The organism is Pseudomonas sp. Irchel s3b5 (assembly GCF_900187435.1).
Classification (GTDB): domain Bacteria; phylum Pseudomonadota; class Gammaproteobacteria; order Pseudomonadales; family Pseudomonadaceae; genus Aquipseudomonas.
In genome coordinates, this window is the sequence record NZ_FYDY01000003.1 from 1 (window position 1) to 57,671 (window position 57,671).

Consider the following 57,671-nt stretch of genomic DNA (forward strand, 5'->3'; position numbering starts at 1 on the left):
TGCGCAAGATCATCAAGACCCGAGGTCACTTCCCAACCGACGATGCGGCGACAAAACTGATCTGGCTTGGGCTGCGCAACATCACAGCAAACTGGGGCTCAGCGGCCCATGACTGGAAAAGTGCGATGAATCAATTCGCGATTCTGTACGGAGATCGATTTATCAGGCCTGCCTGGTAAAAGAATGGCCTGCCTAACGGCAGGCCGTTACCGGCCTGCACACAAAATATCTGACAGTCCCGACGACTTTGAGCGTTGCGCCTTCGATGTTGGCGTTACCGCTGACCTTGATCGTTTCCCCGCCACCGTCGGGAGAGACTTCGTAGGCAAGTACCCCGATGTCAGAAATAACCAGGTCACCTTTGACCCGTGGAGCACCGTTCAATTTATCGACGTTCAGCTGACCGGAGACATCCAGGCTCCCAACACTGCCAGCACCTGCAAAACTGCCCCCCTTCATGACGATCACATCGCCCTTGATATCGCCCTTGTTGAAGAGACTGCCACTCACTAGCGCGCTGCCTTCGACTTTTCCATTGTTGGTCAGGGTGCCGCCTTGCTGTACGAGTACGCCTTGTTTGAAATCACCCACACTGTTCAGCAACCACGTTCCTTGTGTGACATACAGGCCGTCAAAGTTACGAGTATTGCCCAACTCGCCGCCGCCCTCAGCTGCAGCAAGTTGTATGACGTTTTCGCCTTTACCCCCATCGACCCGGCCTTCAAAGCTAGCTCCATTCCTGATGATGAGGAGGTCATCGCTGTCGCCCAGTTTCAGGGATACGCCTTTTGTTGCAGGGTGAGCCGAATCAACTTCCTTGAGCACCGTGGTATCAGCGGTGATAAGGGCCTGGAGCCTGCCGATGAGGTCTGTCTCTGGAACCTTACCTTGGTGCTCGACCATTTCGCCGGGGATTGTCGGTTCAATGTCATTGGTTGGCTGTTGGGCACTTGAGTATTCAGTGCAACCCAATGCCAGTGCTATGGCGAGTGCCAGATATTTGGGCCGGAATCTGTGTTGAATGTGCATCGAATTTGGTCTCGGTTTAAATGAGGCCAAACTCTAAAAGAGGGGCTATAGGCGCCGATGTCAGCTGCTTCCGGCACCTTTGAAAGACGTATCAGATCGTCGTGTAGAAAATGACTGATGACTTGAGAAGGGCAGTTTTTATCCCTTTGATCTGACGTATTTTCTTACAGCAATTCGAGATGTGCGCGGCTATCGCAGCTCAAAGAGCAGGTCTACCGTACTGCTCGTGCAGTATTCAATACCAAAGGTGATCTGCATTGTTTTGCGTAATTCTCGGCACAAGTTACGCAGGTCTGCATTTTATTGCGTACTTTCTAGTTTTTCACGATTGAGAATGCACTATATTGCAGTTCATGGTTCGGGCGCTGCACAACAATGTGCATTTAGATGCAGGTACCGCTTTATGTACGATCTGACCTTACAAATCTATGAAGCCGGGAACTGGCAGGACGCTATGGTTTTGAGCTTCGACAGTCCTGAAAAAGGATTCGAAAGTCGATGCAGCTTTGGTTATGCGCAAACCTATCTTTTTGATAACTATGAGGACATCGGCACGCCATTCGCCAAAGCGGTGAGTGCGAGGTTTCCCTTGGATTGGGATGGTCGGAGATCCAACGCACCGGCATTTGTGCATGACATTGCACCTGCCGGTGCGGCCAAAAGGTTTCTTCTGGCGCGCATGGGGCGAGACAAGCCTGTTGATGTGGGTGCTGACCTTTTCTTGTTGGCCAGAAGCACTCCGGCGCCGATCGGGAACATGCGGGTAAAAGAATCCGCTGAAGCGATGGACCAACGTGAGTCGATGGGGTTTGAACGGCAGGACGTTATTAGTCGCGATAATCGGTTTCTTGAGTATGCCTATGAGCAGGGTGCTGCCATTGGCGGTGCTACGGGGGCTGGTGGTGAGGCACCGAAGCTATTGTTGACCCAGAACAAGGCAGGTCTTCTTTACCCTGATGCAGCGTTTTGACCGCCATGTAAACCAAACAGGTGTCGAGCGCTTTGCCGTGGAGTCCATCTACTCGCTGGCAAACATCACTACACCGGGTAGTGCAATGGATCACATGGAAGTTATCCGGTTATTGGCAGGGCTTTGGCGTGAAGCGGGGCAGACGGAGCAAATTCCTGATCTTGTAGCCGATTACTTGCGTCGGGATTTGCTCAACAAAATCCTCGGTAACTCGGATAACCATGGGCGCAACATCGCAATTATCCGTGACGTGGCTTCGTTTCGCCTGGCACCGATCTACGATCTGGCGCCTATGGTGATGGACGATGAAGGTATTACTCGGTCTACCAAATGGCCAAAGAATTTAGAACGAGCGGGAGACGTCGATTGGCGTGGTGTGTGCCGGGCAATATCCAACATCGACAATCCGAAAGACCCGTTGGCAGGGTTGAGTGATTTGCAAGACTCTTTTGAGCGCCTGCGTGAAGATGCCAACCATTTTATGGCTCTCCCGGACATCCTGGCAGCGGGCGGATTACCTGAAGTAACCATGAATCATCCGCGAATAGCATTGAAGAATCTGGAGCAACGTTTGAAAGACTGGGGCTTGAAATGAGCATGACCGTTGCCGAGCGCACTGTGCTCATAGAAAGTATTCAAGAGGCGTTAGCTCAAGGCACGCTTGAAATTGGCGAAGCGGTTCGCCGATTGCGCATTGAAATCACCGGTCTGCACCAGACGCAATTCGCGAAGATGTGCAAGATTTCGGTACGGACGCTGATGCATATCGAGCATGGAGAAGGGAATCAGACGCTTAAATCGTTGAATGCTGTATTCAGACCATTCGGATTGAAGATGGGTGTGGTGCGAATTCGGCGTGAATTCAGCTGATCTCTCCAAGATCGCAGTCTTCGGCAGCTAGCTCTCTCGAAGTCTGCGATCTCTCAGGAATCTTATCCTCGGCACTCCACAAGGCCTTTCACCTGCCCGGACGCCGTCTGATTCTCATCGCTCAACCACGTTTCAAACCCGGCGCCAATCGCAGGCCATTCCGAATCCAGAATTGAATACCACGCGGTATCACGGTTCTGTCCCTTGACCACCATGTGCTGGCGGAACACCCCTTCAAAACTGAAACCCAAACGCTCGGCGGCGTATTTGGAGCGGGCGTTGGCGTTGTTGCACTTCCATTCCAGGCGACGATAACCCAGGGCGAAGGATTCCTTGGCGAGCAGGTAAACCGCTTCGGTGCTTTTCGGCGAGCGTTGCATCGGCGCGCCGAAAGTGACGTGGCCGATTTCGATGCGGCCCTGGGCCGGGACAATCGACATCAGGCTGAGGATGCCTTGTACGTCGCCGCTCGCGCGGTCAATGACGGCGAAGAAGTACGGGTCGCTTTGGGTCGCGTGGTTGTTCAGCCAATCGTTGAATACGCTGCGCTCGGGGAAGGGGCCGTAAGGTAAGTAATCCCACAGTTTCGGGTCGGCGCCCGGGCCTTGCAGGGCTTTGAACAAGCCGTCGCTGTGGCGCGCCGGGTCGAGTCTTTCCAGGCGGATGAAGCGCCCTTCGATCAGTTGAACGCTAGGTGCCGGGACGCCTTTCCAGTCGGCGAGTGAGGTCGACATATTGCTCTCCTTGAACTTTAAATGGCTTTGCGAAACTGGATGAACCCGGGGCGTTCGGCGATGCGCTCGTAGAGCTGGATCGCCGTCGCGTTGGATTCGTGGGTTAACCAGTGGACCTTGCTGCAGCCGTCGGCCTTGGCCGTGGTGTAGACGAATTCGATCAACTGGCGGCCGACGCCGGTGCCGCGGGTTTCTGGCGCTACCAACAGGTCTTGAAGGTAGCAGGAATTTTCGATGGCCCAGTTCGAGCGATGGTAGATGAAATGCACCATGCCTACCGCTTTGCCATCGGCCCAGGCGAGGGCGGCGTGGGTCGGTTCGCTCGGGTCGAGCATGCGCAGCCAGGAATTTTGGGTGACGGCCTCAGGCAATTCGGTTTTATAGAAGGCCAGGTAGGCCTGCCACAGCGGCAGCCAGGCAGCGTGGTCGTCGGCGCTGACCTGGCGGATTTCGATCTGACTCATGTTCATTCCTTGGGCATCAAATGGGCGCAGGTCTGGTCGTGGACGTCGGGGCTGGCGCTCAACCCTTCACGCACGCCGGCGATGTCGGCGGCATTGCGGTTCTGGCTGAGCTTGCGTTTGCCTTCCAGGCGCTGGATCGGCAGGGCAAACCCGACGATAGCCTTGAGCATCCCTTCAATGTAGTCGGCGGGTGCATCGGCGACTTTCCATGGCTGGGCGCGGCTGGCTTCATGACGGTCGGTCAGGGCGCTGACCAGCTTGAGCAAGCGCTCGGCGTCGGTGAACACTTCAGCACTGCCGTAAGCGTGCACGGCCACGTAGTTCCAGGTCGGTACGACTTTGCCGTTTTCAGCTTTGCTCGGGTAAAACCCGGGGCTGACGTAGGCGTCGGCGCCGGCAAAAATGACCAATGCTTCAGCGCCGTTTTGCAGCTCCTTCCATTGCGGATTGGCTTTGGCGAAATGACCGTACAGCGTTCCGTTCGGCCCTTGCTCGGCATCAAGCAGTAGCGGTAGATGGCTAGCCTGCAGGCCTTGCTCACCGTGGGTGACCAGCAAGGCGAGGCGGGTGCCGAGTATCTGTTGCTGCATTTCCTGCAGGTCGTCGATGGCGAAGGCTTTTGGCGTGTACATGGAAATTTCCCCTTGGCGAATGCTTGCATCCTAGGCAGGATATTGGTCTGGTGTAAGAGCCATTTATGTGTAATTTCATAGGTCCATTGAAATGACCAACGAGCCACTGTCCTTGTCATTCAACCCCGCGGGTATCGAACTGGATCGCCGTCAGGGGTTGAGCCGTCAGCTCTATCAAGCGTTGCGGATGCGGGTGCTGGACGGACGCCTGGCCAGTGGCACGCGCTTGCCGGCGAGCCGCGATCTGGCGGCGGCGTTGGCGATTTCCCGAAACAGCGTGGTGCGTGCCTACGATCAGCTCTATGCCGAAGGGTTTATTGAGGGGCGGGTTGGAGACGGGACTTATGTCGCGCAACTGCCTCAGAATGCCTTGTCGCCAAAAAAACTATCCACAAAAGTATCCACAGGCTTTTCAACAGGGTTACCCACAGCCTTATCCACAAAACGGCTTGATTTACCTGTGGATCCATCCAGCAAAGTTATCCACAGTGCTGCTTTAGGGCGCGTTGAAAAACACCATTTGCCCACGCCACCGAGTGGCCCGCCGCGGGCTTTTCGGGTCGGTGTTCCGGCATTTGATCTGTTTCCTTTCGAGGTTTGGGCCAAGCTGAACGCGGCTTTCTGGCGTAAACCGGATTTGCAGCAGCTGTGCTATGGCGACCCGGCGGGTGATGCACGATTGCGCGGCATGATCGCGGCGTACTTGCGCAGTTCCCGAGGCATGCAATGCACGGCTGAGCAAATTGTGATCACCAGTGGCGCACAGCAGGGGATTAGCCTTTGTGCACAGCTGCTGGTGGAACCGGGGGACGGGGTTGCCATAGAAAATCCGGGGTATCGAGCAGCCGGGCATGCGTTCGCGGTGGCGGGGGCTCGATTGCACGGCGTAACGGTAGACAGCGAGGGCATCGCCTGTACTGAGTTGGCGGCGCTGGGCGATTGTCGTTTGGCCTATGTCACGCCGTCGCACCAGTACCCGACCGGGGTGGTCATGAGCCTGGCACGGCGTCTGGAATTGCTGGCCTGGGCCGAGCGTACTCAAGGCTGGATCGTCGAGGACGACTACGACGGCGAGTACCGCTACAGCGGCGCACCGTTGTCACCGCTGGCGGCACTCGATCGTAATGGACGGGTGTTGTACGTAGGCACCTTTGGCAAAGTAGCCTTCCCGGCGTTGCGCCTGGGATATCTGGTGTTGCCGCCGGGGCTGGTGGACGCCTTTGCGCAACGTCGGGCGGTGGATGTGCGTCATTCCGAAGTGAGCACCCAGGTGGTGATGGCCGAGTTCATGGCCGCCGGGCACTTCCAGCGGCATATCCGGCGCATGCGCCGCGCCGCCTTGAGTCGACGCAATGCCTTGATGAGCGACTGGCCTGTGGATATCCCGGGCGTAGGCAGCTTGCCCAGTGTGGCGGCGGGGCTGCACATGACCGTGCCGGTAGACAATCTGGAGCGCGAACGTGAGCTGGTTGAAAAGGCTGCCAGTGTCGGTGTCGAAATCAATCGACTGAGCAGCTATTGGCTGCCTGATTCAAAGACGCCGGAGGACAATCGTGCAGGTCTGGTCCTGGGGTTTGCCGCTGTGCCTGAAGCGGCGATAGCGGCAGCCCTGGTGCAACTGAAAGAGGTATGGCGTGGCCCCGATTAGCCGGCCAGCCGGTGTCAGGTTTTGGGTTCCAGATCAAAAAATACAGCCGGCTCGGTGATGGCGCGCAATACGTAGTCGATGGGCGCCAGGTCCGTCAGTTCCTTGCGACGTTCAACACTCAATGTGGCCAAATGCTGATCAGCGATTTTCAGGTGTGCTGCAGTGAATTGCTCTTTCGCAGCCCCAAGCGTGTCGTAGTGAAAGTGCGCCAGCCACAATGGCTGATCCTTGTTGGTGAAGTCGAGAATCCGGTATTCCTCAAAGTAATCCTTGCGTTGTTTTGTCTTGATCCGGCCTTGCTCGTTTTTGACGATCCGTACCTGGTTATTGCTTAGCATCCATTGCAGATAGGCCTGACGGGGATAGCGCTCCTTGAGCATCATGGCGCGGGTTTTGATGCCTTCCTTGCGTAAGCGGGTGGCCTTTGCTCTGAGCTCTCCGGGAAGGGACGCGACGGGAAACGTACCTGGGGACTTGCGCAGGATCTGCTCGACATCGACGGCCATTTGCTCCATCCGGTTCGCTCGTAGATCGAAGAGGTCCTGCATGTCTGCGGGCACTCGCTGGGGTTTAAGGGCATCCTTACGTGTTCGCTCGACGAAGTTATCAACGTCCAGGTTTAACTCATCGCCCTCGTAGACAGTAAGCCTGTCGGTACGTACCGGTAACAAGGCAGGAGCTGCCTTGACGGGCAGAGCCGCTTCAAAATCCTGATCCTCGTTCTGCGACTGTTCAGGTTCCGAAACCTTTGATTTCGCAGAGGCCCGCGGTCGGCTTTTGCTGACTTTGCCGGCGAGCCTTGAGGGGCCTGCGACGGCGTGTTTGACGGTGGTAGTTTTAGCGGTCGCCTGACTGGGTATCAGTTTGCCCAACTGGTCTTGCCCCGACGCCTTGAATTCGCAGATCAGGCCGCGCACCCGCTCCAATTCAACAGGTTGAACCTGTTCCGGGAAGTCGTTGGGTAAATCCTGCAAGCGCTGTTCGGCATCGGCTAATGTGTCGATCTGGGCGCTTAAGGTTTCGATGCGAATTGCGGTGGGCGTATCGTCTGCTGGTGTTTTCAGGAGTTTTGCCACTTGTCGGCTGGCGGTCGTTGCATCCACGATGACCTTGGCGACAGCTTCGGATACCGGCTCCATATCGATGCCGGCAGCGGGCTTCAGAGTCAGCTCGTAGGACATGGCAATCTGGTTGGCCTTAAGGTCCCACTGTGTGAAAGCTGGCAGCAATCTCTTCATCGCGGATGCTTGAGGTATACCGATTTTGCCAACATCAATGAGTCGATCCATGGTTGCGTGGGAAAGTTGGAGCTGGGCAATCATCTTGTCGCTCAACTGAATGGCCTTGTTGGCATCGTCCAGCAAGGTTTGCCGTGAAGCGGTTGCCCCAGATTCGTTCGTCAGACGGCGAAGGAGGTCTGTGTAGGTCTTTCTTTTAGCTAAAAACCACAGGCCGATGTATTTTTCCAGTTCACAGGACAGGTTTCTAAAGTCCCGCTCATTGCCACCATTGCTACCAGCCTTAGGCAACGACCTAAGCTCCTCGACTTGCTCCAGAGCCGCCTTGTAGTCCGTGATTTGCTGTTCGAGAAGCGTAAGGAACGAACCCTCTGTTTCTTCTTCGAGCTTTTCAGGAGTGGTTGCCAATTGCTCTTGTGAGTTTTCGAAGGCAGCACGTTTGGTGTCCTCAAGGTTTTTGAATTCCTTTATCGCCTTTTCCAGCTCCTCTTTTCTTGCGAGGTCTTTTTTGCGCTTGGCGTGCAACTGGCTTTTGAGGCTTACCCCGCCGGCACCACCACGCAGCCGCAGGCGCAAGTCCAGATGCCAATGCCCCTGCAGATCATGAATCAATAGAGGACCCGTACGTGCAGGGTTGGCCGGGTAAGCAATTTTTACATCCCCGTCTTCATCTTCAACAACCTTGAACCAGCGCTCGCCGACTTCTGCGAATAGTGTGTCCTCCAGTTGATGCAACGAAGCGTTGCCTCGTTTGAGCAGCGTCAAACCGTCACTCGCCAGATCAGGCATCGGGACTTGGATGCTGTCCAGATATTTACCCAGCGCTGTGGGCGAGCGGCGGGGGATGGAACCGCCGACTTCAAGCGATGAGTAGTGGCTGATGGGCAAGTCGCCGGTGAGGGGCGTGACATTCATTTCTATCGTCGGCGGCGTGACGGGTTCAGGGCGAATGATCGTTTCGGCCATCTCACTTCGTCGTCCTGATTCAGGCGTCACTTCTGCCTTGCGTCTTGAAACAGCTCGATGGGCCAACACCATGCCCAGCATCAACAGCAGGTCACCCATTGCCGACCACTGAGTAAGTTTGTCGCCACGCAAATTGGCATCCTGCGCTTGCTGAATATCGGCGAATGCTTGCCAGACCCACACCGCGACGCCCGCCGCGCCACTGAAGAAATTCGACGCGACGTTGAACACTGCCCACCCGCTTTCGCGCAGCAATGCCCACCTTCGCTCGGCGTTGGATTGCGATTGCCGATCAGCGAGTTCGGCCAAGGCTTTGGCATTGCTCTTGAACAGCACGGAAAACACATCGCCCGTCAATTCATCAGAAGAGAGCCCGACCGGGCCGGCCCATGTGATTGAAGTCCAGGGTTCGGCCAGTATTTGGGTCGACAGCCAAGGCGAAGGCAGGCCGACAGGAAATGCGTACTGGGCATATTTGAAGCTCAGGGCGGTGTCGGGCAGCCAGGCCAGAACTGAGTCACGCAGCTCTCCCGGTTGATGCAGGGCATAAATCAGGTTTTGCTCTGCAGGGAACTGCAGCAAGGGTTTTTCGAACAGCGGGCGATAGAGCAGGCAAGGCCCGACGTCGGTATCGCGTGCAGCGATGATGAACATGTTGGCGACGTTATCGCCGGTATGCCTGCCGCCATGGGTGAAGGTGAGAGGGCGAATGACCACGGGTTGCGGATTGCCCGGCGTGGGGTCGAGCCATGCACGCAGGGTACGGTAGCCCTGTTCATCAATGCCTGCGAGTTGACGAAGTTTGTGCTCCAGCGCCATAAGCGGCAGCAGTACGCGCAATTGCTTGATGTAAGCACTTTCTTGCAGAGCTGACTGAACGTTGTCATCAATCAGCTTGCTCTTGATCAACGTCGGATACGTCTCACCAATATTGACCTGAGCTGCCTTGGCCGTCAGGTAATCGATGGTCAACCAGTCGGGGACTGTGTGTTCATCTGTGAAGCGCAGAGTGGCCTGGTAGGGCGCCTCGTTTTCGAGAGCATATTCACCGAGCGTTTCGGTGTGCCTGTCGAGCGGGTTCGGGAGTGTCAATCCACCCGCTTCGAAGCTGTTGGTGATAGTGATTTCGAGCTTGTCGAGGGGCAGCGCGGCAGCGTTTGTCTTGTTGTCCGCCAGGATCGCTTCACGCATTTTTTGCTGAGCAAAGTCAGTAATGGGCGGGATCTTGTAGAGCCCAGGGTCGGATACTTTGAGCAATTTACCCATGGCCTTGATGGATTGACTGTAGACATCCAGATCCGCAGCCGAGGCATCAGCCAGCCAGTCAGGTATCGCCTCGTCAAGTTGGCTTCGCGCAGGCCCTTGAGGGGCGTTGTGATGCAAGGGTTCTTCCGATGGGTTTTCACCAGTGATGGCACTCAACGTGTCAATTTGCGTACTGATCAGCGCCCAGGCCATGTGGTCGAAAAAATTGCCGTCTGGTTCGAACAAGCGCCATTGCATGCTACGCCTTGCCAGCTCGTCGTCTATCCGTGCAGGCAGCGAAGCGCCGAGTTTTTCCAGTGAGTCGAAGGATTCATAATCGTCTTCTACGGAGTACATCATCACCAGGTTGCGACCTTTGTATTGCCCGGTAATGACGGCTGCGCCGCCGATCATCAGATGTCGGGTGCCTTGCGCGTCGACAGTATCAATGTCGATCAGACAGACCTTGATGTTCGCAACCGTTGGATCCTGCTTTGTTCTTTCCTGTTTATCGGGATATTGAAATACAGCTCGCGCCACATAGCATTGATCGCTGTCCCAGCCGTTGGCGCTATTTACGTCCAGCATTTTTTGCAGCGCGTTGGACAGCTCCTGCCAGCGAGGCGCGCTGTGCCCCTTGTCGTTCCAGAACGCTAACTGGCGCTGGCCAAATGCGACAAACAAAAGAGGCGCGTAGTCGTTGAGCAACTCGCCGATTTCTTCGATGCTGATGTTCAGGTGCACGACGGGCGTGAGCAGCGGCAGGCGGGTCAGGAACTGCTCACCTACGAAATAGTGGGCGGTGGAGGAGGTGAAGAACTGTCGCACCAACGCCTGGGTCAGCGTTTCGTATTGAATCGGGCCGGCGATCAGTTGATCTTCAATGTATTGCCACTGCGGGGTGCCGATGAGTATCTGGTCGGGATCGAGATCGCGGGTCGGGTAGCGCTCTTTCAAGGCCTGTCGCAGCATTTGCGCCGCCACATCGCTGACGGTGGGGCCTTGTCGGGTTTCGTGGGCCGCAGTACTTTTCTTCGGCAGCGGTGTGTTAGCCGTCTCTGTCATTGTCATTTCCCTATGACGATGTGGGCGATGGGATCATCGCCTCGGGTCATCCACGGTAGGGGAGCATGTACCTGACAGGGTGGTAGATATGTATCGGTTACCTTTCGATCAGCGAAAAACTGTGGCGAGGGAGCAAGCTCCCTCGCCACAGGGTTCAGTGTTGCGCTTAAGTGCATTGCAGTCGTTGTTCACTGGCCGCTTTCAAAGCCCTGCAAAACGTTCACGGCGTTGATGCCGATTTCTTCCACCGCGTAACCGCCCTCCATCACAAACAGTGTCGGCTTGCCGAGGCCGGCGATGCGCTTGCCCATGGCCAGGTAATCCGGGCTGTCGAGCTTGAACTGCGAGATCGGGTCGTCCTTGAAGGTGTCGACGCCCAGGGAGACGACGATGATGTCGGCGCCGTAGCTGTTGATCTCGTTGCAGGCGTGCTCCAGCGCCGCGCTCCATGCCTCCCAGCCCGAACCGGCCGGTAACGGATAGTTGAAGTTGAAGCCTTCGCCGGGGCCTTCTCCCGGCTCGTCTTCATAGCCGAGGAAGAACGGGAATTCGGCTTCCGGATGGCCGTGGATCGAAGTGAACAGCACATCGCTGCGTTCGTAGAAAATCGATTGCGTGCCGTTGCCGTGGTGGTAATCGACGTCGAGGATCGCGACTTTCTTGTGGCCCTGATCGAGGAACGCCTGGGCGGCGATGGCGGCGTTGTTGAGGTAGCAATAACCGCCCATCAAATCGCCGGCAGCGTGATGTCCCGGTGGACGGCACAGGGCGAATGCACTGCGTGCGCCGCGCTGGATTTCCGCTTGGGCCGTCAGGGCGACTTGCGCTGCGCTGTACGCGGCTTGCCAGGTCCCGGCGGTGATCGGCGCGCCGCCGTCGAAGCTGTAATAACCGAGCTGACCGTGCAGGCTGGTCGGTTTGATCGGTCGCAAGGTGCGGGCCGGCCAGGTGTAGGGCAGCAGATCACCGTCGGTGTTGAACTCGGTCCAACGGGCCCAGGCACCCTTGAAGAAGTCGAGGTAGTCGCGACTATGAATACGCTCGATCGGGTCGAGGCCGAAATCCTTGGGCGCTTCCACCGGGCCCAGATTCTGGTTTTGCACCCTGGCCAGCACATGGTCGGCGCGCGAAGGCATCTCGAAGCAGGGCTTGAGTTGCCCGTCTATCAATTCGCAACGGCCGTGGTGCAGGTGGTGATCGTCCGAGTAGATCGTCAGCATTTCTTGGTCTCCGAAGGCGGATTCGATTGAACACAGTCTTGCGGCAGAGGCAGTTTTGGAGAACGGCAGGAAAGGCCAAAAGGGGATCGATACGGCCAAAAAAACTGACCGAAATTCGCCCCTTACTTGTCAGGGCGCGCTCCTACAGTGTTATCCGTGTGGGCGGAACTGGCTCGGCGCCACACCGCTCCAGCGCACAAACGCATGGCGAAAACTCGCGGTCTCGCTGAAGCCCAAAGCCTCGGCGATTTGATAGATCGGCAGCTGATCCTCACACAACATTTGCTTGGCCTGCTCGAAACGCAATTCGTCGAGCAATTCCTGATAGCTGCAACCCAGATCCTTGAGATGTCGGCGCAAGGTGCGCGCTGAGCAGTTCATCTGCTCGGCCAGCCCTTCGAGGCCTGGCGCGGCATTGAGCTGTGCGCTGAGCAATTGCCGAATCCGCCCCAGCCAGGCCTGACGTCCGGTGAACTCTACATTCTGTTTGCGGCAGCGCTCGGCCATCGTTTGGTGGGTGATGATATCGGCCAGTGGCAAGGGTTGATCGAGCCAGCGTTTGTCGAAAGCGAACGCATTGTTGGGGCCCTCGAACTGCAGCGGGCAATTGAAATGCTCGGCGTAGGTCGCTTCGTAGTCGGGCGCGGTATGTTCGAAACGTGCGGCGAGCAAGGGCAGCGGGTGGCCGAGCAAATCGTCGCAGGTGACTTTCAGCGAGACCAGGCAGAACTCGGCATTGAACACCGCCATCGAGGGGCTTTCACGATAATCGGCGGCAGAGAACCAAACCCGTTCGCCATCTTCTTCCAGGCTCAGCTCGAACACTGTTCCCAATAGCGCCGGATAGCGCATCGCCAGACGCAAAGCGTCACCGAAGGTGGCACTGGTGAGCAGGGCGTAACCGAGCATGCCGTAGCAGGAGACGTGCATCCGCCGGCCCAGTTCCAGGCCGATATCGCGTTTGAGCGCGACGGCGTTGGCGCAGACCTGCATCTCTTGATTGGTGGTGATGTGCGTGTCGGCCCGGCTCAGGTCCGCCGCACTGATACCGCTGCCGGCCAGCAGTGCCTCGCTGGACAAACCCTCGGCCTTGAAGGTGTTGAGGATCAGCGAAACGGCGTTGAGAGTGGTGAGGTGGGAGTGGAGCATGAGTACTTCCAGCCTTTGGGATGCTGGAACACGGAGCAAGTTGTGTGCCGAGACTGGTTGGGCTGGCATCGATCCTGTAGGAGCGGGCTTGCCCGCGATTGCGGTGTGTCATTCACGAGAATGCCGGATGTGCCGCCGTCATCGCGGGCAAGCCCGCTCCCCACAGGTTTACAGGGTGTCAGGTCAATTCAGTTCGCCGCACAGGTCCAGTTCGACAAGTCGCCGTACTTCCTCTGTATCAAGCCCCGCACCCAACAGTGCATGCAACTTGCCGAACGCTGCCTCGCGGGTCATGCCGCCACCCGACAACACGCCCACATCGCGCAAACGGCTGCCGGCCTCATACACATCCAGCTCGACGCCGCCTTCATGGCACTGCGTCACCGCGACCACCACGACACCCTTGTCCCGCGCACGCCCCAGGCTGGCGAGAAATTCGGGGTTGTCGCCCGGCCCGGTGCCGCTGCCGTAGCACTCCAGCACCAGACCCTGGATGCCGCTGTCGACCAGGCCATTGAGAATCCCGGCGCTGATGCCGGGAAACAGCGGCAGCACCGCAACGTTCGCCAGCTGTTTGGGTTGCTGGTAGTTCAGCTGTTGCGGCATCGAAGACACTTTCACGCCACCACCCTGGCGCTCCAGGCGCTTGAACGGATGACGACCGAAACTGCGGACCTTCGCGCAATGGGTCGGGTCAAGCAGCTCGCCGTGAAAGTACAAGTGAACGCCCGGCGCCAGGCCTTGGCCAAGGGCAACCAAAGCGCCGCCGAGATTTTCCCAGGCATCGCTGTCGGTCACGCCGGCCGGCAGCATGGCGCCGGTGAAACACACGCGAGCATGCAGGCCGAGCAACTGGAAGCTCATGGCGGCGGCGCTGTAGGCCAGAGTGTCGGTGCCATGCAGGATCAGCACGCTGTCGCAGCCTTGCACATCCACCGCATCGACCACTGCTTCACGCAATTGCTGCCAATACACCGGCGTCATGTTGGCGCTGTCGATCAGCGGCGACATCTCGCGAAAGCGCCACTGCGGTACAACCAGTTCAGGCTGACTGTGCAGGTAATCGCGCATCCGCGCTTCGAAACCGGACGCCGGGGCCAGGCCATGCGCGCTGGCTTGCATGCCGATGGTGCCGCCGGTGTAGAGCACCATGACGTGCTGGGCGGCAGGGTAGGTCGAGGCATTCATGGTGGATCTCCGAAAAAACTGAAACGGCTTGAGGCGGAGCATGACGCTGAGCGTCAGCCGTGTCACGTCGTACGGTACCGAAAAAAAAGCAAAAAAAAGGGCCTGGAGAATGATCTCCAGGCCCTCAAAAGGTGAGAGGTGTCTAGTCCCTCGACCTGGTGAGCGGTGCTACAAGTAACGCGTCGGTTCAGGCTTTGAGCGGAACCAGACGCGGAGCAATCATGTTTTCCGGGCGCAGGATGTCGGCGAGCATGGCTTCGTCGAGCAGACCTTCTTCGCGCACCAGTTCCAGCACGCCGCGGCCGCTTTCAAGGGCGAGGCCGGCGATACGGGTGGCGTTTTTGTAGCCGATGTACGGGTTCAGCGCGGTGACCAGGCCGATCGAGTGCTCGACCAGTTCACGGCAGCGGGCTTCGTTAGCGGTGATGCCGACGATGCAGTGCTCGCGCAGCATGTCCATGGCGCGTTGCAACAGGCGGATCGAGTCGAAGATCTTGAAAGCGATCAGCGGCTCCATCACGTTCAGTTGCAGTTGGCCGCCTTCGGCTGCCATGGTCAGGGCCAGGTCGTTACCGATGACCTGGAACGCTACCTGGTTCACGGCTTCCGGGATAACCGGGTTGACCTTGCCTGGCATGATCGAGCTGCCTGGCTGACGTGCCGGCAGGTTGATTTCGTTGATGCCGGTACGCGGGCCGCTGGACAGCAGGCGCAGGTCGTTGCAGATCTTCGACAGCTTGACCGCGGTGCGCTTGAGCATGCCGGAGAACAGTACGAAGGCGCCCATGTCGGACGTGGCTTCGATCAGGTCGGCCGCCGGAACCAGCGGTTGACCGCTGATCAGCGCCAGGCGCTGCACAGCCAGGGCCTGATAGCGCGGGTCGGCGTTGATGCCGGTGCCGATCGCGGTGCCGCCCAGGTTCACTTCAGTCAGCAGTTCCGGGGCCAGCGTCTTCAGACGGGCCAGGTCTTCGCCCATGGTGGTGGCGAAAGCGCGGAATTCCTGACCCAGGGTCATTGGCACGGCGTCTTGCAGCTGGGTACGACCCATCTTCAGGACGTGGTTGAATTCCTGGCCCTTGGCCGCGAACGCCTGAATCAGGCTGTCGAGGCTGGCCAGCAGCGCGTCGTGACCCAGTAACAGACCCAAGCGGATTGCCGTCGGGTAGGCGTCGTTGGTCGACTGCGCCATGTTCACGTCGTCGTTCGGGTGCAGGTATTGGTATTCGCCTTTCTGATGGCCCATTGCTTCGAGCGCAATGTTGGCGATCACTTCGTTGGCGTTCATGTTGGTGGAAGTACCGGCGCCACCTTGAATCATGTCGACCACGAACTCTTCGTGGAAATCACCGCGGATCAATCGTGCACAGGCTTCGCTGATGGCAGCGTGTTTGGCTTCGCTCAGATGACCCAGCTCGCGGTTAGCGTCGGCAGCGGCCTGTTTGACCATTGCCAGGCCCACAACCAGTTTCGGGTAATGCGAAATCGGAACGCCCGAGAGGCGGAAGTTGTTCACCGCTCGCAGGGTCTGGATGCCGTAATACGCTTGAGCCGGTACTTCGAGGGCGCCAAGCAGGTCGTTTTCTGTGCGGAAAGATGCAGCGGAGGACATGATAGAAATCATCTCGATATGAACCCGGTCTATGCCGGAACGCTGCGAATGCTAGGCTCGTGGAGATTTTTGGGCCAATGCTGTTAAACACTAGGCTATGCATATTCGGCATAATGCCCGTGTGACGCCGGATTGACGGCGAGCGTGTGACCTAAATTGGTGCGTGTCCGGGAGGACGTGATGAATCTGGAAAGCAAATGGCTGGAGGACTTTAGTGCTCTGGCTGCCACCCGCAGTTTCTCCCAGGCGGCTGAACGACGTTTCGTCACGCAGCCGGCGTTCAGTCGGCGCATCCGCAGCCTGGAGGCGGCGTTGGGGCTGCAGTTGGTCAATCGCTCGCGCACGCCGATCGAGCTGACGGCAGCGGGGCAATTGTTTCTGGTCACCGCTCGAACTGTGGTTGAACAACTCGGTGAAGTGCTGCGCCATCTCCATCACCTGGAAGGCGGGCAGGGCGAAGTGATGCAGGTCGCGGCCGCTCACTCGCTGGCGCTGGGTTTCTTTCCGCGCTGGATCGCGCAGCTGCGCAACGAAGGTTTGAACATCGCGACGCGTCTGGTAGCGACCAACGTCGGCGACGCCGTGCATGCCCTGCGCGAAGGCGGATGCGACCTGATGCTGGCGTTCTATGACCCGGACGCGGCGATGCAGATGGACCCGGAAATTTTCCCTTCGCTGCACCTGGGGCACACCGAAATGCTGCCGGTCTGCGCGGCGGATGCGGATGGCAAACCGCTGTTCGATCTGGAAGGCGAGGGCAGCGTGCCATTGCTGGCCTACAGCGCCGGTGCGTTTCTTGGCCGTTCGGTGAACATGTTGTTGCGACAACGGGCATTGCGCTTCACCACCATCTACGAAACTGCCATGGCCGATAGCCTGAAAAGCATGGCCCTGGAAGGTTTGGGCATCGCCTGGGTACCGCAACTTAGCGTGCGCGCCGAACTGGCGCGCGGTGAGCTGGTGGTTTGTGGTGGGCCGCAATGGCATGTGCCGCTGGAGATCCGTTTGTATCGCTGCGCACTGGTGCGCAAGGCGAATGTGCGGTTGCTCTGGCGCAAGCTTGAAGGGGGCGCGGCGAGCTCTGCTGTATGAGGGCGAAATCCTCCCGGCCACGCGAGTGGCCTGGATCCAGCGACGTTGTTGCAATCCTGTCTCAATCGTACTGACCGAGGTAGCGGCGAATATTGTCCTCATTGATTTGGCTGAAGCGGGCGCCGACATCGCCGGCGGTTGCATGCATGAGTGATTTGACGGGTCCGTGGTAAGTCGTGACGTCGCCGCTGTCCTCATGGCTCGCACCGAGCATGTGACCCAGTTCGTGGGCCGCAGTGAAATAGTCCGTGATCGATGCGACTGCGAAAGCGCCTGGACTGGCAGCCACCCCCAGGGTTGTTTCGTTAATGATGTCGCGCGTTAACAGCATGTATTTGTGAATGGCATTTTCGAAACTACCGTTAGTATTTTTTACATAAAGTACGACTTCGGCATTAAATTTTTTAAGAAGGTGCTGAAGATCCTCGGTTTTGTAATCGATGCTGCTGATGCCAGGCGCGTCTGAAGGTTTTATGAATTCGGTATTCATGTCGCGACCTGAAATTACGGTGATGTGGTCTTCCAGCCAGTCAAAGTAGTGACTGCAGAGCAGATTGAGGTTTTGGTCTTTCAGATCTTCATGCAAAAAAACGGTTAAGGTAATCGGAAGTAGCGGCATCAGTGATTCCTTTCTATGGAAGTGCTATATCGACAAGTCAGAATTTCAAGATGGGTTTTGGTGTCGATTATTGGCGGCACTTTGACTATGCAAATTTGTTGAGGTGTTCGCGAATATTTTCCCTGTTCTTGTCACTGTATCGATAGGCGTTTCCGCGCACGCTTGAGAACGAGTCCGACAACATGATCGAATCGTGCCACCAGCCGTCATAGATGACTTCGCTGTCTTCATGTGTTGCGCCAAGCATGTGTCCAATTTCATGTGCGGGAGCGTGGACGGATGTGATTGCTGCAATTGCACAGTGCCCTTTGATTTCGGCGTATCCGAGTGTCACTGCGATAAGTCCGCCTGCCGTTGCGTTGATGTTGTTTCGAGTCAATAAAAGGACTTTGGTCAGGTTCGACTCATGCTCGCCGGTTTGCGTCAGGCTTATATACCAGTCTTGTATCAAGTCTCTCCAGCCATCCAGCGATGCCGAAGCGTCTTCGTTCCTGAAGTTGTACTCTGCCAGTTTCGGTACTTCATCGTGATGAAGCATATAAAATCGGACATCCCGCCCGGAAATGGATTCGAGCTCTGGTTTTAGCCACGAAAAATAATCGGCATATAAAGCAGCTTTTTGATGGTTTTGAAGGTCTTTATGAATGACGATCATTATCGAGATGGGTTTTTTCATGTTTTGAACTTCCTGTTCAGTTACGTATCAATGTCATTGATAATTATCTTGGTCGAAGTCTTCTGGCAAGTTTCAAGTTGTTTTAAGTTATTTAAGGTGCTCGACATTTACTGATCCAGAAAATCAGGGAAGTTCACGATCGGCCGGCATTCGATTGACTGACTTTATAGTCAGGAAATACCTGTTTTTTGCCCGTATGACAGATGGTCACCACAGGGGCTGTTTATCTGCTTCTTTGAGGTATACTGCGCGGCCTTCGGCCGGTTACGACCGGCCATAATTCGTACAATCAAGCCACGCATAATGCGTGGCTTGTTGTTTTTTGATGCGCCTGCGGGCGCCCAGAGAGAAGAGGCACGACGATGAGTGCATTGGTTGGCGTGATCATGGGCTCCAAGTCCGATTGGTCCACCCTTAGCCACACCGCCGATATGCTGGAAAAGCTCGGCATCCCTTACGAGGTGAAAGTGGTTTCTGCCCACCGCACCCCGGACCTGCTGTTCCAGTACGCTGAAGAAGCCGAGGCGCGTGGCATCGAGGTGATCATTGCCGGTGCCGGTGGCGCGGCCCACTTGCCTGGCATGTGTGCGGCCAAGACCCACCTGCCGGTGCTCGGTGTGCCGGTGCAGTCGGCGATGCTCTCGGGCGTCGATTCGCTGCTTTCTATTGTGCAGATGCCTGCGGGCATTCCGGTCGCCACACTGGCCATCGGCAAGGCTGGTGCAATCAACGCAGCCTTGCTGTCGGCGAGCATCCTGGGCGCCAAGCACCCGCAGTTCCATGAAGTGCTGAAAACCTTCCGTGCTGAGCAGACAGACAGCGTCCTGGAAAATCCAGACCCACGCATCGCCTGAGGTTGTTGACGATGAAGATCGGTGTAATCGGTGGCGGCCAGTTGGGTCGCATGTTGGCGCTGGCGGGCACTCCGCTGGGCATGAACTTCGCTTTCCTCGACCCGGCGCCGGACGCTTGCGCGGCGGCGTTGGGCGAACACCTGCGTGCCGACTACGGCGATCAGGATCACTTGCGTCAACTGGCCGATGAAGTCGATCTGGTGACGTTCGAGTTCGAAAGCGTTCCAGCTGAAACCGTGGCGTTCCTGTCGCAGTTCGTGCCGGTTTATCCGAGCGCCGAGGCCCTGCGCATCGCCCGCGATCGCTGGTTCGAAAAGAGCATGTTCAAGGACCTGGGGATTCCAACCCCGGCGTTCGCCGACATCCAGTCCCAGGCTGACCTCGATGCCGCCGTGGCTTCCATCGGCCTGCCGGCCGTGCTCAAAACCCGCACCCTGGGTTACGACGGCAAGGGCCAGAAAGTCCTGCGCACGCCTGAAGACGTCGTCGGTACGTTTGCTGAGCTCGGTAGCGTGACGTGCCTGCTGGAAGGCTTCGTGCCGTTCACTGGCGAAGTCTCGCTGATCGCCGTGCGCGCTCGTGATGGCGAAACGAAGTTCTATCCGCTGGTGCACAACACCCACGACAGCGGCATTCTCAAGCTGTCCGTGGCCAGCACCGATCACCCGCTGCAAGCCCTGGCCGAAGACTACTCCAGCCGTGTGCTCAAGCAGCTGAATTATGTCGGCGTGATGGCGTTCGAGTTCTTTGAAGTCGACGGTGGCCTGAAAGCCAACGAAATCGCCCCGCGTGTGCACAATTCCGGGCACTGGACCACCGAAGGCGCCGAGTGCAGCCAGTTCGAAAACCACCTGCGGGCCGTGGCCGGTCTGCCGTTGGGTTCGACGGCCAAGGTTGGCGAAAGCGCCATGCTCAACTTCATCGGTAAAGTACCGGACACCGAGAAAGTCGTGGCCATCGCCGATTGCCATCTGCATCATTACGGCAAGGCGTTCAAGGTCGGCCGCAAGGTCGGTCACGCCAACCTGCGTTGTGCAGACCGCGAGACGCTGGCCGCGCAGATCCTCAAGGTCGAAGCGCTCATCGCCGAATAGTTTCATGTGGCAGCGGTGGAACCATTGAGGTTGCACCGTTCTCTGATGGCAGGATGCCAAAGTCTGACTAGGCTTTGGCTAGGACTCAGCCAATTCAATCAGAGGGAAATGCCATGGGAATTATCGGAACCATCTTTATCGGCTTGATTGTCGGCCTGCTCGCGCGGTTCCTGAAACCGGGCGATGACAACATGGGCTGGATCATGACCATCCTGCTCGGTATCGGCGGTTCGCTGGCAGCCACCTACGGCGGCCAGGCCCTGGGTATTTATCACGCAGGTGAAGGTGCCGGCTTCATCGGTGCACTGGTAGGCGCTGTTGTATTGCTGGTGATCTACGGCCTGGTCAAAAAGAACTGATTCAAGTGACAAACCCTCTCGGCCGCGCAAGCCGGGAGGGCTAGAATGCTCGGCGATTTCCTTATCCTTGCCGAGCACCTTCATGCGCCGTCTTCTGCTGACTCTTCTATTCCTGGGTTCGGGCCTTGCCCATGCTGGCGAGCTGCCGGAAACCGACTGGCTCGAACTGATGCCCAAGTCGGACCAGAAAGCCCTCGAGGCCATGCCCGAAATCGACCACGACTCACCCGAAGCCACTGGCACCTTTACCGAAAAGGGTGGGATGAAGCAGGCCAAAGGTTTGCCGGCGGTGATGTATTCGACCAAAACCGTTGCGTCGATGAACGACAAGAACATCCGCATCGGCGGTTATCCGGTGCCGCTGGAAACCGACGCCAAGGGGCACAGCACGCTGTTCTTCCTCGTGCCGTATCCGGGCGCCTGCATCCATGTGCCGCCTCCGCCGCCTAACCAGTTGGTGCTGGTGCGGTATCCGAAAGGCTTGAAGCTGAACGATATCTACACGCCGCTGTGGGTGACCGGTACGTTGAAGGTCGAGAAGGTCAGCAATGATCTGGCTGATGCGGCGTATGCGCTGGATGCGGCGAAGGTCAGAGTCGTGGAAGAGTCGGATTTGTAAAAGTACTGTAGGAGCCGGCTTGCTGGCGATAGCGATCTTGAGGGCGCCATCGCCGGCAAGCCGGTTCCTACAGGTTTACAGCGGTTTGCTGCCGATACTCACGCCAAGGGTATGACTGGCACCCGGTGCCAGATTCACCACATCACCCATCACGTTCGCCGTCTCGATGCACAGCATGCGTTGCCAGCCATCGTCAGCCATGTCGCTGAACGCGGCGGCGCGAGCGATCCATGGATTCCAGATCACCGCCGAACGCGAGCCGCTGCTGGTGAGTTCGATGAGTCGTTCCCATTGCGGATCAACGATGCTCAATTGCGCCGGCGTGTCGAGGTAGATGCGGTCGGTTTCGCCGGCAAAATGCAGGTCACCGCGCTGGGTGACAGTTTTCCAGTCGTCCAGGGTCTCGATGTAGTTCAAACCATCGAGGCCTTCGACATGCACCTGGCGCACATCACTGACGGCGAAATAACTGTGCAGCGCCTGGCTGATGCTGACGGTTTCAGCGCCCTGGTTATGGCTGGTCAGGCTGATATGCAGTTGCTCATCCAGACGAATGCTCAGCTTCAAGTCCACCTGGTGCGGCCAGCCTGGCAGGCCACCTTCGGGGTAGGGCAGAAGGAACTCGATCTTCAGGCTTTCGCCTTCGGCTTCGATGCCGCCCAACTCCCAGTCCATCGCTCGCACCAACCCGTGAGCCGGCGGCGCTTCAGCGCTGACGCGCATCGCCTGGACACTTTGCGGATTGCGCGTCAGGTTGCCAAACCACGGCCAGCAAACTGGCACGCCGGCGCGGATGCTCTTGCCGGTCTTGAACACGGCCTCGTCATTGAGCCAGATCAGCGGCGGCTCGCCCGCCAGTTGATAACTGAGGATGTGCGCGCCTTGCTGGGCCACCAGTAATTCGGCCTGACCGTGGCGGATACGCCAGCAGTTCAGTTCATCCAGTTTTACCGCTTCAACGTTGGGCGTGTTCATGGGACAGCTCTCGATCAGGAACAATGACGACTACAGACCGCAAAACAAACGCCAGGTTTAGAATCGCCTTCAGCGAGCCCTTGCTGGAACCGAGCGGGTGCGGCCGCTGCCATCGATGGCGACGAACACAAACACCGCCTCGGTCACTTTACGCCACTCGCTGGACAACGGATCGTCGCTCCAGACTTCAACCATCATCTTGATCGAGCTGCGGCCGATTTCCAGCGCCTGGGTATAAAAGGAGAGCTGAGCACCCACCGCCACCGGCACCAGGAACGCCATACGGTCGATCGCCACGGTGGCGACGCGCCCGCCAGCAACCTTGCTGGCCATCGCCGTGCCTGCCAAATCCATCTGCGCCACCAGCCAGCCGCCGAAAATATCGCCGAAGCCATTGGTTTCGCGAGGAAGCGCGGTGATTTGCAGGGCCAGGTCGCCTTGCGGGATTGGATCTTCTTGTTCGAGCTCTATCATGCCGGGGGTGCCTCTGACCCGTGACTCTTCGTTGGTACTGCTGGTGGTAGCCGTCTTCGGGAAAAACGATTCAGCACCGAACATACTACGTTCGTCACGTTTTCCTAAGGCGTCTAAAGGGAAACTCTGCGAAATCGGCTGGCACCGGTGAATGAGGCCAACGACGTCTTCGCACAGCAACCCCTCGAAAACCGGAGCAGGCTGCGAGTATATCGGTCGGTAGACTCCGAGACGACCGTCCGGTTCTCATTTTGACCGTCAAAAACGCACCTCTATGTGCTTTTTCGAACAATTTGCTATCGTGCCCGACCTGCCCAAGCCTCTACCAGCGTTGTTGAGGTTGCAAATCCGACTATAAGAGAAGCCCTTGCCATGACCCCAGCGCCCTCGAGCATCGCGCAACCCGAGCAACCCGCACGTCCATTGACCGGCAACGACTACAAGACGCTGTCGCTGTCCGCTCTGGGCGGTGCGCTTGAGTTCTACGACTTCATCATCTTCGTGTTTTTTGCCACGGTGGTGGGCAAGCTGTTCTTCCCGCCGGACATGCCCGAGTGGATGCGCCTGATGCAGACGTTCGGCATCTTCGCGGCCGGTTACCTGGCGCGGCCGCTGGGCGGCATTGTGATGGCGCACTTTGGCGACCTGCTGGGTCGCAAGAAGATGTTCACCTTGAGCATTTTCATGATGGCGGTGCCGACCCTGATCATGGGCCTGTTGCCGACCTATGCGCAGATTGGCCTGTGGGCACCGATCCTGTTGCTGTTGATGCGGGTGATTCAGGGCGCGGCGATTGGTGGTGAAGTGCCGGGGGCGTGGGTCTTTGTTTCCGAACACGTGCCGCAGCGTCACATCGGTTACGCCTGCGGCACCCTGACCAGCGGCCTGACGGCGGGGATCTTGCTGGGTTCTCTGGTCGCTACCGCAATCAACAGCATTTATACCCCGGTGGAAGTGGCGGATTACGCCTGGCGGATCCCGTTCCTGCTGGGCGGCGTGTTCGGCCTGTTCTCGGTGTACCTGCGTCGCTGGCTGCACGAAACCCCGGTGTTCGCCGAGTTGCAACTGCGCAAGGCCCTGGCCGAAGAAGTGCCGCTGCGTGCGGTGCTGCGTGACCATCGTGGCGCCATCGCGATTTCGATGCTGCTGACCTGGTTGTTGTCTGCCGCTATCGTGGTGTTGATCCTGATGACCCCGACCGTTCTGCAAACGGTCTATCACTTCTCGCCCACCACGTCCCTGCAGGCGAACAGCGTGGCGATCGTATTCCTGAGTTTTGGCTGCATCGTTGCCGGCGCATTGGCCGATCGCTTCGGTGCGGGACGCGTCTTCGTCTTTGGCTGTGCGGCGTTGCTGGCCAGTTCCTGGACCTTCTATCACAGCCTGGCCGACCATCCCGACTGGCTGTTCCCGATGTACGCCCTGACCGGTCTGCTGGTCGGCACCATCGGCGCGGTGCCGTACGTGATGGTCAAAGCGTTTCCGCCGGTGGTGCGCTTCAGCGGTCTGTCGTTCTCCTACAACGTGGCCTACGCGATTTTCGGCGGCCTGACGCCGATGGTTGTCAGTTTGCTGCTCAAGGAGAGTGCAATGGGGCCCGCTTATTATGTGGCGGTGCTGTGCGGGGTCGGGATTGTGGTGGGTGCGTATCTCTGGAAGAAGGGTCGCTGATTTCGACTTTTTCATTGTCTGTACCGGCCCAATCGCCAGCAGGCTGGCTCCCACATTTGGCATGCATTTCAACTGTGGGAGCCAGCCTGCTGGCGATTGAGGGCGGCGCGAATCATCCTGCAAATAACCGAATGCTGGCCTTTCATCCAATTGTCATATTTCAGCCATAGAGTGTTCACACGGCCTGCTGATACTTGGCCCCGACTTAACACACCCTATCTGCTAGGAGTAAGGCATGAAACTGAAGCGTTTGATGGCGGCAATGACTTTTGTCGCTGCTGGCGTTGCGACTGCCAACGCGGTTGCCGCTGTTGACCCTGCTATCCCGAGCTACACCAAGACCACTGGTGTGTCGGGCAACCTGTCCAGCGTTGGTTCCGATACTCTGGCCAACCTCATGACCCTCTGGGCTGAGAACTACAAAAAAGAATACCCGAACGTAAACATCCAGATTCAGGCCGCTGGCTCCGCCACTGCGCCACCTGCGCTGACTGAAGGCACCTCCAACCTGGGCCCGATGAGCCGCAAGATGAAGGACACCGAACTGGCTGCCTTCGAGCAGAAGTACGGCTACAAGCCAACCGCTATCCCGGTTGCCGTGGACGCCCTGGCTGTTTTCGTTCACAAGGACAACCCGATCCAGCACCTGACCATGGAACAAGTCGACGCGGTCTTCTCGTCCACTCGTCTGTGCGGCGCTAAAGCCGACGTGAAAACCTGGGGTGACCTGGGCGTGACCGGCGACCTGGCCAACAAGCCGGTTCAACTGTTCGGTCGTAACTCGGTATCCGGCACTTACGGCTACTTCAAAGAAGAAGCCCTGTGCAAAGGCGACTACAAGCCAAACGTGAACGAACAACCAGGTTCGGCTTCGGTCGTGCAGTCGATCAGCTCCTCGCTGAACGGCATCGGTTACTCGGGCATCGGCTACAAGACCGCTAGCGTGAAGACCGTGCCTCTGGCCAAGAAAGGCAGCCAGGACTTCGTCGAAGACACCGAAGAAAACGCCCTGAACGGCAAGTATCCTCTGTCGCGCTTCCTGTACGTCTACGTCAACAAAGCCCCGAACAAGCCTCTGGCCCCGCTGGAAGCCGAGTTCGTGAAACTGATTCTGTCCAAGCAGGGTCAGGAAGTTGTGGTGAAAGACGGCTACATCCCACTGCCGGCCAAGGTTGCTGCAAAAGCACTGGCTGACCTGGGTCTGAAAGAAGGCGGCCCTGAAGTCGCAAAAAAGTAAAACCCTGAGTCCGGGTTTACCTCGGACTCTGTAGGAGCCGGCTTGCTGGCGATGGTCATCCATCCGCAGAAAATGTGTCGGATGTACCATTTTCGCCAGCAAGCCGGCTCCTACACCCCCAAATTTCTCTATCCGCTGCTGGCTACCCCCAGCGGCGGATTTGTCGCGTCACTGCACTGTCATCTTTCTGTCATACAGGATCGCTAGGGTGTGCGAATGAATGATCTGGCTAATTCCAACATGACTACTAATCCCCCCAAGCGAATTGATTTCAATACGCCTGAGTTGCAACGCAAGCGCCGCATCCGCGCGCTCAAAGATCGGCTGACTCGCTGGTACGTCCTCGTGGGCGGCCTCGCTGTTCTCGGCGCGATCACCCTGATTTTCTTCTTCCTTGCCTACGTCGTTGCGCCCCTGTTCCAGGGTGCCAGCCTGACGTCCAAGGACGCCATCACGCCAGCCTGGATGCAAGACGCCGGCAAGCCGTTGATGTTCTCCCTGGAAGAGCAGAACCAGGTGGCCATGCGGGTTTCCGACAAGGGCCAGGCATTGTTCTTCGATATCGACAGTGGCGCCGAACTCAAGCGCGTCGATCTGCCTGTTCCGGCCGGTACCACCGTAACCTCCATCGGTAAAGACCAGCCAGGGCAACCGTTGGTAGCCGTGGGCTTGTCCAACGGTCAGGCACTGGTGTTCCGCCACACTTACAAAGTCAGCTACCCGGACGGCAAGAAAACCATCTCGCCGGCCATCGAGTATCCGTATGGCGAAGCGCCAATCGCGCTGAACGAAGCCGGCGGTGCCCTTGAGAACGTCAGCCTCAACGCCAACGATTCGACCCTGATGCTGGTCGGCTCCACCGGTTCGCAACTCAATGTTCTGTCGCTGACCAGCGAAGAAAACATGATGACCGGCGAAGTCACCAACGAGCAGAAGCGCATCGACCTGCCGCAAATGACCGAGCCGGTGAAGAACATCTTCGTCGACCCGCGTCAGCAGTGGCTGTACGTGATTAACGGGCGTGCCCAGGCCGACGTGTTCAGCCTGCGCGACAAGAGCCTCAACGGGCGCTACAAATTGCTGGAAAACGCCGACGCTGAAATCACCGCCAGCACTCAACTGGTGGGCGGTATCTCGCTGATCCTTGGCGATTCCAGCGGCGGTCTGGCCCAGTGGTTCATGGCGCGTGACCCCGATGGCGAACAACGTCTGAAGCAGATCCGTACCTTCCAGATGGGCACCACGCCTATCGTTGAAATTACCGCCGAAGAGCGCCGCAAGGGTTTCATTGCACTCGATGCCTCCGGCAAGCTCGGCGTGTTCCACAGCACCGCCCACCGCACTTTGCTGGTGGAGCCGGTTGTTGAAGGCAAGGGTGTTTTCGGTCTGTCGCCTCGCGCCAACCGCCTGATCGTGGAAGCCGGTGGCAAGCTGCAACCGCTGCTGCTCGACAACCCGCACCCGGAAGTCTCGTGGAGCGCGTTGTGGAGCAAAGTCTGGTACGAGAACTACGACGAGCCTAAGTACGTCTGGCAATCGACCGCCGCCAACACCGACTTCGAACCGAAACTGAGCCTGTCGCCGCTGACCTTCGGTACCTTGAAAGCGGCGTTCTACGCGATGCTGCTGGCCGCTCCGCTGGCCGTTGCCGCGGCGATCTACACCGCGTACTTCATGGCCCCGGGCATGCGCCGCAAGGTCAAGCCGGTGATCGAGCTGATGGAAGCGATGCCGACGGTGATTCTCGGCTTCTTCGCCGGCCTGTTCCTCGCACCGTATGTGGAAGGACATTTGCCCGGCATCTTCAGCCTGCTGATGCTGCTGCCGATCGGTATTCTGGTTGCCGGCTTCGCCTTCAGCCGCCTGCCTGAGTCGATTCGCCTGAAAGTCCCTGATGGCTGGGAAAGCGCCTTGCTGATCCCGGTGATCCTGTTCGTGGGCTGGCTCTCGCTGTACATGAGCCCGTTCATGGAGAACTGGTTCTTCGGCGGCGACATGCGCATGTGGATTTCCCACGACCTGGGCATCACCTACGACCAGCGCAACGCACTGGTGGTCGGTCTGGCCATGGGCTTCGCGGTTATCCCGAACATCTACTCCATCGCCGAAGACGCCGTGTTCAGCGTGCCACGTGGCCTGACCCTGGGCTCTCTGGCCCTCGGTGCGACGCCGTGGCAGACGATGACCCGCGTGGTGATCCTCACCGCCAGCCCGGGCATCTTCTCGGCACTGATGATCGGCATGGGCCGTGCGGTCGGTGAAACCATGATCGTGTTGATGGCCACCGGTAACACCCCGGTCATGGAAATGAACCTGTTCGAAGGCCTGCGCACCCTGGCCGCCAACGTTGCGGTGGAAATGCCCGAATCGGAAGTCGGCGGCAGCCACTACCGCGTGCTGTTCCTCTCGGCGCTGGTGCTGCTGTTGTTCACCTTCATCATGAACACCCTCGCAGAACTGATTCGTCAGCGTCTGCGCAAGAAATACTCGTCGCTTTAAGCAAAGGTAGAAGTCTGTGAAACAGAACTCCCTGAAAGGATGGTTCAAGAGCGGCGCCCCCGGCGTCTGGATCAGCGGTGGCGCGGTGTCCATCGCGGTCATCATGACCATTGGCCTGCTGGCAGTGATTGCCGTGCGCGGTCTGGGTCACTTCTGGCCGGCGGACCTGATCCACGCCAGCTACGACGTACCGGGCCAGGCTAATCACCTGGTCATCGGTGAAGTGGTGCAGAAAGAAGAAGTGCCACGTGCGCGTCTCAAGAGCGCGGGCCTGCCAGTGCCGGACCAAGGCCCTGAGTTCATGACCCGCGAGCTGATCAAGGTCGGCAACCGTGACTTGAACGGCACCGACTTCACCTGGATCGTCGGCGAATGGCTGACCAACCAGAAGACGCCACCTGAGCTGATGGCTATCGAGCGTCGTGAATGGGGCAACTTCTACGGCTACCTGGTCAACGTCAAACAGGATGGCAAGGTCATCGCCGAAGGCGAGGCATCGTGGCCTGAGCTGCAAGCGCGGATCGACCGCGTGAACGGGCTTGCTGCGCAACTGAAGTCGCTGGAAAAGACTGACATCGGCGCGATCAACGCCGGTCTCGAACGTATCCGCCTGCACACTCGCAAACTGGAACTGGAAGGCAAGCTCGACGCCGCCGCGCAAGCGGACATGGAATCCGAGCGTGCCGAGCTGAATGCGCGTTATCAGGACGTTGAAGCGCGCCTGGCCGATCTGCATGCGCAGTTCAACCGCGACAGCCTGACCGCCCGCGACGCCAACGGTAAAGAAATCGAAATCGGCCTGGGTAAAGTGGTTCACGCCTACCAGCCGAACGCCATGGGCACGTTCACCAAGATCGGTTTCTACTTCAGCAAGGTCTGGGAATTCCTGAGCGACGACCCGCGTGAAGCGAACACCGAAGGCGGGATTTTCCCGGCGATCTTCGGCACCGTGATGATGACCCTGATCATGGCGATGATCGTGACCCCGTTCGGCGTGCTGGCGGCGGTGTACCTGCGTGAATACGCCAAGCAGAACGCGTTGACCCGCATTATCCGCATCGCGGTGAACAACCTGGCGGGTGTTCCGGCCATCGTTTACGGCGTGTTCGGTCTGGGCTTCTTCGTTTACGTGCTGGGGGGTTCGGTCGACCGTCTGTTCTTCCCTGAAGCATTGCCGGCACCGACTTTCGGTACACCGGGTCTGCTCTGGGCTTCGTTGACCCTGGCGCTGCTGGCGGTGCCGGTGGTGATCGTGGCGACCGAAGAAGGTCTGGCGCGGATTCCTCGCACCGTGCGTGAGGGCTCGCTGGCCCTGGGCGCGACCAAGGCTGAAACCCTGTGGAAGATCGTGCTGCCGATGGCCAGCCCGGCCATGATGACCGGCATGATCCTCGCCGTGGCCCGTGCCGCCGGTGAAGTGGCGCCGCTGATGCTGGTGGGTGTGGTGAAACTGGCGCCCTCGTTGCCGCTGGACGGTAACTACCCGTACCTGCACCTGGACCAGAAGATCATGCACTTGGGCTTCCACATTTATGACGTCGGTTTCCAGAGCCCGAACGTCGAAGCCGCACGACCGCTGGTCTACGCCACGGCGCTGCTGCTGGTGCTGGTGATCGCGACGTTGAACCTGTCGGCGGTCTACATCCGGAACCACCTGCGCGAGAAGTACAAAGCGCTGGATAGCTGATCAACCCTGTAGGAGCCGGCTTGCTGGCGAAGGCATCACCATGGTGAGCCTGCTGGACCGAGTTGCCAGCATCGCCAGCAAGCCGGCTCCTACAAAGAATTGTGTAACCCGCGGGCACGGCCCGCGGTCTACTGAACCGAATTTGTTAGCACAGGGAGCCTCCCATGCAGCACGAAACACATACCCACGGCATCAACATGTCGGCGCTGGGTCGCGACAAGCAGAGCCTGAACCTCGAGCAGGAAACCGTAGCCATCGAAGTGCCGGGCCTGAGCCTGTTCTACGGTGACAAACAAGCGCTGTTCGACGTCAGCATGAACATCCCGAAACAGCGCGTGACCGCCTTCATCGGCCCGTCCGGCTGCGGCAAGTCCACGCTGCTGCGGACCTTCAACCGCATGAACGACCTGGTCGATGGCTGCCGCGTGGACGGGGCGATCAACCTGTACGGCAACAACATCTACCGCAAGGGCGAAGACGTGGCCGAGCTGCGCCGTCGCGTCGGCATGGTGTTCCAGAAGCCGAACCCGTTCCCGAAAACCATCTACGAGAACGTGGTCTACGGCCTGCGTATCCAGGGCATCAACAAAAAGCGTGTCCTTGATGAAGCCGTTGAGTGGGCGTTGAAAGGCGCGGCACTCTGGGAGGAAGTCAAAGACCGTCTGCACGAGTCGGCACTGGGCCTGTCCGGTGGTCAACAGCAACGTCTGGTGATCGCCCGCACCATCGCCGTAGAGCCGGAAGTGCTGCTGCTCGACGAACCGTGCTCGGCACTCGACCCGATCTCCACGCTGAAAGTCGAAGAGCTGATCTACGAGCTGAAATCCAAGTTCACCATCGTCATCGTGACCCACAACATGCAGCAGGCCGCGCGGGTTTCCGACTACACGGCGTTCATGTACATGGGCAAACTGGTGGAATTCGGTGATACCGACACCCTGTTCACCAATCCGGCGAAGAAGCAGACCGAAGACTACATCACGGGCCGATACGGCTAGCCGAACAGCCGCCAGCTACAAGCTACAAGCGGCAAGATAGAAGCGGTGCGATTTCAGGATTTATACATAACTGCTTGAAGCTTGCAGCTTGAAGCTTGCAACTTTCGCGGAGCGAAAAAGATGATTAGTAAAGAAGGCCTTACCCACCACATTTCCGCGCAGTTCAACGCCGAACTGGAGGAAGTGCGCAGCCACCTCCTGGCCATGGGCGGGCTGGTCGAGAAGCAGGTCAACGACGCGGTGACCGCGCTGATCGAGGCCGATTCCGGCCTGGCCCAGCAGGTGCGCGAGATCGACGACCAGATCAACCAGATGGAACGCAACATCGACGAAGAATGCCTGCGCATTCTGGCCCGTCGTCAGCCGGCCGCGTCTGACTTGCGTCTGATCATCAGCATTTCCAAGTCGGTGATCGACCTGGAGCGCATCGGTGACGAAGCGACCAAGATCGCCCGTCGCGCCATTCAGTTGTGCGAAGAAGGCGAAGCGCCACGCGGTTACGTCGAGGTTCGCCACATTGGCGACCAGGTGCGCAACATGGTTCGCGATGCATTGGACGCGTTCGCCCGTTTCGACGCCGATCTGGCGTTGTCGGTGGCGCAGTACGACAAGATCATCGACCGCGAGTACAAGACAGCCCTGCGTGAGCTGGCGACCTACATGATGGAAGACCCGCGCTCTATCTCGCGAGTCTTGAGCATTATCTGGGTGCTGCGTTCGCTGGAGCGCATCGGCGACCACGCGCGCAATATTTCGGAGCTGGTGATTTACCTGGTGCGCGGCACCGACGTGCGACACCTGGGCCTCAAGCGCATGAAGGAAGAAGTTGAAGGAACCAGTGGCGAAACCGCTAATGTTCCGGGCAAATCTGACGATAAGTAAGGTTGCCCACGTAAAGCGCCCGGCCTTTTGGCCGGGCGTTTTCGTTTGCGGCTCACGAATTCGAAAAGCAGCACCCCGCGAACGAAAAGTCCGGCGTGACTGAAGGTTTTTGGCAAAGTGCCATCAGCAAAGCGGTATGCTGGCCGGGATTTTTTAAAGGGGTTTTGGATGAGTAAGGTCAGTGTGTTGGTCGTGGACGATGCCTCGTTCATTCGTGACCTGGTGAAGAAGTGCCTGCGCAACTATTTCCCCGGCATGCGGATCGAAGACGCGGTCAACGGCAAAAAGGCGCAAGCCATGCTGGCCAAGGAAGCGTTCGACCTGGTCCTGTGCGACTGGGAAATGCCCGAAATGTCCGGCCTTGAACTGCTGACCTGGTGCCGCGAGCAAGACAACCTCAAAACCATGCCCTTCGTCATGGTGACCAGCCGTGGCGACAAAGAGAACGTCGTCCAGGCAATTCAGGCCGGAGTTTCCGGCTATGTCAGCAAGCCGTTCACCAACGAGCAGCTGCTGACCAAGGTCAAACAGGCGCTGCACAAGGTTGGCAAACTCGATGCCTTGACCAACATCGCCGCCACCAAGACGAGCCCGGCCTTTGCCAACGACTCCTTGAGCGCATTGACCGGTGGCAAGCCTGCCGTGGTTGCTGCACCTGCCGCCGCGCCTGCCCGTGGTTTGCTCAACAGCCCTTCGGTCAAGGCCCCGGTGGCTGCCGCCGCCGGAGGAGGGCGTGGTCAGGGTCAACTGCGGTTGCCCAATGGCATTCAGCAATGCGTGATCAAAGCCTTGAGCCTCAAAGAGGCGTTGTTGGTGGTCAAGCGCACCGAGACCCTGCCGCAAATCCTCGACAGCGCCGTGCTGGACCTCGAGCAAGGCGACAACGCTGAAGTCGCCCGTCTCAACGGCTACCTGCACGCGGTCGTCGCCCACGAGCCAAAACCTGACAGCGACTGGCTGCAATTGACCTTCCGCTTCGTCGATCAGGATGCGCAGAAACTCGACTACATCTCCCGCCTGATTGCCCGAGGCACGGCGCAGAAACACTTCATTCCAGGCGCTTGAGGTGTGTCGCCTGATAGGCCCCATTGTCGGATCGCCGCGTGGAGCGAGCTCGCGATGGGGCCATCACGGCTACCGCACATCTGCTGAACACGCGTTCTGAAACATCTGCCGACTAGCCGGGTCCATTGCAGCTGCTAGGCTGAGTTCCAGGCCTAACTCGACAGAGCCTTTGCCCATGTTCACGCGCCTGCTGTTTTTATGTGGCCTATTCATGGTCGCCACCTCGGCCGTGGCGATGACCATCTACAAGTCCAAAGACGTCTACGGCGTGGTCACCTACAGTGACCGCCCCAGCAAAGGCGCCCGCGTGTTCGTTTTTCGCGATCGCATGGAGGAGCACCTTGAGCGCCAGGTACGCCTCATCGTCACGAAGAAAAACGGCGTGCACAGTGTGTACGTGCGCAATGACCTGTATGCACCGGTAGAGGTTGAATTGAGTTTCGCCGGGGTGAAGAACGCCAGCGGGGTGCCGAAGCGGACGATTCGGCGGGTGATACCGCTACGCTCCAGTGTTCGTCTGGCGCAGCTCACGGCGACCAATGCTGGAAAGCCCCTCGCGTATGTCCCGACGTTCAAATACTCCCTGGGCGACCCCTCAGGGTCCATGGTGGGTTATCGGTATCCATTGCCCTGGCGTGGCGGGCCGTTCCGGATAAGCCAGGGCGCCAATGGCCCCTACAGCCACTTCGGCCCCAAGAGCCGTTATGCGATAGACATTGCGATGCCTGAGGGCACGCCGATCATTGCCGCCCGAGGCGGGGTGGTGGTGAAAACCGAGAACAGACAGCGCGGGCGCGGCAGCGATGCATCCGGCAATTTCGTGCGGGTGTTGCACGAAGACGGGACCATGGGGGTTTACCTGCACTTGAAGAAAGGCTCGGTAAAGGTTCGAGAAGGGCAACAGGTGGCGGTGGGCAGTGCCTTGGCGCTGTCGGGCAACACCGGCAACAGCACCGGGCCGCATTTGCACTTCGTGGTGCAGCGCAATACCGGGCTGGGGCTGGTATCGATTCCGTACCAGTTCAACCAGCCGGTGAGCGCACTGCCCAACTTTGCGTTGGGCAGTAGGAGCCGGCTTGCTGGCGATGAACGATAACGCGGTATCACATGACACCGCGGCGCACCCATCGCCAGCAAGCCGGCTCCTACAGGTTCGCGATAGACGTCAATCCAGCATCAACACCTTGGCCAGAACGATCTTCGGTCCTTTCATCTTCTTGATGATGATCCGCAAACCTTCGACTTCCAGCACTTCTTCCTCTTCCGGAACCCGTTTCAGGCTTTCGTAGACCAGCCCGGCGAGGGTTTCGGCTTCGACGTGGTCGAGGTCGATGCCCAGCAGGCGCTCAACCTTGAACAGCGGCGTATCGCCCCGTACCAGCAGCTTGCCCGGTTGATAGGCGAGAATGCCGCGTTCGGCCTTGCGGTGTTCGTCCTGAATATCGCCGACCAGCACTTCCAGCACGTCTTCCATGGTCAGGTAGCCGATGATGTTGCCATCGGCCTCTTCGACCACGGCGAAGTGCGAGCCACCCTTGCGGAACTGTTCCAGCAATTGCGACAGCGGCATGTGCCGCGACACGCGCTCCAGCGGGCGGGTCAGTTCAGCCAGGTTGAACGACTCCGGGATGTGGTCCAGGGCTGCCAGTTCCAGCAGCAGGTCCTTGATGTGCAGCAGGCCGACGAACTCCTGGCGCTCGCTGTCGTACACCGGATAACGGCTGAACTTGTGGCGACGGAACATCGCCAGGATTTCCTTGAGCGGTGCGTTGAACTCCAGGGTCACCAGGTCTTCGCGGGAGTTGGCCCAGTCGACCACTTCCAGCTCGCCCATTTCCACTGCCGAAGCCAGTACGCGCATGCCTTGGTCACTCGGGTCCTGGCCACGGCTGGAGTGCAGGATCAGTTTCAGTTCCTCACGGCTGTAGTGGTGCTCGTGATGCGGGCCGGGCTCACCCTGGCCGGCGATGCGCAGAATGGCGTTGGCGCTGGCGTTGAGCAGGTAAATGGCCGGGTACATGGCCCAGTAGAACAGGTACAGCGGTACGGCGGTCCACAGCGACAGCAATTCGGGTTTGCGGATGGCCCAGGATTTCGGGGCCAGCTCGCCGACCACAATGTGCAGGTAGGAAATGATGAAGAACGCGGTGAAGAACGACACGCCCTTGACGATCTCGGCCGACTCGACGCCGACGGCGCTCAGCAACGGCTCAAGAATGTGCGCGAAGGCCGGCTCACCGACCCAGCCAAGGCCCAGGGAAGCCAGGGTAATACCCAGCTGACAGGCCGACAGGTAGGCATCGAGCTGATTGTGCACGGTGCGCAGGATGTGCCCGCGCCAGCCGTTCTGTTCAGCGATGGCCTCGACCCGGGTCGAGCGCAGTTTGACCATGGCAAATTCCGCCGCAACGAAGAATCCGTTGAGCAAAACCAGGATCAAAGCAAAAAGAATCATGCCGAAGTCGGCGAAAATGGTAGCGAGGGTCAAACCAGGGGAAGGGTCCATGATGGAGTTTTGCGGGTTCCGTGTAATTCAAAAGGGAAGAAAAAATCGCGCCTGAAAGGCAGGCACAAGTCAACCAATGTAGCGGCTGACTTGTCGATTGCCTAGTGGCGCGTGCTGGCCGGTATCAATCCGTGGTGCTGATAAGCCGGGATCGAGTGACCTGAGCCGGCGCGAAATGGCAGGTAAAGGTGCTGCCGTGACCGGGCACGCTGCTGATTTCCATCCGCGCGCGGTGGCGCAGCAGTACGTGCTTGACGATTGCCAGCCCAAGGCCGGTGCCGCCGGTGTTGGAGTTGCGGCTGGAGTCGACGCGATAGAAGCGTTCGGTCAGGCGCGGCAGGTGTTTGCTGTCGATACCGATCCCGGAATCCTGCACGCTCAGGTGTGCCCCCTGGTCATCGCCCCACCAGCGAATGCGGATATTGCCTTCGGCCGGGGTGTACTTCACCGCGTTGAACACCAGGTTGGAAAACGCGCTACGCAATTCGGCTTCGCTGCCCTTGAGCAGAATCGTCGCATCGGCTTCCAGGGTGATGCGTTGGTTTTTCTGCCCCGAGAGCTGTTGGGCATCACTCTTGATCGATTGCAGCAAACCGTCGATGGGCACGGGCTGGTTGTCCGACGGGTAATCGGTGGCTTCCAGTTTGGCCAGCAGCAGCAGGTCGTTGAGCAGCGTCTGCATGCGCCCGCCCTGTTGCTGCATCTGCTGCAGGGCTCGGGTCCAGCGCGGGTTCACTTCCTCGACGTTGTCGAGCAGGGTTTCCAGGTAGCCGCAGATCACCGTCAGCGGCGTGCGCAGCTCGTGGGAGACGTTGGCGATGAAGTCTTTGCGCATCTGTTCCAGCTGATGAATGCGCGTGACGTCGCGTACCAGCATCAGGTGCTCGTTGTTGCCGTAGCGAGTGATGTACAGCTGGATGCGCACGCGGTCGTTGGTCGGCGAAGGGATTTCCAGCGGTTCGGCGTAGCTGTCCTGCTCGAAGTATTCTTTGAAGCGCGGATGGCGCACCAGGTTGGTCACCGGTTGGCCGCTGTCTTGCGGGGTCTTGAGGCCCAGCAGGGTTTCGGCGGCGCGGTTCCACCACTCCAGGTTGCCATCGGAGTCGAGCATGATCACCGCATCTTTCAGCGCGGCGGTGGACTCCTGAACCCGGTCGATCACCGCTTGCAGGCGCCCGCGCACCCGTTGGTCGCGGCGTTGCAGGTGATAGATGCTGTCGAACACCTCGCCCCACAGGCCGTAGCCGTCGGGTGGCGCTTCATCGGGTTTGTGCAGGCGCAGCCATTCGTGCAGGCGCAGCAACTGTTTGAGGGTCCAGGCCAGGTAGATTCCCAGGCCAACGGCAAGGCTCCAGCCGTAGTAGCCGGTGATCAGGCCGATCACCAGGCAGGCGGTGACCAGTAGCAGCATGTGGCGAATCAGGGTGCCATGCCAGTTTTGATTCACGGAAAATTTGCGTCCTTGTCAGCGAGTCTGGCGGTCGGATCAGGCTTTGGTCGAGAACCGATAGCCAGTGCCGCGCACGGTTTGTACCAGATTTTCGTAAGCATCGCCGAGGGCTTTGCGCAGACGGCGGATGTGCACGTCGACGGTGCGCTCTTCAACGTAAACGTTGCCGCCCCAGACCTGATCCAGCAACTGGCCACGGGTGTAGGCACGTTCCTGGTGGGTCATGAAGAATTGCAGCAGACGGTATTCGGTCGGGCCCATCTCGGCAGGACGGCCGTCGATGGTCACGCGGTGGCTGATCGGGTCCAGCAGCAGGCCACCGACTTCAATCGGGGCCTCGCCATCGGTCGGGCCGGCGCGGCGCAGCACGGCCTTCAGGCGTGCCACCAGCTCGCGAGGGGAAAACGGTTTGGTGATGTAGTCGTCGGCGCCGACTTCCAGGCCCTGGATCTTGTTGTCCTCTTCACCCTTGGCGGTGAGCATGATGATCGGGATGTCCCCGGTCAGTTCATCACGCTTGAGGCGTCGCGCCAGCTCGATGCCAGACGTGCCGGGCAGCATCCAGTCGAGCAGGATCAGGTCCGGTTTGCGGTCGATGATAATGGCATGGGCCTGCTGCGAGTTCTCTGCCTCCAGGCAGTCATAGCCGGCCATTTCCAACGCCACGGCGATCATTTCGCGAATGGGCGCTTCGTCGTCGACGATCAGAATGCTCCTGCCAACCATGCCTTAATCCTCTTGTCATTTAACTGTCTTGCGCCGCATTAGATAACGGAATTATTGCAGTCGTGTGACAGTATTTTAGCCGCCCGGTGATTGGCTGGATCCTGAACTAAGCTTTAAGTCCGAATCCTGACAACCACAAAGGAAGGTTTCCATGACACAACACGCGCATTCCTTTAAAGCGTTGCTACTGGCGGCCGCGCTGCTGTTGCCTTCGATGGCCTTTGCTGGCGAACCGGCGATGATGAAAGACGGCATGATGACCGACCATAAAGGCATGACCTTGTACACCTTCGACAAGGACACGGGTGGCAAGTCGGTGTGCACCGGGCAATGCGCAGAAAACTGGCCGCCGCTGAAGGCCGAGGCGGGCGCCAAGCCTGAAGGTAAATGGACAGTCATCACCCGTGACGACGGGACGATGCAGTGGGCTTACGGTGGCAAGCCGCTGTACTACTTCGTCAAGGACAAAGCGCCCGGAGACATGACGGGCGACAAGATGAAAGACGTCTGGCACGTCGTCCGCGAGCATATGTAAACCCAACAATGATCGCAGCCTTCTGTAGGCGCTGCCGAAGGCTGCGATCTTTCCAACGGTCAACGCAACGCGTAATCCAGCACAATCCCGACGAATATCGCCAACCCCGCCCAATGGTTGTGCAAAAACGCCTTGAAGCAACGCATCCGGTCCTTGTCGCGGGTGTACCAGAACTCCCACGCAAAGCAGCCCGCCGCCGTCAGCAAGCCGAGGTGGAACCAGCCGCCAAGGTCAAACTTCGACCCCGCCAGCAACAGGCAACCCAGCGCCAACCCTTGCAGGCTCAGGATGATCACGCGGTCCGCCTCGCCAAACAGAATCGCGGTAGATTTCACCCCGATCTTCAGGTCGTCATCGCGGTCGGTCATCGCGTAATACGTGTCGTAACCCACCGTCCACATCAGGTTGGCGATCCACAGCAACCAAGCGACAGCTGGCAATTCACCGGTTTCTGCGGTGAACGCCATCGGCATGCCCCAGGAAAACGCCGCGCCCAGCACCACTTGCGGGTAATAGGTGTAGCGCTTCATGAACGGGTAACTGAACGCCAGCGCGAGCCCGCCCAGCGACAGCCAGATCGTGGCGGCGTTGGTGCACAGCACCAGCAGGAAACTCACGCCCATCAGCAGCGCAAAGAACACCAGCGCTTCTTTGGAGCTGATCTTGCCGCTCACCAGCGGGCGTTGCTCGGTGCGTTTCACGTGGCCATCGACCTTGCGGTCGGCCCAGTCGTTGATCACGCAACCGCCTGCGCGGGTCAGCACCACGCCGAGGACGAAAATCACGATGTTCGCCAATGAAGGCGAGCCCTTGCCGGCAATCCACAACGCCCACAGCGTCGGCCACAGCAGCAGGTAAATGCCGATCGGCTTGTCCATGCGGGTCAACTGAATGAAATCCCAGGCCCGTGGGTTCAAGCGGTTCAGGGACTTGAGCAGGCTCTGGTACATCAACGGTTCTCCGGTTGGACGCCGGCGGCGTTCCACAGGGTCGGCAGGAATATTTCAGCCACCAGGATGCTCAACGCACCCCGATCGAAACGCGAACGGCGGCCCCATAATTCAGGTGCCCGCACGTCGCTCGGCAACCACGCTTGCGGGTAATGGCAAACCTCAATGGCTTGGCGCTGGAACGCCCGGTCGCAAAACAGCAACTCACCCAGCGAGCGGCTGCCCAGTTCGTCCATGTGCAAGCCGTCGCCTTGCAAGGCACTGCGTGATGCCACGCTGCGGGCGAACACCCACGTTTCGCCATGACCACGCAAATACACCTCGCGCACCCAGCCTTCACTGCCTTCGGCCAGGTCCAGCGCAGCGCATTCATCGGTGCGCAGCGGCTGCCAGCCTTCGAACAATGGCGTGACGCTGAAGGCATCATTCGACAGGTGAATAAGGCGTCGGGTCAGCGAGCCTTCGTCGAAAAGCCAGTCCAGAATGGGGGCGTCGGGCAGGCGCGCCAATCGGCTGCGGGAGCGCCAGAGCGGGGTCGGGGAGGGGGCGTCTGTGTGTTGCACAATGAGTCATTATTGGCAGCAAATGAGGCGGCGAGCTTACCATGTCAGCCACCGATATTGATTCAACGGCCCGCCGTTGCGCCGAACAGGCTTGCATCTGCCGGGCTCGATCAGTACAAAACGCGCTGAGCCGGACGGCAGCGCTTCAACCATCGACCGTTCGCGCCGGCAAAACGCCTGAAAACTGAGGAAGTACCTGAATGAAAAAGTGGCAATGTATCGTCTGCGGCCTGATCTACAACGAAGCCGACGGCTGGCCGGATGACGGCATTGCGCCTGGCACTTTGTGGCAGGACGTGCCCGAAGACTGGCTGTGCCCGGACTGCGGCGTCGGCAAAATGGATTTCGAAATGATCGAAATCAACTGATCAAACATTAGGAGTTAGGAATGAACGCACCTGTCGTAATCGTTGGCACCGGGCTCGCTGGCTACAACGTGGCCCGCGAGTTTCGCAAACTCGATAGCGAAACCCCGCTGCTGCTGATTACCGCCGATGACGGGCGCTCCTACTCCAAACCGATGCTCTCCACCGGTTTTGGCAAAAACAAAGACGCCGACGGCCTGAGCATGGCCGAACCCGGCGCCATGGCTGAGCAACTGAAGGCCGAAGTGCGCACCCATACGCGCATCAGCGGCATCGACCCGGGCCACAAGCGCCTGTGGATCGGCGAAGAAGCGGTGATCTACCGCGACCTGATCCTGGCCTGGGGCGCCGAAACCGTGCGTGTACCGATTGAAGGCGACGCCGCCGATAGCGTGTTCCCGATCAACGACCTCGAGGACTACGCCCGTTTTCGCGCCGCAGCGGCCGGCAAACGCCGTGTCTTGCTGCTCGGTGCCGGCCTGATCGGCTGCGAATTCGCCAACGACCTGACCTCGGGTGGCTACGAAGTGCAACTGGTTGCCCCGTGCGAACAAGTCATGCCGACCCTGCTGCACCCGGCCGCCGCCGCCGCGGTGCAGGCTGGCCTCGAAAGCCTTGGCGCACGTTTCCACCTCGGCCCGGTGCTCAATCGCCTGCAAAAAGTGGCGGACGGCCTGGAGGCGCACCTGTCCGACGGCCAGGTGATCCCGTGCGACGTGGTGGTCTCGGCCATCGGCCTGCGCCCACGCATCGACCTGGCCGCAGCGGCGGGCTTGCAGGTCAATCGCGGCGTGATGGTCAACCGCCACCTGCAAACCTCCCACGCCAACATCTACGCCTTGGGCGACTGCGCCGAAGTCGACGGCCTGAACCTGCTGTACGTCATGCCCCTGATGAGCTGTGCCCGGGCGCTGGCCCAGACCCTCGCCGGCAACCCGACCGCCGTGACCTATGGTCCGATGCCAATCACCGTGAAAACCCCGGTGTGCCCGTTGGTGGTTTCCCCGCCACCACGGGGCGCAGAAGGTATTTGGACCGTCGAAGGGCAGGGCGCCGACATCAAGGTTTTATGCCGCGATGCCTCGGGCAAACTGCTCGGTTATGCCCTGACAGGCGCGGCCGTGATGGAAAAACTGGCCTTGAACAAAGAGCTTCCGGCTCTGTTGGCGTAAATACTGGTCGTTCTGTCGGAATCACCCCCCTTTTGCCCTAACAATGGCCGCGTCGATACTGGCGCGGGGCCTCGCTGCGTGCCATCCTCACTCCCGTCTGCCGCAGAGTAGAGCACCTGCGGCGCTTTGGGCGCTGCTCCGCAGAGAGCAGCACGGACATAACAACAACAAACCGTCAAAGGGGCTTCACTCATATGCGTAAACCAGATCTCGCCGCCGCCATTGCTGAAAAAGCAGACCTCACCAAAGAGCAAGCCAACCGCGTTCTCAACGCCGTGCTGGAAGAAATCACCGGCGCCCTGCACCGCAAAGACAGCGTAACGCTGGTGGGCTTCGGCACCTTCCTGCAGCGCCACCGCGGTGCCCGCACCGGCAAAAACCCGCAAACCGGTGAACCCGTCAAAATCAAGGCCAGCAACACCGTAGCGTTCAAGCCAGGTAAATCGTTGAAAGACAGCGTTAATCCGTAAGTGATATCCACCGCTCGCGTATCGCGGGACGGCATTAAAAATGGGCACGCCAATCAGGTTGGGTGCCCATTTTTTTGTTTCTGGTTCAGCGGATCAGCCCGCCTGGCCTTGTTGCCTGGCAATGATTGCGGCCATTTCGGGTTCATTCAGATGATCCAGTGCCTGCTCTATCAGCAGATGCACCCCGTCGGCCATGCGGCTGACCGCCAACGCAATGGAGCGGCGTGAGCCATCCACATCGTCTGCGAGGCCGGCGGCGATGGCGCTGATGGACAGCAAATCTTCTGAGGCGTTGGCCAGGAGTGCTTCAGTGTTGATGCCCGGGCAGACGCTGAAGAGTTGGCCGTTGCGCTTGGGTGGTTTCTTTTCTGCCGGTGGAATGTGAGGGTCAAGGGCGCGTTCGGTGGCTTCTTGAAGCGTGTGGGCGTCGAGGGGTTCGTAGGGCGATGCCGGATCTGTTTCCGGCGGATTGGGTGTCACCTTGAACATGTTTGCAAACTCCCTGAATGGAGCCGCAACCGCCTCGCTACTAAACGAAGTGGGTGGCAGCTGTACGCAGGTTAGTAGACCGGGGGAGTTAGCAAAACCGGCGCACCCGAAGGCGCCCTACGCACAGCCACCATCAAGTGCAGACCTATGAGCCTGACTGACGAGAACGCTATGCACCTTGCTAACAACCCATGGGCTACTAAACCCGATCACTGATAGGCAGTGACGGGGATCAAGTTACTGAGCTGCGCCAAGGCGCACAAGCCGGCGGATTCTGGCGCAACTGTAGGCAAAGGCACAAGGTGTTGTGGCTTTCATGAAGTAACTATGAAGGCCGCTAAACAAGGTTTATCGGGTTGTGTTTTCTGGGTGTAGGAAGAGCGTTTTCGCGTGATGAAACCGTCCAAAACATCGAGGAAAAATCCGACGTTTTGCCAGGGTATTAGCAGCGAAGAAGACCAAGCCCAAGGCTTGATGGCGGTCAGCAAGACCGAGTGATACTCATCGCGGAAAAACCCGCGATGGCGTCAGTACAGGCAACGATGGCGGGGGGGGTTAGATCAACCCTCCCTCATCTTCATCAATCAAATGGCTCAAGCCTCCCAACGCTTCACGGGCCTGGGTTCGGTCCATGAGCTTGGCTTGTGCCGCCGGTGGCAGGTCGGTGACGCGGATTACACCTTTCTGGGTCAGCACCTGAATCAAGTCGTCGAGTACCCGGATCATTTCCGAGTCGCTTCGCTTGAGGTGGTTCAGGCTGTGCTCAACGGTTTCGTTGGCGTACCAGGCCTGGATTTCATGATGGTCGGCCGACAGCGTTTCCGTGGCCTCGGCATAAGCCGCGGCTTCCACGCGAACCAATTGGCCTTGCGCATCGCGTTGCACGTAAAACATTGAGCATCCCTCAGAATGAACCAGCGTCATGCTGTCAGCAGCATAGGCCAACTGCACGCCAGTATGAGGCGCGCCGACGAAATCGTCATCGGGCCTTGATCACAAACGTGACGGCCGCCCCACAAGGGGCGGCCGTTATTTGTGCATCAGCTGTTGTTATGGTCGACCTTAATGGTCGGGTCGCTACCGGCAATCAGGTTGTGCAGGTTGGCGGATGACCAGTTGTTGCCTTCCAGTTTGATCGTCACGTCCGGCGTAGCGGCGGCTGCGTTGCCCGAGTTGAACTGGCCTGTACTGCTGACTTGTAGTACGCCAGCCTCCGTGATCTTCAGGAAGTTGTCGATGGTGCTGCCGGTTTCACCCTGCAACAGATCGCGCAGGTCGATGCGATCGCCTTGGTCGGCGTTGAAGTCCTTGATCACGTCGTTGCCGGTATCGCCTGCTTTCCAGACGAAGGTGTCGCCACCCAGGCCGCCGATCAGGGTGTCATTGCCTTTTCCACCCAGGAGAACGTCATTGCCGTCGCCACCGTCCAGCATGTCATCACCGGTACCACCGAGCAGAATGTCATTGCCGGTGCCGCCGTAGAGAGTGTCGATGCCACCCTGGCCAAAAATGATGTCGTTGCCGGCACCACCCAACAGCGTATCGCCGCCATCATGAGCGCCAGACACATCGAACGCGTTGTAATTCTCGGTGATGTACTGGTGCACGTTGCTTGGGGTGACTTGGCTGGTCTCGGCGCCGGTTTGCAGGCCGACGAAAGACTGAAGCGCGGTGTAGCCCTCACCGGTTACGCCATTGAAACTCACCAGGTCGCCGAAAATCAGGTCATTGCCTTCGCCGCCGCTAACGTAGTCTTTGCCCGGCAGTGCGGCCGCGCTGTGGCCAAGAATCGCGTTGGCCAGATCTGACGGGTCGATGTTGGTTTGCGGTGCTGTATTCGAGTCGTATGGCTTCAGGTCGTCGAGGTTCACGCCGTTGTTGAGGCCGATGGCTTCGACGTTCGACAGTTTGCTCAGTAATGCGAAACCGCTGGTCGAGTTGTCGGTAGTCCACCAATCGGTGCTGTTACCGCTACCGGCCAGGCTCGACAACTCGTAGGTGCCGTCGCCTTGGGCATGCAGATAGCCCACGTGCGTGTCAGACCAACTAGTCCCGTTGTTGCCATTGCCGTTGCCATTGCCGTTGTTGCCATGGCCGTTACCATCGCTCGTCAGGGTCCGGAGCGTCACGCGGCCTGACTCGCTAATCTGGATCTGGTGCGTGCTGTCGGGGTTAAGGGTGGCCGCTGTCCCCAGCTTATAGTTGCCGGTGTTGATCAGGCTATCGAGGGTTTTGCCGTCATACAGGGTCGGGTTCGTCGACTCGCTGCTTTGATAGTAGGTCGGCTTGCCGTCAGTAATGAAATACGTGAGGTTGTTCGCCCCCAATGCGGCCGAACTTTTAAACCAGTTGGCCGTGGTTTTGAACACGTCTTCGTAGTTGGTACCGCCACCGGAGGTCATCGAATCCAGAATCGACTTCAGTTGGGTCAGAGCGTCGGTGTCATTGAGGTTCACCGATACCGACTTGTTGACTTGGGTGTCGAAGTCCACCAGGAAGATTTTCACCGTCCCCGAATTGCTGCCGCCCAGGCTCTGCTTGAGTGTGCTGAACACCGACGTCAGCGACTCTTTGGCGGCGATGATCGACGACTCGCTCATGCTGCCCGAGCTGTCGACCATGAACGCGATATTGTAATTCTGGCCCGGTACGACCTTCAGCCCACCGATGTCCGCCACAATGATGTCATTGCCATCGATGCCAGTGACCGTATCGTCGCCCGCTGTTGCGGTGGTGGCTTTGTACACCGCTGGATAAATCGTGACCGGAATCTCGGCCGTGGTTGGCACTGAACCGCCGTGTGCCTCTTTGGAGGTTGATGTCACGGTCAGGTTGAACTGGCCGTTGTAGTACGGTGGCGGGGTTACGGTCAGGCTAGTGAGCGTCCAGCCGGTGACGTTGGCTTCGCCGTTGTTCGCCGTGACGGTGAAACTGTGGCCTGCGCCATCGGTGAGTACTGAGCCGACCGGTGCACCGCTGATCTTCACGCTCAGGGTTTCCGAGCCGTCGGTGTCGGTCAGGGCGGTTGTGATGGCGGACAATTTCACACTGGTGCCTTCCAGGCCCGTGTTGAGTTTGTAGCCGTCGTAGTAGCCCTCGCCATTGCTGCCGTGCAAGTTGGAGACGGTCATGCCGGCATTCACCAGATCCTGCACGCCGGTGTAGATCGGCACGCCGGCACTGCTCAGGTCGACTGGCGTACTGCCATTGACCGACAGATTGACGTCATAGCTGCCCGGGCCGCTCTGGTTGTGGTGGTAAATGTCGAGGGTGTAGTAACCGCTGGTGGTCGGAGTGAACCCCGTACCGGTGATCGTCCCACCTTTGCCCCACAAGCCGCTGGCTACGTTATTCCCGCCGATGGTCACCAGCAGACTGTCGTCAGCGCTGCCGCTGAACGTGTAGGTCTTGCCCGCTTCGAGGTAGATCAGGCCAGACGTTTTCGAGGCTGTGCCGGAGGCGACACCGCCGTTGGACTGGACGTCGGTGACGGTGCTGGTGCTGGTTGGATTTCTGGCAGCGTCAATCACCGATTTCAGTGTGTTTGTTGCCGCACCGTTACCGCCGACACCGTCGTAGCCGGTGTTGAGGCCGGACAGGCCGGTCCAGACTTCCTTGATCAGCCCGGTGGCGGTGACTGCGTTGCTAGCGACACTCAACGTTGGGATGTCAGCCACCGGGGTGATGTCGATCTTGATCGTGCCGGTAGCGCCAAGTGCCTGGCCATCGGTTGGCTGGAACTGGAATTGTGCGTAGTCCGCCATTTTGTTGCCCACAGCAGTGCCGCCGTAACCGTCCATACCCGACTCGTTGGCATCCGGCATGAATCGCAGCTTTTCGGCATCGATGTCGGCTTTGCTGAAGGTTTGGAGGGCGACGACGTCCTTCCAGGTCGAACCGTCCAGGTACTGCAGTTTGCCATCGCTTGGCAGCCCGGTGATTTGCACGCCCAGGTTGGCGGCTGGGCTGTCGACGTCGGTGACACCGAAGGTCGACCAATTGAGCACCAGCGGAGTGTCTTCTGTGCCGATGACGTTGACCGGCGCAGAGGTCGGCGCGTCATTGACCGCCACCACGTTGACCGTTGTGGTCGCGGTGTTGGAGTAGTTGCCGCCGTCGGTCACTGTCACGGTGATGGTGCGCGGCACAGTGCTCGGGTTTTCACTGTTGTTGGTGAAAGTGATGTTATTGATCTGCTGCATGTAGTCGGCCAGCGTCGCGTTGCCCGACAGAGTCACGGTAACGGTGCCATCGGTGCCAACGGTGCGGGTGGCATTGATGGTGCCGTTGGGGTTGTTGCTCAGGTTCAGCGCATCGCCGTTCTGATAGTTGGTCAGCACGATGGTCGCACCGGTCAGCATGGTGCTGTCCGGATCGGCGATGCTGATGTCGGTGTCGGCAATCGACACGCCTGCACCCGTGGTGTTTTCGGTGAAGGTTACCGTGTAGTCGGCGCCGGTGGCACCGCTGGAGTTATCGGCATCCAGGTCGAGGACCGGTGGAGCATCGTTGTCGACGATCGAGGTGCTGACACTGCCGTTCGACGTACTGATCGCGAGGTTCTCGAAGTTGCCACCGGTGGCCGAGTCGATCTTGACCACGAAGTTTTCGGTGCCTTCGGTGATCGTGTTATCGATGGTGGCGACAGTGAACGGTGCACTGCTGGCGTCCTTCGGGATAACCACGGTGTACACGCCGTGGAAGTCCGAACCATCGGCGGCGGTACCGCTGTAGACGATTTTCACGGTCACATCGGTCTGCGCCGGGTGGGTCAGGTTGACCGTGTAACTTGCAACTCCCCCTTCGGTCACGGAAGCGGTGCCGGTAATGCTGACTTCAGTCGTGTTGCGGGTGTCGGTAACTTCGGTCACCGCTGGAACGTTGCTCGGCACCAGGTTTTCGAAATTGCCGCCGGCGGCGCTGGTGATGGTTGCCTGAACGGTGCCGGCGTCGATGTAGACGTCATCCTTCGGCGCATCGACGGTCACGGTGCCGGTGGTTTCACCGGCCTTGATGGTGATCACGGCTTTGTTCGACAGGGTCACGGTGACCGGTGTGCCGGCCGGATTGCTCAGGGTAGCGGTGTAAACAATCGAGCCGCCTTCAGCAACAGAACCTGTGGCAGTCAGCGAAACGGTGGTGGTTTCGACGGTGTCGGTCACCGTAGTCACGGCCGGTGTTTTATCCGGCACGAGGTTTTCGTAGTTGCCACCGCTGGCGCCATCGATTTTCACGCTCAGTGTTTTGTCGCCAGCCAATGCATCGTTCGGAGCGGTGAAGTTGACGCTGGCGGAGCTTTCGCCGACCGGGATGGTGATGGTCTGTTTGTTGGACAGGGTCACCACTACTGGCGAGCCGGTAACGGGTGAGGTGACGGACGCGGTGTAAACCACCATGCCGCCTTCTGTGGTGCCGGGGGTGGCGGACAGCGATACGGTGCTGTTATTGACGGTGTCGGCGACGTTGGTCACGGCCGGAACCGTGCTCGGTACCAGGCTCTCGAAGTTGCCGCCGGTGGCGCCGGTGATGGTTGCCTGAACGGTGCCGGCGTCGATGTAGACATCGTCCTTCGGCGCATCGACGGTCACGGTGCCGGTGGTTTCACCGGCCTTGATGGTGATCACGGCTTTGTTCGAAAGGGTCACGGTGACCGGTGTGCCGGCCGGATTGCTCAGGGTCGCGGTGTAAACAATCGAGCCGCCTTCGTTGACGTTGGCGGTGGCGGTCAGCGAAACGGTGGTGGTATCGACAGTGTCGGTCACTGCGGTGGCCACCGGCAAACGGTTGGTGTCGACCAGTTCGAAGTTGCCGCCGCTGTGGGTGGCAATCGCGGTCACGACCTTGCCGCCATCGATGTACGGGGTGTTTGCGTGTACTGCGAAATTCGCCGAACCGGTCATGGCGCCGGCGGCGATGTTGATCACGACGCCGTTGAACAGGGTCACGGTCATGGCGGTGCCGGCCGGATTGCTCAGGGTAGCGGTGTAGGTGATCTGGCCACCTTCGCTGACGGATTCACTGGCCGACAGGCTCAACGTCGTCTTGTCGAGGGTGTCGAGGACAATGGTGCTGGCCGGTGCCTTGCTGACGTCGAGTTTTTCGAAGTTGCCGCCGGTGGCCTCGGTCATGGTCACGGTGAGTTTACTGAGGTCTCGGTAAACGTCATCGCTCGGCGCTGGAATGGTTACCGAACCGGAGGTTTTGCCAGCCTCGATGACGATGGTCTCGCCATTGCTGAGCTTGACGGTCACCGGCGTTTGCGCGGCGTTGGTCAAGGTAGCGGTGTAAGTGATGTGGTCGCCTTCGAGCACAACGACTTCGGCGCGCAAGGTCAGGTGCGTGGTGTTGGTGGTGTCGGCGACGTTGGTCACGGCCGGAACCGTGCTCGGCACCAGGTTCTCGAAGTTGCCACCGGTGGTGCCGGTGATGGTTGCCTGAACGGTGCCGGCGTCGATGTAGGCATCGTCCTTCGGCGCATCGACGGTCACGGTACCGATGGTTTCACCGGCCTTGATGGTGATCACGGCGTTGTTCGACAGGGTCACGGTGACTGGAGTGCCGGCCGGATTGGTCAGGGTCGCGGTGTAAACAATCGAGCCGCCTTCGTTGACGTTGGCGGTGGCGGTCAGCGAAACGGTGGTGGTGTTGACGGTATCGGCCACGTTGGTCACGGCCGGAACCGTGCTCGGTACCAGGCTCTCGAAGTTGCCGCCGGTGGCGCCGGTGATGGTTGCCTGAACGGTGCCGGCGTCGATGTAGGCATCGTCCTTCGGCGCATCGACGGTCACGGTACCGGTGGTTTCACCGGCCTTGATGGTGATCACGGCGTTGTTCGACAGGGTCACGGTCACCGGGGCACCGGCCGCATTGGTGAGGGTAGCGGTGTAGGTGATCTGGCCACCTTCATTGACGTTGCCGGTGGCGGTCAGCGATACGGTGGTGGTGTTGACGGTATCGGCGACGTTGGTCACGGCCGGAACCGTGCTCGGTACCAGGCTCTCGAAGTTGCCGCCGGTGGCGCCGGTGATGGTTGCCTGAACGGTGCCGGCGTCGATGTAGACGTCATCCTTCGGCGCATCGAGGGTCACGGTGCCGGTGGTTTCACCGGCCTTGATGGTGATCACGGCTTTGTTCGACAGGGTCACGGTGACCGGTGTGCCGGCCGGATTGCTCAGGGTCGCGGTGTAAACAATCGAGCCGCCTTCGTTGACGTTGGCGGTGGCGGTCAGCGAAACGGTGGTGGTATCGACAGTGTCGGTCACTGCGGTGGCCACCGGCAAACGGTTGGTGTCGACCAGTTCGAAGTTGCCGCCGCTGTGGGTGGCAATCGCGGTCACGACCTTGCCGCCATCGATGTACGGGGTGTTTGCGTGTACTGCGAAATTCGCCGAACCGGTCATGGCGCCGGCGGCGATGTTGATCACGACGCCGTTGAACAGGGTCACGGTCATGGCGGTGCCGGCCGGATTGCTCAGGGTAGCGGTGTAGGTGATCTGGCCACCTTCGCTGACGGACTCACTGGCCGACAGGCTCAACGTCGTCTTGTCGAGGGTGTCGAGGACAATGGTGCTGGCCGGTGCCTTGCTGACGTCGAGTTTTTCGAAGTTGCCGCCGGTGGCCTCGGTCATGGTCACGGTGAGTTTACTGAGGTCTCGGTAAACGTCATCGCTCGGCGCTGGAATGGTTACCGAACCGGAGGTTTTGCCAGCCTCGATGACGATGGTCTCGCCATTGCTGAGCTTGACGGTCACCGGCGTTTGCGCGGCGTTGGTCAAGGTAGCGGTGTAAGTGATGTGGTCGCCTTCGAGCACAACGACTTCGGCGCGCAAGGTCAGGTGCGTGGTGTTGGTGGTGTCGGCGACGTTGGTCACGGCCGGAACCGTGCTTGGCACCAGGTTCTCGAAGTTGCCACCGGTGGTGCCGGTGATGGTTGCCTGAACGGTACCAGCGTCAATGTAAACATCATCCACCGGCGCCTTGACGGTCACGGTGCCGGTGGATTTGCCCGCATCGATGGTGATGACCGAACCGTTGCTCAGCGTCACCGTCATCGGTGTGCCGGCCGGGTTGGTCAGCGTCGCGGTGTAGGTGATCTGACCGCCTTCAGCGACAGAACCTGTCGCGCTCAGGCTGAGGTTGGTGGTGTTGTCGGTGTCGGTAACTTCGGTCACCGCTGGCACGTCGCTCGGCACCAGGTTTTCGAAATTGCCGCCGGAGGTACCGGTGATGGTGGCCTGAACGGTGCCGGCGTCGATGTAGACATCATCCTTCGGCGCATCAATGGTCACGGTACCGGTGGATTTGCCCGCATCGATGGTGATGACCGAACCGTTGCTCAGCGTCACCGTCATCGGTGTGCCGGCCGGGTTGGTCAGCGTCGCGGTGTAGGTGATCTGACCGCCTTCAGCGACAGAACCTGTCGCGCTCAGGCTGAGGTTGGTGGTGTTGTCGGTGTCGGTAACTTCGGTCACCGCTGGCACGTCGCTCGGCACCAGGTTTTCGAAATTGCCGCCGGAGGTACCGGTGATGGTGGCCTGAACGGTGCCGGCGTCGATGTAGACATCATCCTTCGGCGCATCAATGGTCACGGTACCGGTGGATTTGCCCGCATCGATGGTGATGACTGAACCGTTGCTCAGCGTCACCGTCATCGGTGTGCCGGCCGGGTTGGTCAGCGTCGCGGTGTAGGTGATCTGACCGCCTTCAGCGACAGAGCCTGTCGCGCTCAGGCTGAGGTTGGTGGTGTTGTCGGTGTCGGTAACTTCGGTCACCGCTGGCACGTCGCTCGGCACCAGGTTCTCGAAATTGCCGCCGGAGGTACCGGTGATGGTGGCCTGAACGGTGCCGGCGTCGATGTAGACATCATCCTTCGGCGCATCAATGGTCACGGTACCGGTGGATTTGCCCGCATCGATGGTGATGACTGAACCGTTGCTCAACGTCACCGTCATCGGTGTGCCGGCCGGGTTGGTCAGCGTCGCGGTGTAGGTGATCTGGCCACCTTCGACGACGGTGCCAGTAGCCGTGAGGCTCAGGCCGGTGCTGTCGATCGAATCGGTGATGGTGGTCACGGCTGGCGTGGTGTCCGGCACCAGGTTTTCAAAGTTGCCACCGGTAGCGCCGGTAATGGTGGTGCTGACCGTGCTGCCGTTCACATACACATCATTGGCCGCCGTCTCGACAACAACAGTGCCGGTGGTCTGGCCTGCTTCGATGCTGATGACCGAGCCATTGCTCAAGGTCACGGTCACCGGAGTGCCCGCCGGATTGCTCAACGTAGCGGTGTAAGTGATCGGGCCGCCTTCGACCACCGAACCGGTCGCGGTGAGCGTCAGGTTGGTGCTGTCGATCGAATCGGTGATGGTGGTCACGGCTGGCGTGGTGCCCGGCACCAGGTTTTCAAAGTTGCCACCGGTAGCGCCGGTAATGGTGGTGCTGACCGTGCTGCCGTTCACATACACATCATTGGCCGCCGTCTCGACAACAACAGTTCCGGTGGTCTGGCCTGCTTCGATGCTGATGACCGAGCCATTGCTCAAGGTCACGGTCACCGGAGTGCCCGCCGGATTGCTCAACGTAGCGGTGTAAGTGATCGGGCCGCCTTCGACCACCGAACCGGTCGCGGTGAGCGTCAGGTTGGTGTTGTCGATCGAATCGGTGATGGTGGTAACGGCTGGCGTGGTGTCTGGCACCAGGTTCTCAAAGTTGCCACCGGTAGCGCCGGTAATCGTAGTGCTGACGGTGCTGCCGTTGTTGTAGACGTCATTGGCCGGGGTCGGCACGTTGACGGTGCCGGTGGTCTGGCCTGCGCCGATGGTGATGGTCGAGCCGTTCGACAGGGTGACGGTCACCGGCGTCTGCGCCGGGTTGGTCAGCGTCGCGGTGTAGGTAATCTGCCCGCCTTCGGTGACATTCGGTCCGGCCGTCAGCGTGACGGTGGTGGTGTCGACGGTGTCAGTCACCTGGGTGACGACCGGGGTGGTCGGCACTGTCACGGTGATGCCGCTGCCGCCGGTGGTGCCGGTGACGGTCACGTCGATCTGGCCCGGATCGTTATAAACAGTGTCATTCGGCGCCAGTGGCACGTTGACGGTGCCGGTGGTCGAACCGGCAGGAATCACGATCACGGCACCGTTGGACAGGGTAACGGTCAGGTCGGTCAGCGGAGCCTGGGTCAGGGTCGCGGTGTACACCAGCACGCCACCGGCTTCGGTGATGGTCGGCGTGGCGCTGAGGCTCAAGGTCGAATCACGCAGGGCGTTGGCGGTGCTGTCGGAGGTCTGGCCGCCGATGTCGTTCTGCGCGGCTCTGCCTGCACCGTTGATGCCCGCAGTCGGGAACCCGATGGTCGGGTCCACGCGGCCAGCCGTGGCGTCGAGCATCACGAAGCTGTGACCACCGCCGGCGGCACCACCGCCAGAGCCCGAAGCCGACGGACCGGCTGCGGTGGCTTCCAGGTCTTTTGTCGGGTCAGCGCCGGCAACGATGGCTTGTTGCAGTTCTTCAACCGACGGTGCGGCCTGCGCGGTGGCTTCTGCCAGATCAGCGCTGGAGTCGGGTGTAGAGGCGCTCCACTGAGTGTCACGGCCCAGGTCGATGGTGCGGCCATCGGCCAGTTCCAGGGACACGGCACCGGACAAACCGGTGTCGATCTGGTCGCCGACGGACAGGCGGTCGCCTTCAACGAGAATGCGGCGGATGCCCTCTGGGGACACCACGAAAACCTGACCAACAATGCTTTTGACGATGGCAACAACACTGCTCATTGAAGACTCTCCGGGTGTCATGTTCAGTTGGGCTTCCATGGACCTGATGGCATCGCGCCGATCGGCCTGGATTGACTATTGCAAAATAAGTGCACAAATTTGACGCGGTTATTAGTCAATAAATTGGCTATATCTTTTCGCGATTAACTTTATGCCAAAGTATTGACCTTCTTGTGAGCATCCTAAACAATCGTCCCAGTAATGTCACATTGATATTTATGTGGCGACCCTGTCCTCAGTGTGTGATCCAGTTCCTCTTTTGAAACTTCCGACATACGGTCATTACGGTTGCCATCTTCCGATGCAGCGCTTTCTTTTGCTGTGATTCAAGACAAGAAGTCCCGGGAAATACCTACCATGCGTCCGCTTCTGTTCATGGCTATACCCTTCACCCTCGCAACCTCTTTTGTTCAAGCTCAATCCTTGCCTCAGGCCATGCAACAGGCGCTGGATGTCCATCCAGAGGTCCAGGCCGGCGTTAACAGCCGACTGGCCGCGGATTATCAATTAAAGGCTGCGAAGGGCGGATATCTGCCAAGGGTCGATGTACTGGGCGGTTATGGTCGCGAGGGGACTGATTCCGTTACCACGCGCACCGATGGCAGTAACAACCACTGGGAAACCCTGAACCGCAGCGAGTCAAGTTTGCGTCTCTCGCAAATGGTTTTTGACGGTTTTGCGACGTCCAGCGAAGTAGGGCGTCAACAAGCCACCGTTAACTCCCGTGCCTACTCGCTGCTGGGTACGTCCGAGCGCACCGCGTTGACCGTGGCCCAAGTTTATCTCGATGTGCTGAATCGCCGCGAGTTCGTCCGTCTGGCCGAGGACAACCTCAAGAGCCACCAACGTATTTATGACCAGATCCAGCTGCGCACTCAGCGTGGCGTCGGCAGCGGTGCCGACCTTGATCAGGCCGAAGCGCGTATGGCCCAGGCTCGCAACAACCTGCTCACTGAGCAGACCAACCTGGCCGATGCGGAAACCAACTACCTCGCCGCTGTTGGTCAGATGCCCGATCAACTGGAGCGTCCTGCCAATTTCATGGCGCTGTTGCCGGCCAACCTGAACGAAGCCCGCGCGCAAATGCTGGAAAACAGCCCGATCCTGCGCTCGGCCGAATCCGACATTGCAGCGGCCGAGAAGCAGTACGAAACCGCCAAATCGACGTTCTACCCGCGTTTCGATGCTGAATTGGGCCGCACCGCCGACAACGATATCGACGGTCAGAATGGTCACAACAACGAATGGCAAGCCATGCTGCGCATGCGCTTCAACCTGTACGCCGGCGGTAGCAACAAGGCCGATCTGGAATCCAAGTCCTACCTGTCAAACCAGGCGCTGGACATCCGTAACAACGCCCTGCGCCAGCTCAATGAAGAGCTGGGCCTGGCCTGGAATGCCCTGAACAACGCCAATGCCCAGGTGCCGATTGCCCAGCAGTACGTCGATCACAGCACCGCGGTGCGCACGGCTTACCAGCGTCAGTTCAGCCTCGGTGAGCGTACTTTGCTCGACTTGCTCGACAGCGAAAACGAGCTGTTCACCTCTTCGCTCCGTCTGGCGCAGATCAAAAATATTCAGTTATTTACTCAGTACCGAATCAAGGCGACCATGGGCGAATTGCTCAAGAGCCAGGGCGTAGTCGCGCCGTTGGCATCCGTTGTGCAGAACGACATGAAGCCCAAGGTGCAGCTGCCTGGGATGAATTGAGTTGTCCCTTTCCAACTGTATAAAGAGTGTCGAGCGTGGAATCAGAAGTCAGTCGGGTTAATCTCAGCCATGATCCACGCGCGTTGCATGATGATCCGCTGCTGGATGGTCTGCTCGCTCTGTGCATGTTGCACCAGAAACCCGCCAGCGCGGCCATGCTCACAACGGGCCTGCCGCTGCCCAAGCAACGCCTGAGTGTCGAGCTGCTGCCCCGTGCAGCGGCCCGCGCCGGCCTGCAAGGGCGAGTCCTGCAGCGCAAGCTGCAAGACATCCCCGCGATTGCCATGCCTGCGCTGTTGCTGCTCAAGGACGGTCGCAGTGCCGTGCTTCTGGGTTGGCAAGGCGAAGACCAGGCGCGGGTGCTGCTTAGCGAAAGCGACGGCGGCGAGTCCCTGGTCAGCCGCGAACTGCTGGCCGATGACTACACCGGCCAGGTTTTTTTCGCCCAACCCCAGCATAAATTCGATGTGAATCACGGCACGCTGATCCCGCGGGCACGCTCGTGGTTCCGCGACACCCTCAAGCGTTCACGCTGGCTGTATGCCGACGCCATCGCGGCGAGCCTGCTGATCAACATCATCGCCATGGCCGCGCCGCTGTTTGTGATGAACGTCTACGACCGCGTGGTACCGAACCAGGCTGAAGCCACCCTGTGGGTGCTCGCCCTGGGCATCACCGGTGCCTACATTTTCGACCTGATCCTGAAAAGCCTGCGCAGTCTGTGCCTGGATCTGGCCGGCAAGAAAACCGACCTGATCATCTCGGCGACGCTGTTCGAGCGCATCGTCGGCATGTCCATGAAATACCGCCCGGCGCGGGTCGGCAGCTTTGCCCAGAACATCCATGAGTTTCAGAGCCTGCGCGACTTCCTCGCCTCCTTGACGCTCACGAGCCTGATCGACCTGCCGTTCACGATTCTGATTTTTACCGTGATCGCGATCCTCGGCGGGCACCTGGTGTGGATTCCGGTGCTGGCGTTCCCGATAGCCCTGGTCATCGGTTATGCCTTGCAGAAACCGCTGGTGGCGACCATGGAGCGCACCATGGCGCTGGGGGCCGAGCGTCAGTCGAGCCTGATCGAAACCCTCGCCGGCCTGGATGCGGTGAAGGTCAACAACGCCGAAAGCGAACGCCAATATCAGTGGGAACAGACCATTGGCACCCTCAGCCGCCTCGAGCTGCGGGTGAAAATGCTTTCGGGTCTGGCGATGAACATCACCTTGCTGATCCAGCAATTGGCCGGGGTGATCATGATCGTCTTCGGCGTCTACCAAATCATCGCGGGCAACCTGAGCATGGGCGGGCTGATTGCCTGCTACATGCTCAGCGGCCGCGCGCTCAGTCCGTTGGCCTCGCTGTCCGGGCTGCTCACCCGTTATCAGCAAGCGCGTGTGACCATGACCTCGGTCGATCAAATGATGGAGTTGCCGCAAGAACGCAATTTCGAAGAGCGCCCCCTCAGCCGCAAAGTGCTGCAAGGGGCCATTGAGTGCCGGCAGCTGAACTTCACGTATCCCGAACAGCAGAACCCGGCGCTGAAGAACATCAACCTGACGATTCAGCCAGGCGAAAAGATCGGCATCATCGGCCGTAGCGGCTCGGGCAAAAGCTCGCTGGCGAAACTGTTGGTGGGCCTGTACCAGCCGGACGACGGCGCGTTGCTGGTGGACGGTGTGGATATCCGCCAGATCGACGTCAGCGAACTGCGCTACAACATTGGCTACGTCCCTCAGGACATCCAGTTGCTCGCCGGTACCCTGCGCGACAACCTGGTGTCCGGTGCGCGCTATGTCGAGGATGAGCTGGTGCTGCAAGCGGCAGAACTGGCCGGTGTCCACGAATATGCGCGTTTGCATCCGAAGGGTTATGAACTGCAAGTCGGCGAACGCGGGCAGAACCTTTCCGGCGGTCAGCGACAGAACGTCGCCCTGGCCCGTGCGCTGTTGCTCAACCCGCCGATCCTGCTGCTCGACGAACCGACCAGCGCCATGGACAACACCGGTGAAGAACGTCTCAAGCAACGCCTGGCGGCGGTGATCGAAAACAAGACCATGGTGCTGGTGACACACCGGGCATCGCTGTTGTCGCTGGTGGACCGACTGATTGTGATCGATCGCGGGCAGATACTCGCCGACGGCCCGAAAGCCGCGGTGATGGAAGCGTTGAAGAAGGGGCAGATCAGTGTTGCTTAAGTCGGGTGTCAAAGATTCGATCCGCCGCTACTTCAAGGGCTCCGCTTCGCTTCAGGGCCAACCGCTGCCAGAGGTCAACAAGGCGTTGATCGAGGACGCGCCTCGGGTGGTGCGGCTGACGATCTGGGCGATCATCGCGTTCTTCGTGTTCCTGATGCTTTGGGCCAACTTCGCGGTGATCGACGAAGTGACCAAGGGCGACGGCAAGGCGATTCCATCGTCGAAGATCCAGAAAATCCAGAACCTTGAAGGCGGTATCGTTGCCGAACTGTTCGTCAAGGAAGGCCAGATTGTCGAGGCCGGAGCACCGCTGATTCGCCTGGATGACACGCGTTTTGCCTCGAACGTCGGCGAAACCGAGGCCGACCGGCTGTCGATGCTGTTGCGGGTGGAACGCCTGAGCGCCGAGGTGGATGACCGCCCGCTGAATTTCCCGCAGGACGTGCTCAAGGCTGTGCCCGGGCAGGCCCAGAGCGAAGAGTCGCTCTATATCAGCCGCCGTCAGCAGTTGCACGACGAAATCGGTGGTTTGCAGGAGCAGCTGATTCAGCGTCAGCAAGAGCTGCGCGAATTCACCTCCAAGCAGGCGCAATACCGCCAGCAACTGGGTTTTCAGCGCCAGGAAATCGGCATGTCCGAGCCGTTGGTGGCCCAGGGCGCGGTTTCGCCGGTGGAAGTGCTGCGCCTCAAACGTGCCGAAGCAGAGACCCGTGGTCAGCTCGACGCCACGACCCTGGCGATTCCTCGGGCCGAATCGGCGATCAAGGAAGTGCAGCGCAAGATTGACGAAACCCGCGGCAAATTCCGCAGCGAGGCGCTGACCCAGCTCAACGAAGCGCGCACCGACCTCAACAAGGCCCAAGCCACCGGCAAGGCCCTGGAAGACCGGGTCAGCCGTACGCTGGTGACCTCGCCGGTGCGAGGCATCGTCAACAAGTTGCTGGTC

43 protein-coding genes and 2 pseudogenes (1 of these 45 running past the window's edge) are annotated in these 57,671 nt (G+C 59.2%); 24 read left to right on the forward strand and 21 right to left on the reverse strand.

Annotated features, from left to right (window positions below):
* Window positions 1-179: pseudogene (locus tag CKW15_RS03920) on the forward strand (IS256 family transposase); the annotation flags it as partial.
* Between the two features lie 13 nt (window positions 180-192).
* Here the strand turns inward: CKW15_RS03920 and CKW15_RS03925 are convergent.
* Window positions 193-1,029 (reverse strand): hypothetical protein, encoded by an 837-nt coding sequence (locus tag CKW15_RS03925; RefSeq protein ID WP_095151662.1) that lies wholly within the window; start codon window positions 1,027-1,029, stop codon window positions 193-195.
* 403 nt (window positions 1,030-1,432) lie between these two features.
* Between CKW15_RS03925 and CKW15_RS03930 the strand changes: the two are divergent.
* Window positions 1,433-2,594 (forward strand): annotated as a pseudogene (locus CKW15_RS03930) (HipA domain-containing protein).
* The gene (locus CKW15_RS03935) at window positions 2,591-2,869 is read left to right on the forward strand and encodes a helix-turn-helix transcriptional regulator (protein ID WP_095151663.1); all 279 of its coding nucleotides are present in this window, start codon (window positions 2,591-2,593) and stop codon (window positions 2,867-2,869) included. The pseudogene CKW15_RS03930 and the gene CKW15_RS03935 overlap by 4 nt, the downstream one beginning before the upstream one ends.
* Window positions 2,870-2,931: 62 nt before the next feature.
* Here the strand turns inward: CKW15_RS03935 and CKW15_RS03940 are convergent, their stop codons facing one another.
* The 3 genes from CKW15_RS03940 to CKW15_RS03950 are packed head-to-tail and all read right to left on the reverse strand — an operon-like array spanning window position 2,932 to window position 4,699.
* Window positions 2,932-3,603: a GNAT family N-acetyltransferase gene (locus CKW15_RS03940; RefSeq protein WP_095151664.1), complete on the reverse strand. Its 672-nt coding sequence runs from the start codon at window positions 3,601-3,603 to the stop codon at window positions 2,932-2,934.
* A gap of 17 nt (window positions 3,604-3,620) precedes the next feature.
* Window positions 3,621-4,067: a GNAT family N-acetyltransferase gene (locus tag CKW15_RS03945; RefSeq protein WP_095151665.1), complete on the reverse strand. Its 447-nt coding sequence runs from the start codon at window positions 4,065-4,067 to the stop codon at window positions 3,621-3,623.
* Between the two features lie 2 nt (window positions 4,068-4,069).
* Complete coding sequence (locus CKW15_RS03950; RefSeq protein ID WP_095151666.1) at window positions 4,070-4,699, reverse strand: FMN-binding negative transcriptional regulator; 630 nt, start codon at window positions 4,697-4,699, stop codon at window positions 4,070-4,072.
* Window positions 4,700-4,790: 91 nt separating this feature from the next.
* Between CKW15_RS03950 and CKW15_RS03955 the strand changes: the two genes are divergently transcribed.
* Window positions 4,791-6,347: a PLP-dependent aminotransferase family protein gene (locus CKW15_RS03955; protein WP_095151667.1), complete on the forward strand. Its 1,557-nt coding sequence runs from the start codon at window positions 4,791-4,793 to the stop codon at window positions 6,345-6,347.
* A gap of 14 nt (window positions 6,348-6,361) precedes the next feature.
* Here CKW15_RS03955 and CKW15_RS03960 read toward each other — a convergent pair whose 3' ends face one another.
* The 5 genes from CKW15_RS03960 to aspA all read right to left on the reverse strand — a co-directional run bounded on the left by CKW15_RS03960 (window position 6,362) and on the right by aspA (window position 16,030).
* Window positions 6,362-10,861: a dermonecrotic toxin domain-containing protein gene (locus CKW15_RS03960; protein WP_095151668.1), complete on the reverse strand. Its 4,500-nt coding sequence runs from the start codon at window positions 10,859-10,861 to the stop codon at window positions 6,362-6,364.
* A gap of 188 nt (window positions 10,862-11,049) precedes the next feature.
* On the reverse strand, window positions 11,050-12,081 hold the full coding sequence (locus tag CKW15_RS03965) for a histone deacetylase family protein (RefSeq protein WP_095151669.1): 1,032 nt from the start codon (window positions 12,079-12,081) through the stop codon (window positions 11,050-11,052).
* A gap of 150 nt (window positions 12,082-12,231) precedes the next feature.
* Window positions 12,232-13,230, reverse strand: coding sequence for an AraC family transcriptional regulator (locus CKW15_RS03970; protein ID WP_095057869.1), 999 nt, complete (start codon window positions 13,228-13,230; stop codon window positions 12,232-12,234).
* 183 nt (window positions 13,231-13,413) lie between these two features.
* Window positions 13,414-14,418, reverse strand: coding sequence for an asparaginase (locus CKW15_RS03975; protein WP_095151670.1), 1,005 nt, complete (start codon window positions 14,416-14,418; stop codon window positions 13,414-13,416).
* A 187-nt stretch (window positions 14,419-14,605) separates the two neighbouring features.
* Window positions 14,606-16,030, reverse strand: a complete 1,425-nt coding sequence (gene aspA, locus CKW15_RS03980; RefSeq protein WP_008045549.1) for an aspartate ammonia-lyase — start codon at window positions 16,028-16,030, stop codon at window positions 14,606-14,608.
* Between the two features lie 180 nt (window positions 16,031-16,210).
* On the opposite strand from aspA, the gene CKW15_RS03985 reads away from it, so the two are divergent.
* On the forward strand, window positions 16,211-17,122 hold the full coding sequence (locus CKW15_RS03985; RefSeq protein ID WP_095057867.1) for a LysR substrate-binding domain-containing protein: 912 nt from the start codon (window positions 16,211-16,213) through the stop codon (window positions 17,120-17,122).
* Between the two features lie 61 nt (window positions 17,123-17,183).
* Here the strand turns inward: CKW15_RS03985 and CKW15_RS03990 are convergent, their stop codons facing one another.
* Both CKW15_RS03990 and CKW15_RS03995 read right to left on the reverse strand, forming a co-directional pair.
* A complete protein-coding gene (locus CKW15_RS03990; RefSeq protein WP_095151671.1) occupies window positions 17,184-17,741 on the reverse strand; it encodes a reprolysin-like metallopeptidase in 558 nt (185 codons plus the stop codon).
* A gap of 85 nt (window positions 17,742-17,826) precedes the next feature.
* Window positions 17,827-18,417 (reverse strand): reprolysin-like metallopeptidase, encoded by a 591-nt coding sequence (locus CKW15_RS03995; protein WP_095151672.1) that lies wholly within the window; start codon window positions 18,415-18,417, stop codon window positions 17,827-17,829.
* Window positions 18,418-18,779: 362 nt separating this feature from the next.
* Here CKW15_RS03995 and purE point away from each other — a divergent pair, with 362 nt between their 5' ends.
* From purE to CKW15_RS04015, 4 genes are all read left to right on the forward strand, one after another.
* Entirely contained in the window at window positions 18,780-19,271 is a 492-nt protein-coding gene (gene purE / locus CKW15_RS04000) for a 5-(carboxyamino)imidazole ribonucleotide mutase (protein WP_034149342.1), read from the forward strand.
* 11 nt (window positions 19,272-19,282) lie between these two features.
* Entirely contained in the window at window positions 19,283-20,365 is a 1,083-nt protein-coding gene (locus CKW15_RS04005; protein ID WP_095151673.1) for a 5-(carboxyamino)imidazole ribonucleotide synthase, read from the forward strand.
* Between the two features lie 113 nt (window positions 20,366-20,478).
* A complete protein-coding gene (locus CKW15_RS04010; protein WP_095057863.1) occupies window positions 20,479-20,724 on the forward strand; it encodes a GlsB/YeaQ/YmgE family stress response membrane protein in 246 nt (81 codons plus the stop codon).
* Between the two features lie 82 nt (window positions 20,725-20,806).
* Window positions 20,807-21,343, forward strand: coding sequence for a DUF3299 domain-containing protein (locus tag CKW15_RS04015; RefSeq protein WP_095151786.1), 537 nt, complete (start codon window positions 20,807-20,809; stop codon window positions 21,341-21,343).
* Between the two features lie 75 nt (window positions 21,344-21,418).
* On the opposite strand, the gene CKW15_RS04020 is transcribed toward CKW15_RS04015, so the two are convergent.
* Entirely contained in the window at window positions 21,419-22,318 is a 900-nt protein-coding gene (locus CKW15_RS04020) for a D-hexose-6-phosphate mutarotase (protein WP_095151674.1), read from the reverse strand.
* Between the two features lie 69 nt (window positions 22,319-22,387).
* A complete protein-coding gene (locus CKW15_RS04025) occupies window positions 22,388-22,792 on the reverse strand; it encodes an acyl-CoA thioesterase (RefSeq protein ID WP_053164119.1) in 405 nt (134 codons plus the stop codon).
* Window positions 22,793-23,164: 372 nt separating this feature from the next.
* Here CKW15_RS04025 and CKW15_RS04030 point away from each other — a divergent pair, with 372 nt between their 5' ends.
* From CKW15_RS04030 to CKW15_RS04065, 8 genes are all read left to right on the forward strand, one after another.
* Window positions 23,165-24,463, forward strand: coding sequence for an MFS transporter (locus tag CKW15_RS04030; protein ID WP_095057860.1), 1,299 nt, complete (start codon window positions 23,165-23,167; stop codon window positions 24,461-24,463).
* A 235-nt stretch (window positions 24,464-24,698) separates the two neighbouring features.
* A complete protein-coding gene (locus tag CKW15_RS04035) occupies window positions 24,699-25,700 on the forward strand; it encodes a phosphate ABC transporter substrate-binding protein PstS family protein (protein ID WP_095057859.1) in 1,002 nt (333 codons plus the stop codon).
* A gap of 465 nt (window positions 25,701-26,165) precedes the next feature.
* The gene (locus tag CKW15_RS04040) at window positions 26,166-28,199 is read left to right on the forward strand and encodes an ABC transporter permease subunit (RefSeq protein WP_177450548.1); all 2,034 of its coding nucleotides are present in this window, start codon (window positions 26,166-26,168) and stop codon (window positions 28,197-28,199) included.
* A gap of 16 nt (window positions 28,200-28,215) precedes the next feature.
* Window positions 28,216-29,886 (forward strand): phosphate ABC transporter permease PstA, encoded by a 1,671-nt coding sequence (gene pstA, locus CKW15_RS04045; RefSeq protein WP_095151676.1) that lies wholly within the window; start codon window positions 28,216-28,218, stop codon window positions 29,884-29,886.
* Window positions 29,887-30,050: 164 nt separating this feature from the next.
* Window positions 30,051-30,884, forward strand: coding sequence for a phosphate ABC transporter ATP-binding protein PstB (pstB, locus tag CKW15_RS04050; protein ID WP_095057856.1), 834 nt, complete (start codon window positions 30,051-30,053; stop codon window positions 30,882-30,884).
* Between the two features lie 120 nt (window positions 30,885-31,004).
* The gene (gene phoU / locus CKW15_RS04055; RefSeq protein ID WP_008064514.1) at window positions 31,005-31,766 is read left to right on the forward strand and encodes a phosphate signaling complex protein PhoU; all 762 of its coding nucleotides are present in this window, start codon (window positions 31,005-31,007) and stop codon (window positions 31,764-31,766) included.
* Window positions 31,767-31,934: 168 nt separating this feature from the next.
* Entirely contained in the window at window positions 31,935-32,831 is an 897-nt protein-coding gene (locus CKW15_RS04060) for a response regulator (protein ID WP_095151677.1), read from the forward strand.
* Between the two features lie 175 nt (window positions 32,832-33,006).
* Window positions 33,007-33,927: a peptidoglycan DD-metalloendopeptidase family protein gene (locus CKW15_RS04065; RefSeq protein WP_095151678.1), complete on the forward strand. Its 921-nt coding sequence runs from the start codon at window positions 33,007-33,009 to the stop codon at window positions 33,925-33,927.
* Window positions 33,928-33,996: 69 nt separating this feature from the next.
* On the opposite strand, the gene CKW15_RS04070 is transcribed toward CKW15_RS04065, so the two are convergent.
* The 3 genes from CKW15_RS04070 to phoB all read right to left on the reverse strand — a co-directional run bounded on the left by CKW15_RS04070 (window position 33,997) and on the right by phoB (window position 37,513).
* Window positions 33,997-35,337 carry a hemolysin family protein gene (locus CKW15_RS04070; RefSeq protein WP_095057853.1) on the reverse strand — a complete coding sequence of 447 codons (1,341 nt, stop codon included), beginning with the start codon at window positions 35,335-35,337 and terminating at the stop codon, window positions 33,997-33,999.
* Window positions 35,338-35,461: 124 nt separating this feature from the next.
* Window positions 35,462-36,748 (reverse strand): phosphate regulon sensor histidine kinase PhoR, encoded by a 1,287-nt coding sequence (gene phoR, locus CKW15_RS04075; RefSeq protein WP_256580321.1) that lies wholly within the window; start codon window positions 36,746-36,748, stop codon window positions 35,462-35,464.
* A gap of 75 nt (window positions 36,749-36,823) precedes the next feature.
* Complete coding sequence (gene phoB, locus CKW15_RS04080) at window positions 36,824-37,513, reverse strand: phosphate regulon transcriptional regulator PhoB (protein WP_095151679.1); 690 nt, start codon at window positions 37,511-37,513, stop codon at window positions 36,824-36,826.
* Window positions 37,514-37,664: 151 nt separating this feature from the next.
* Here phoB and CKW15_RS04085 point away from each other — a divergent pair, with 151 nt between their 5' ends.
* Window positions 37,665-38,048, forward strand: coding sequence for a hypothetical protein (locus tag CKW15_RS04085; RefSeq protein ID WP_095057851.1), 384 nt, complete (start codon window positions 37,665-37,667; stop codon window positions 38,046-38,048).
* Between the two features lie 59 nt (window positions 38,049-38,107).
* Here CKW15_RS04085 and ubiA read toward each other — a convergent pair whose 3' ends face one another.
* Together ubiA and CKW15_RS04095 are read right to left on the reverse strand one after the other, a co-directional pair.
* Complete coding sequence (gene ubiA, locus CKW15_RS04090) at window positions 38,108-38,998, reverse strand: 4-hydroxybenzoate octaprenyltransferase (protein WP_095151680.1); 891 nt, start codon at window positions 38,996-38,998, stop codon at window positions 38,108-38,110.
* Window positions 38,998-39,561: a chorismate lyase gene (locus CKW15_RS04095; RefSeq protein ID WP_095151681.1), complete on the reverse strand. Its 564-nt coding sequence runs from the start codon at window positions 39,559-39,561 to the stop codon at window positions 38,998-39,000. The genes ubiA and CKW15_RS04095 overlap by 1 nt, the downstream gene beginning before the upstream one ends.
* Window positions 39,562-39,761: 200 nt before the next feature.
* On the opposite strand from CKW15_RS04095, the gene CKW15_RS04100 reads away from it, so the two are divergent.
* The 3 genes from CKW15_RS04100 (at window position 39,762) to CKW15_RS04110 (ending at window position 41,568) form a co-directional block, all read left to right on the forward strand.
* Window positions 39,762-39,929, forward strand: coding sequence for a rubredoxin (locus CKW15_RS04100; RefSeq protein ID WP_003437744.1), 168 nt, complete (start codon window positions 39,762-39,764; stop codon window positions 39,927-39,929).
* A gap of 20 nt (window positions 39,930-39,949) precedes the next feature.
* Window positions 39,950-41,098: an NAD(P)/FAD-dependent oxidoreductase gene (locus tag CKW15_RS04105; RefSeq protein WP_095057848.1), complete on the forward strand. Its 1,149-nt coding sequence runs from the start codon at window positions 39,950-39,952 to the stop codon at window positions 41,096-41,098.
* Window positions 41,099-41,292: 194 nt separating this feature from the next.
* Window positions 41,293-41,568, forward strand: a complete 276-nt coding sequence (locus CKW15_RS04110; protein WP_003195589.1) for an HU family DNA-binding protein — start codon at window positions 41,293-41,295, stop codon at window positions 41,566-41,568.
* A 93-nt stretch (window positions 41,569-41,661) separates the two neighbouring features.
* Here CKW15_RS04110 and CKW15_RS04115 read toward each other — a convergent pair whose 3' ends face one another.
* The 3 genes from CKW15_RS04115 to CKW15_RS04125 form a co-directional block, all read right to left on the reverse strand.
* On the reverse strand, window positions 41,662-42,057 hold the full coding sequence (locus tag CKW15_RS04115) for a DUF6124 family protein (protein ID WP_095151682.1): 396 nt from the start codon (window positions 42,055-42,057) through the stop codon (window positions 41,662-41,664).
* Between the two features lie 555 nt (window positions 42,058-42,612).
* On the reverse strand, window positions 42,613-42,951 hold the full coding sequence (locus CKW15_RS04120; RefSeq protein WP_095057846.1) for a tryptophan synthase subunit beta: 339 nt from the start codon (window positions 42,949-42,951) through the stop codon (window positions 42,613-42,615).
* A 146-nt stretch (window positions 42,952-43,097) separates the two neighbouring features.
* Complete coding sequence (locus CKW15_RS04125; protein ID WP_095151683.1) at window positions 43,098-52,823, reverse strand: retention module-containing protein; 9,726 nt, start codon at window positions 52,821-52,823, stop codon at window positions 43,098-43,100.
* Between the two features lie 357 nt (window positions 52,824-53,180).
* Between CKW15_RS04125 and CKW15_RS04130 the strand changes: the two genes are divergently transcribed.
* The 3 genes in view from CKW15_RS04130 to CKW15_RS04140 are tightly spaced (at most 35 nt apart) and all read left to right on the forward strand, a layout consistent with a single transcriptional unit that may run on beyond the window.
* A complete protein-coding gene (locus CKW15_RS04130; RefSeq protein ID WP_095057844.1) occupies window positions 53,181-54,533 on the forward strand; it encodes a TolC family outer membrane protein in 1,353 nt (450 codons plus the stop codon).
* 35 nt (window positions 54,534-54,568) lie between these two features.
* Complete coding sequence (locus CKW15_RS04135; RefSeq protein WP_095057843.1) at window positions 54,569-56,725, forward strand: type I secretion system permease/ATPase; 2,157 nt, start codon at window positions 54,569-54,571, stop codon at window positions 56,723-56,725.
* Window positions 56,715-57,671, forward strand: partial view of an HlyD family type I secretion periplasmic adaptor subunit gene (locus tag CKW15_RS04140; protein ID WP_095057842.1) — the 5' portion only. 411 nt of this gene lie beyond the right edge of the window; only the first 957 of its 1,368 coding nucleotides appear in the window; it begins with the start codon at window positions 56,715-56,717; its stop codon lies off the right edge, out of view. The genes CKW15_RS04135 and CKW15_RS04140 overlap by 11 nt, the downstream gene beginning before the upstream one ends.

Coding starts and splice junctions, on each gene's coding strand:
- CKW15_RS03925 (WP_095151662.1), bottom strand. CDS start 1,029: ATGCACATTCAACACAGATTCCGGCCCAAATATCTGGCACTCGCCATA.
- CKW15_RS03935 (WP_095151663.1), top strand. CDS start 2,591: ATGAGCATGACCGTTGCCGAGCGCACTGTGCTCATAGAAAGTATTCAA.
- CKW15_RS03940 (WP_095151664.1), bottom strand. CDS start 3,603: ATGTCGACCTCACTCGCCGACTGGAAAGGCGTCCCGGCACCTAGCGTT.
- CKW15_RS03945 (WP_095151665.1), bottom strand. CDS start 4,067: ATGAGTCAGATCGAAATCCGCCAGGTCAGCGCCGACGACCACGCTGCC.
- CKW15_RS03950 (WP_095151666.1), bottom strand. CDS start 4,699: ATGTACACGCCAAAAGCCTTCGCCATCGACGACCTGCAGGAAATGCAG.
- CKW15_RS03955 (WP_095151667.1), top strand. CDS start 4,791: ATGACCAACGAGCCACTGTCCTTGTCATTCAACCCCGCGGGTATCGAA.
- CKW15_RS03960 (WP_095151668.1), bottom strand. CDS start 10,861: ATGACAGAGACGGCTAACACACCGCTGCCGAAGAAAAGTACTGCGGCC.
- CKW15_RS03965 (WP_095151669.1), bottom strand. CDS start 12,081: ATGCTGACGATCTACTCGGACGATCACCACCTGCACCACGGCCGTTGC.
- CKW15_RS03970 (WP_095057869.1), bottom strand. CDS start 13,230: ATGCTCCACTCCCACCTCACCACTCTCAACGCCGTTTCGCTGATCCTC.
- CKW15_RS03975 (WP_095151670.1), bottom strand. CDS start 14,418: ATGAATGCCTCGACCTACCCTGCCGCCCAGCACGTCATGGTGCTCTAC.
- aspA (WP_008045549.1), bottom strand. CDS start 16,030: ATGTCCTCCGCTGCATCTTTCCGCACAGAAAACGACCTGCTTGGCGCC.
- CKW15_RS03985 (WP_095057867.1), top strand. CDS start 16,211: ATGAATCTGGAAAGCAAATGGCTGGAGGACTTTAGTGCTCTGGCTGCC.
- CKW15_RS03990 (WP_095151671.1), bottom strand. CDS start 17,741: ATGCCGCTACTTCCGATTACCTTAACCGTTTTTTTGCATGAAGATCTG.
- CKW15_RS03995 (WP_095151672.1), bottom strand. CDS start 18,417: ATGAAAAAACCCATCTCGATAATGATCGTCATTCATAAAGACCTTCAA.
- purE (WP_034149342.1), top strand. CDS start 18,780: ATGAGTGCATTGGTTGGCGTGATCATGGGCTCCAAGTCCGATTGGTCC.
- CKW15_RS04005 (WP_095151673.1), top strand. CDS start 19,283: ATGAAGATCGGTGTAATCGGTGGCGGCCAGTTGGGTCGCATGTTGGCG.
- CKW15_RS04010 (WP_095057863.1), top strand. CDS start 20,479: ATGGGAATTATCGGAACCATCTTTATCGGCTTGATTGTCGGCCTGCTC.
- CKW15_RS04015 (WP_095151786.1), top strand. CDS start 20,807: ATGCGCCGTCTTCTGCTGACTCTTCTATTCCTGGGTTCGGGCCTTGCC.
- CKW15_RS04020 (WP_095151674.1), bottom strand. CDS start 22,318: ATGAACACGCCCAACGTTGAAGCGGTAAAACTGGATGAACTGAACTGC.
- CKW15_RS04025 (WP_053164119.1), bottom strand. CDS start 22,792: ATGATAGAGCTCGAACAAGAAGATCCAATCCCGCAAGGCGACCTGGCC.
- CKW15_RS04030 (WP_095057860.1), top strand. CDS start 23,165: ATGACCCCAGCGCCCTCGAGCATCGCGCAACCCGAGCAACCCGCACGT.
- CKW15_RS04035 (WP_095057859.1), top strand. CDS start 24,699: ATGAAACTGAAGCGTTTGATGGCGGCAATGACTTTTGTCGCTGCTGGC.
- CKW15_RS04040 (WP_177450548.1), top strand. CDS start 26,166: ATGCAAGACGCCGGCAAGCCGTTGATGTTCTCCCTGGAAGAGCAGAAC.
- pstB (WP_095057856.1), top strand. CDS start 30,051: ATGCAGCACGAAACACATACCCACGGCATCAACATGTCGGCGCTGGGT.
- phoU (WP_008064514.1), top strand. CDS start 31,005: ATGATTAGTAAAGAAGGCCTTACCCACCACATTTCCGCGCAGTTCAAC.
- CKW15_RS04060 (WP_095151677.1), top strand. CDS start 31,935: ATGAGTAAGGTCAGTGTGTTGGTCGTGGACGATGCCTCGTTCATTCGT.
- CKW15_RS04065 (WP_095151678.1), top strand. CDS start 33,007: ATGTTCACGCGCCTGCTGTTTTTATGTGGCCTATTCATGGTCGCCACC.
- CKW15_RS04070 (WP_095057853.1), bottom strand. CDS start 35,337: ATGGACCCTTCCCCTGGTTTGACCCTCGCTACCATTTTCGCCGACTTC.
- phoR (WP_256580321.1), bottom strand. CDS start 36,748: ATGCTGCTACTGGTCACCGCCTGCCTGGTGATCGGCCTGATCACCGGC.
- phoB (WP_095151679.1), bottom strand. CDS start 37,513: ATGGTTGGCAGGAGCATTCTGATCGTCGACGACGAAGCGCCCATTCGC.
- CKW15_RS04085 (WP_095057851.1), top strand. CDS start 37,665: ATGACACAACACGCGCATTCCTTTAAAGCGTTGCTACTGGCGGCCGCG.
- ubiA (WP_095151680.1), bottom strand. CDS start 38,998: ATGTACCAGAGCCTGCTCAAGTCCCTGAACCGCTTGAACCCACGGGCC.
- CKW15_RS04100 (WP_003437744.1), top strand. CDS start 39,762: ATGAAAAAGTGGCAATGTATCGTCTGCGGCCTGATCTACAACGAAGCC.
- CKW15_RS04105 (WP_095057848.1), top strand. CDS start 39,950: ATGAACGCACCTGTCGTAATCGTTGGCACCGGGCTCGCTGGCTACAAC.
- CKW15_RS04110 (WP_003195589.1), top strand. CDS start 41,293: ATGCGTAAACCAGATCTCGCCGCCGCCATTGCTGAAAAAGCAGACCTC.
- CKW15_RS04115 (WP_095151682.1), bottom strand. CDS start 42,057: ATGTTCAAGGTGACACCCAATCCGCCGGAAACAGATCCGGCATCGCCC.
- CKW15_RS04120 (WP_095057846.1), bottom strand. CDS start 42,951: ATGTTTTACGTGCAACGCGATGCGCAAGGCCAATTGGTTCGCGTGGAA.
- CKW15_RS04125 (WP_095151683.1), bottom strand. CDS start 52,823: ATGAGCAGTGTTGTTGCCATCGTCAAAAGCATTGTTGGTCAGGTTTTC.
- CKW15_RS04130 (WP_095057844.1), top strand. CDS start 53,181: ATGCGTCCGCTTCTGTTCATGGCTATACCCTTCACCCTCGCAACCTCT.